We start from the raw sequence: 56,173 nt of genomic DNA, 5'->3' as shown, positions 1-56,173 counted from the left end.
CGGGACCGCCGTCGGGGGCGGGCGGGGCGGCCACCGGGGCCGGCGCGGCGCCGTGCGCGGGCTGCGGCACCGGGGCGGCGCCGCGGGGGTCGGCGGCGCGGTGCGCACCGGGGCCGGCGCCGATCCGCCCGGGCCAGCCGTCGGCGGGCCGGCCGGCCTCGGCGTGCTGCGGCGGGGCCGGTGGCAGGGGCGGGGCCGCGGGCTCCTGGAGGCCGGCGCCGCGGGGCACGGCGGCGGCCCGCGGGGTGCTCGGCGCGACCGCGCCCCGGCCGCCGCCGCGGCGCCGCTCGATGAGCGCCACGGCGCCGGGCGGCAACCAGGCCGACGCGGTGCCGCTGTCGTCCCCGCCGGAGCTGAACAGATGCGGCGCCAACTGGGACTGGAGATCGGCCGGGGACGGCCGGTGGGCCGCCTCCATCTGCATACAGGACTCCATCAACGGCCGCAGCTCGTCCGGCAACCCGACCAGGTCGGGGCCTTCCCTCAGCAGCATGAAGACCGTCTCGACCGGGTTGGCACCGTGGAACGGGGCGTGCCCGGTGGCGGCGAAGACCAGGGTGGAGCCGAGCGAGAAGACGTCGCTGGCGCCGGTGACGCTGCGGGAGTCGCGGGCCTGCTCCGGCGACATGTAGGCCGGGGTGCCGACGGCGACATTGGTCATCGTCAGCCGGGTGTTGGACACCCCGGAGGCGATGCCGAAGTCGATGACCCGGGGGCCGTCCTCGACCACCAGGACGTTCGACGGCTTCAGGTCGCGGTGGACCAGGCCGGCACCGTGGATGGACTGGAGCGCCTCCGCGATGCCGGCGGCCAGCCACCGCACTGCCTGGGCCGGCAGCGGGCCGCACTCATTGACTATCTCCTCCAGGGAGGGCGCGGGGACGTACGCCGTCGCCAACCAGGGCACCGCAGCCCGGGGATCGGCGTCGACGACGGCCGCGGTGTAGAAGCCGCTGACCGCGCGGGCCGCCTCTACCTCGCGGGTGAACCGGACCCGGAACAGCTGGTCCTCGGCGAGCTCGGAACGGACCGTCTTGATGGCCACCCGCCGGCCGGACGCCGACCGCGCCAGATAGACCAGGCCCATGCCACCGGCCCCGAGACGGCCGAGGACCTCGAACGGGCCGATCCGCCGGGGATCGTGCTGCGTCAGCTGCTCCACCACTTGCCTGCCACCTCCCCGTGGGGCATAAATCGAGACTCTCCACACCGACGAGTCGCCGAGAGCCACTGCCCCGCGCAGCGTCTCCCCCGCCTACGGCAAGGACTGTCGAAACGGCCGTACGCACCCTGATTCTTCCTGGCCGGGCCGGCGGTTGCGAACCCGGGGCCTGTCGGCCGTGTCACGACTCACCCCCTGCGATACGCAACAAGGCCATTACCCGGCGTATTCCACCCCGCCCTGACGTGCTCCGATACGTCCGGCTCTGGCGATTACCGATCGGTTGTGCCGCGAGCGAAGGAACGCGGCCGCGGAATATCCACCGTTCATCGCCCCATCCGGACGGCCGGATTCCGTGCCGGGGGTCGCCCCACCACCCCCACCGATCCCCTTGCCCCCGGCGGATATCCGGGCCGACGGCCCGTCCGCCGTGGCCGAAACCATCCCTTTTCCCCGCTTGCCTGTCCGCCCGCATCGCTGCGCATGCCTTCCCCCGTGCCACCCCGGCGTCAATGGATCAATTCTGCGTCGCCCAGGGCGATTTCGGGTCCAGGACACCGCGTGTGGCGCACGGATTGCCGCGTCCCGACCGCCACGCACCCGTCGTCCCCATGACGCCCCGTCGACCGACCCGTCATCCACCGCGGTTGTCCACAGGGTGTTGATAACAACATTCACCGGATCGGACCAATGAACGCCCGCCCGGCACCACCGGCGATCGGGCCCGCAACCAGGGCGGCAGCGGGCTTTGTGCACCCCGAACTCCCCCGTCCCCATTTGCAGGCAGCCAAATCGCGCTCCGATCACCCCTCGGTAAGCTGACGGCATGACAGGACAAGTTCGAACCGTCGACGGCAGAGTTGCCGGCCGCCGCGGACAGGCGACGCGGCAAAAGCTCCTCGACTGCCTCAGCGAAATGCTCAGTTCGTCCCCCTATCGGGACGTCAAAGTCATCGATGTGGCCCGAAAAGCGGGCACTTCCCCCGCGACGTTCTACCAGTACTTCCCGGACGTTGAAGGCGCGGTCCTCGAAATCGCCGAAGAGATGGCGAAAGAGGGCGCGAGCCTGACCGATCTGGTCGCCGGACGCTCGTGGGTGGGCAAGTCCGGTTGGCAGGCGGCCGAGGAACTGGTCGACGGCTTCCTCTCCTTCTGGCGCAAGCACGACGCGATCCTGCGCGTCATCGACCTGGGCGCCGCCGAGGGCGACAAGCGATTCTACAAGATCCGCATGAAGATCCTCAACGCGGTCACCAACTCCCTTACGGAGTCGATCCAGGAGCTCCAGAGCAAGAACAAGGTCGACAAGGACGTGAGCGCCGCGGCGATGGCCGGTTCCATCGTTGCCATGCTCGCGGCGGTCGCCGGCCACCAGAAGGGCTTCCAGAGCTGGGGCGTCAAGCAGGCCGAGCTCAAGCCCAACCTGGCGCTGCTGGTGCACTTCGGCATCACCGGCAAGAAGCCCACCAAGTAGCCGGCCGGCCCGCCGGGCGCTCGGGCCCCAAGGGTCCGCGCCGGGACCGCCGCACCACCGGGCTCGCCGCACCGCCGGCACCACCGAGCCGGGCGCAGCGCAACGACGCCGCGCCGCTGCCGCCGGGGAAGCCTCGCCTTCCCCATGTCCCGGTATTTCCGGGGCAGTTCGCCTCCGTCCTGTGTCCGTCCTGCCATAGCTGTGAACGCCCGCGCGGCGGGTGCCGCGCCCCTTTACCGGGGCGGTAGGCGCCCGTTGGGCGGGCGTTTCGGTGCCGCCCCCAGTTCCCGTGCGGTCAGCGCCGGTCCAACCGGAACAGTCGGATCTCCCGTTCCACCCGCGCCTGATACGCCGCGTACGGCGGCCAGAACGCCAGCGCCGCCCGCCAGGCCCGCTCCCGCTCCGCCCCGGTCAGCAGCCGGGCCCGCACCGGGATGTCCCGGCCCCGCCAACTCACCTCCGCCTCCGGGTTCTTGCGCAGGTTCGCGGTCCAGGCCGGGTGCCCCGGCCGGCCGAAGTTGCTGCCGACCAGCAGCCAACCGCCGTCGTCCTGCGGCACGCAGGACAGCGGGGTGCGCCGCGGCAGTCCGCTGCGGGCGCCGGTGGTGGTGAGCACGACGCCGGGCAGCATCCGGGTGCTGAGCAGCGTCTTCCCGCCGGACAGCCGGTGGACGGCGCGGTCCAGCGCCGGGACGAGGTGCGGTGCGAGCCGCGCGAACGCCCGGGTCGAGGAGAGCTTCTGCACCAGGTGCACACCGCGGCCCATCAGGCACCGACCGCCGCTCGCGCGCCCGGTTCGGCGAGGGCGTCCGCGCCCGTCCCGTATTCCCCGGCTCCGAACAGGCCCGCCTGTTCCGCCGCCCGGGCCCGTAGCCGGTGCACCGGACCCCACAACAGCTCGTCGCAGGCCGCCCGTTTGAAGTAGAGGTGCGCGGCGTGCTCCCAGGTGAAGCCGATGCCGCCGTGTAGTTGCACGGCCTCGGCGGCCACCGCGCGCAGCGTCGACAGCCCCTGGGCCAGCGCCAGCGCCCCCGCCCCGGGCTCGGGCCGCCCGCCACCCGCCGCCCAGGCCGCGTAGTACGCCGCCGAACGGGCCGCCTGCACCTCGACGTAGAGATCGGCGAGCCGGTGCTGCACGGCCTGGAACGCACCGATCGGCCGGCCGAATTGGGTCCGCTCCTTGACGTAGTCGACCGTACGGGACAGCGCCGCGTCGGCCGCGCCGACCGCCTCCGCCGCCAGGCACGCGGCCGCCGTCGCCCCCGTCGCGGCCAGCGCCGCGGACACCGCGTCCGCGGCGCCGTCCTCGCCGGGCGGTTCCTCGCCCAACAACTCGGCCGGCACGTCCCGGAGTTCGACGCGGGCCTGCGGCCGGGTCTCGTCCATCGCGGTCTGCCGGGTCCGCAGCAGCCCCGGCGTCGCCGCGCCGTCCGCCCCCTTCGCCCGTACGACGAAGAGCAGGGTGCGACTGCGGGCGAAGCCGCCGGTGTGCGCGGCGACCACCAGCACGTCCGCGGTGTGCCCGTCGAGGACCTGCGCGGCCTCCCCGTAGAGCCGCCATCCGGAGCCCGCCCGTCGCGCCTGGATGCCGCCGGCCCGGCCGCCACCGGCCCAGTCGCCGTCGTTGGGCCCGGTGAGCGCCAGCGCGGTGGCCAACTGCCCGCCCGGTACGACGAGGGTGGCGGTCAACTCGCCGGCGGCCAGGGCCGGTAGCAGCTCCGTGCGGCACCGCTCCCCGCCCAGCGCCAGGAGCAGCGGGGCGGCCAGCACGGCGGTGCCGACCAGTGGCGCGGGAAGCACGGCGCGGCCGGTCTCCTCGCAGGCCAGGGCGAGTTCGGTGGGCCCGCAGCCGGCGCCGCCGTACGCGGTGGGCAGGGCGAGGCCGGGCAGTCCGAGCTGCCGGGCGAGGCGCCGCCACAGCTCCTCGTCGTAGCCCGCCGGGGTGCGGACCGCCGCCTTGACCTCGTCCGGGCCGCAGCGCTTGCGCAGCAGTGCGCGCAGGGTGCGGCGGATCTCGTCCTGCTCCTCGGTGAATGCGGCATCCATCGGCGGGCTCCTCCCGACCGTGCGACGAGCATGCATGCGATCTGACGGAGCGTCATATTAGGGCTGGGGGGCGGAGTTTCCTAGAGAGCGGGGGTGGACGGTGGCACCCCCTCTCCTCGCCTTCGAGTGACGGCCGTTCGATCGTCGCGCCGCACGCTCACCCTGCCCACTCTCGCCTATCTGATGTACCGTCAGATTCATGTCGCTGACGTCAGAGGCCCCGCTCCGCAACCGCAAAGTCGCCGTCGCCGGAGTCGCGTTGGCGGACTGCGGACGGGTGGACGAGGCCACCCCGTACGCCCTGCATGCGCAGGCCGCCCGGCGGGCCCTCGCCGACTCCGGGCTCGACCGGTCGCTGATCGACGGCTTCGCCTCGGCCGGGCTCGGCACCCTCGCGCCCGTCGAGGTCGCGGAGTACCTGGGGCTGCGTCCCACCTGGGTGGACTCCACCTCGGTGGGCGGCGCCACCTGGGAGGTGATGGCCGCGCACGCCGCCGACGCGATCGCGGCCGGGCACGCGAACGCCGTCCTGCTGGTCTACGGCTCCACCGCCCGCGCCGACATCAAGGCCCGGCGCCGCACCGCCAACCTGTCCTTCGGCGCCCGCGGCCCGCTCCAGTTCGAGGCCCCTTACGGGCACACCCTGATCGCCAAGTACGCCATGGCCGCCCGTCGCCATCAGCACCAGTACGGGACGACCCTGGAGCAGCTGGCCCAGGTAGCCGTCCAGGCACGGGCGAACGCGGCCACCAACCCGGACGCCATGTACCGCGAGCCGGTCACCGTGGACGAGGTGCTGTCCGGGCCGATGATCGCCGACCCGTTCACCAAGCTGCACTGCTGCATCCGCTCCGACGGCGGCTGCGCGGTGCTGCTCGTCGCCGAGGACTACATGGCCGACCTCGCCAAACCCCCGGTCTGGGTGCTCGGTTCGGGCACCGCCGTCTCGCACACCACCATGTCGGAGTGGGACGACTTCACCGTCTCCCCGGCCGCCGTCTCCGGTCGGCTCGCCTTCGCGCGCGCCGGCGTGCGGCCCGCGGAGATCGACCTCGCGGAGATCTACGACGCCTTCACCTATATGACCCTGGTGACGCTGGAGGACCTCGGCTTCTGCGCCAAGGGGGAGGGTGGGGCGTTCGTCGAGGACGGGCGGCTGCTGCGGGACGGTGCGTTGCCGGTCAACACCGACGGCGGTGGGCTGGCCGCCTGCCATCCCGGGATGCGGGGGCTGTTCCTGCTGGTCGAGGCGGTGCGGCAGCTCCGCGGCGAGGCCGGCCCTGGCCGGCAGGTCCACAAGGCGGGCGGTGCGCCGCCGCGGCTCGCGGTCGCGTCCGGGACCGGCGGGTGGTTCTGCTCGTCGGGGACGGTGGTGCTGGGGCGAGGGTAGGCCGGTGGTGCTTGTGCGGGGCGGGGGCGGGGGCGGGCGACTGCGGTTCGGGCGTCGGTAGCCCCTAGGGGCTACCCGGCCTGCCATCTACCCGGCCTGCGGTTCGGGGCGTGGGGGCCGCGCGTAGGCTGCCCGGCATGGCCGCACACATGGATCACCGCGCCGGTGGGGGCGCTCTGGAACCCGACGACTCCCAAGGCGCCGGCTTCTCCCCCGGCCCCCGCGCCGACGACGAGGCCCGGGCCTTTCGGGCGTTGTTGTGCGGACTGCGGGTCTGGGAGGGCGAGTTGCCGTCGTTCGCGGCGGAGCGGGCGCCCGCCGAGCCGCTGCCGCTGTTCCGGCAGTGGCTGCGGGAGGCCGCCGAGGCCGGCGTCCCGGAGCCGCACACCATGTCCCTGGCCACGGCGGACGCGGCCGGCGACCCGTCCGTGCGCATCGTGATGCTGCACGACGCCGACGAACGCGGCTGGCACTTCGGCACCCACCGCGACAGCCGCAAGGGCCGCGAGCTGGCCGCCCGTCCGCGGGCCGCGCTCGCCTTCTACTGGGCGGCGGTCGGCCGTCAGGTGCGGATCCGGGGCACGGTGGCCGCGGCCGGGCCACAGGAGAGCGCGGCCGATCTGCACCACCGCTCCACGGGCGCGCTGGCCGCCGCCCTGGTGGGCCGACAGAGCCAGGTGCTCGGCTCCGCCGAGGAGTTGGCGCGCGCAGCGGACGCCGCCTGGGAGCGCGCCCGCCGCGAACCGGACGCGCCGGTCCCGAGCTGGACGCTGTACGTACTGGACGCCGACGAGGTCGAGTTCTTCCAGGGCGATCAGCACCGGCGCCAGCATGTGCGGCTCAACTACCGGCGCTCCGGCGGGGTTTGGGAGCGGGAGCTGCTCTGGCCGTAGGCGTAGGGCAGCGCCGGAGCGGTCTCACAACGGCTGGTACATGATGTGCAGCCCCACGTAGCCCTCGGTGGGGTGATGGAAGCCCTCGGGGATGGTGGTCATGATCCGGAAGCCGAGGGACTGCCAGAGGGCGACCGCACCGGTGTTGCTCTCCACGACCGCGTTGAACTGCATGCCCCGGTAACCCTCGGTGCGGGCCCAGGCCAGTGCGTGCTCACCCAGGGCCCGTGCGGTGCCGCGCCGGCGGTACCGTGGGTCGACCATGAAACTGGCGCCGGCGATGTGCGCACCGTTGCCCGTCTGGTTGGGGTTCATCTTGGCCGAGCCGAGCACCGTCCCGGAGTCGTCGACGGCGACGACCGTGCGACCGGGCGGCCGGAGCATCCAGAGCTCGCGGGCCGTCGGCTCGTCGATGTCCTGGGGGTAGGTGTAGGTCTCGCCGACCTGTACGACGGACCGGAAGAAGGGCCAGATCGCGGGCCAGTCGGCCGCGTTCGCGTCTCGGATCAGCACCGGGACACCTTCTCCGAGACGCGGGGCGGACCACCACTCAATTAATGTGGGCCGCCACTCGATTACCGGGTCGCCCGGCCCCTCCTCTCGCTCTCCTCGCTCCCCTCACGGCGCGGGCCGGAAGACCGGTATCGCGTAACCGCCGTCCCCCGCTCCGTCCGGTCGCGGCTCGGTGCGGAAGTGCACCGTGAGCGGCATCCCGATCCGCAGGTCCGGCTCCGCGCAGTCCGTCACCTCGGTCATCATCCGGGGCCCCTCGGCGAGTTCGACCACGGCCGCGACGTAGGGGACGCGGCCGCCGAAGGGCGGGAGGTCGTTGCGGTGCACGACGGACCAGGTGTAGAGGGTGGCGCGGCCGGTGGCCGGCTCCCAGGTGACGTCGTCGCTCCAGCAGCGCGGGCAGAACTCGCGCGGGTAGTGGTGCACCGCCCTGCACCCCTCGACCCGGCACCGGCGCAGCAGCAGCCGCCCTTCGGCCGCCGCGTCCCAGTACGTCCGGGTGAAGGCGTCCGCCTCCGGCAGATCGAACCGTGCCGTCATTCGCCCACCTCTGTCGAGATCCCGTTACGCACGCCCGTCTGATTCTGACGGTACGTCAATTCAACGCATGGGCGGACGCGTCCACAAGGGGGGAGCGCCGGGCGGCGGGCCCCCGCCCCGGAACCAGCGCCTCCGCCCGTGCGCATCACGTTTCCCGCGCACACCCATTCCTGACAGAGCGTCAGTTCAGTAATCTGACTGAGCGTCAGCTAGCGATTGGCCGCTGCCGAGCGCGGTGCGGCGCGCAGTCCACGAGAGCCGTCACACAGGAGCGGGCGTCTGCGATGCTTGGATCGACTCACGGCACCCTCACCACGCACTCCCGGCCGGCCCGCGTCGTGGCCTGCGGGGAGCATCCACCCCACACCGTCCACGGCATCAGCGACACCGACGGAGCCGACGGTCCGCGGCTCCTCAACGGCGGTGCGGGGGCGGGCGGTTCGGTCGGCGCCGACCTGGACGTCAGCGGGCGCCCGCTGCACGCGCCGGTGCCGGACCTGGACCGCTTCTTCCGGCCCGAGTCGGTGGCGGTGATCGGCGCCTCCGACCGCGAAGGCCGGCCCAACACCGGCATCACCCGCCAGTTGATCGCCTGGGCGGAGCGGGTCGGCGCCCGGCTGCACCCCGTCAACCCCGGACGGGAGCGGGTCTTCGGGCTGGTCTGCTACCCGGGCGTCGCCGAGCTGCCGGAGACCGTCGACCTCGCCGTGCTGCTGGTCGGTGACCCGCTTCCGGTCATCGACGAACTGGACCGGGCCAAGGTGAAGTTCGCCGTCGCGTTCGCCTCCGGTTTCGCCGAGACCGGCCGGGACGGGGCAGCCGCCCAGGCCCGGCTGGCCGAGGCGGTCGCCCGCTCCGACCTGCGGCTGCTCGGGCCGAACACCAACCTCAACGCCTTCGAGCGGTTCCGCGACGACCTCGAAGGGCCGGCCATCGCCCTGATCACGCAGTCGGGCCACCAGGGCAGGCCGGTCTTCACCCTCCAGGAGCTGGGCGTCCGCCTCTCGCACTGGGCACCGACCGGCAACGAGGCCGATCTGGAGACCGCCGACTTCCTCTCCTACTTCGCCTCCCGTCCGGAGGTCGGCGCGATCGCCGCGTATGTGGAAGGACTCAAGGACGGCCGCAGCTTCCTGCTCGCCGCCGACCGCGCGGCCCGTAACAAGGTGCCGGTGGTCGTCGTCAAGGTCGGCCGCACCGAGGCCGGCGCCAAGACCGCCGCCTCGCACACCGGCAAACTCACCGGCGCGGACGAGGTGGTGGACGCCGCGCTGCGGCAGTTCGGCGTGATCCGGGTGGACGGCCTGGACGAGCTCCAGGACACCGCGGCGCTGTTGGCCCGGGCCCGCAAACCCACCGCCGAGGGCGTCGCCATCTATTCGATCTCCGGTGGCACCGGCGCGCACTTCGCCGACCTGGCGACCGCGGCGGGCCTGCCGCTGCCCACCCTCTCCGACGCCAAGCAGGCCGAACTCCACCAGTGGATACCCGACTACCTCCACGTCGCCAACCCGATCGACAACGGCGGGCATCCGGTGGGCGACTGGCGCGGCCGCAAGATCATCGACGCGCTGCTCGCCGACCCCGCCGTCGGCGTGCTGATCTGCCCGATCACCGGCCCCTTCCCGCCGATGAGCGACAAGCTGGCGCAGGACCTCGTGGACGCGGCCGAGCGGACCGACAAGCTGGTCTGCGTCGTCTGGGGCTCGCCGGTGGGCACCGAGGACGCCTATCGCCGCACCCTCCTCGGCTCCTCCCGGGTCGCGACCTTCCGCACCTTCGCCAACTGCATCACCGCCGTCCGCGCCTACCTGGACCACCACCGCTTCACCGCCGACTACCGCTCCCCCTTCGACGACGCCCCCCGCGCGGCCTCCCCGGCCGTCCGCAAGGCCCGGATGCTGCTCCAGCCGGGCCAGCAGCTCAGCGAGCACGGGGCCAAGCAACTGCTGCGCGCCTACGGCATCCGCGTGCCGCGCGAGCAGTTGGTGACCAGCGCCGCCGCGGCCGTCCGGGCGGCGAGCCAGGTCGGTTATCCGGTGGTGATGAAGGGCTCCGGGCCACAGCTCGCCCACAAGACCGAACTCGGCCTCGTCAAGATCGCCTTGACCTCCGCCAGCCAGGTCCGCGACGCCTACCGCGAGCTGACCGACATCGCCCGCTACGAGGACCAGCCGCTGGACGGCGTCCTGGTCTGCCAGATGGTCGAGCGGGGCGTCGAGATGGTCGTCGGCGTCACCCCCGACCCGCTCTTCGGGCCGACCGTCTCCGTCGGCCTGGGCGGGGTGCTCGTGGAGGTCCTGCGGGACATCGCGGTGGGCGTGCCGCCCTTCGGGGAGGCCCGCGCCCGCGCCATGCTCCGCGAACTGCGCGGCCACGCCCTCCTGGAAGGCGTCCGGGGGATGCCGCCCGCCGACACCGACGCGCTGGTCGAGACCGTGCTGCGGGTGCAGCGGATGGCTCTGGAACTCGACGGCGAACTGGCCGAGTTGGACATCAATCCGCTGGTCGTGCTTCCCCGCGGCCAGGGCGCCGTCGCACTGGACGCGCTCGCGATCTGCCACTGACCGCCGCGCCGGCACCCCCGACCGCCCCTTCTCCTGGAGTCGCTCCCCCATGTCGCCCGCACCGTCCCCCCGTTCCGCAACCGCCACCGACCCGGCCCCGGCGGCACCCGCCGCCGAACCCACTGCCGAACCCGTCGATTCCTTGATACTCCACACCACTGACAACGGCGTCGTCACGCTCACCCTCGACCGCCCCGACGCCCTCAACGCGCTCACCCCCGCCATGCGCGAACGCCTCATCGACCACCTCGCCGCCGCCTCCGCCGCCCCCGACGTCCGGGCCGTGCTGCTCACCGGCACCGGCAAGGGCTTCTGCTCCGGTGCGGACCTGCGCGGCGCGCCGTCCGCCGGCGACCGGGTCGCCGGCGATGTCGCGCGGCTGCTCCGCGGCGGCGCCCAACGGCTCGTCGGCGCCGTGTTGGACTGCGAGAAGCCGGTGCTCGCCGCCGTCAACGGCACCGCCGCGGGGCTCGGCGCGCATCTGGCGTTCGCCTGCGATCTGGTGCTGGCCGCCGAATCGGCCCGGTTCATCGAGGTGTTCGTGCGCCGCGGCCTGGTCCCGGACGGGGGCGGCGGCTATCTGCTGCCGCGGCTGATCGGCCCGCAGCGCGCCAAGGAGCTGATGTTCTTCGGCGACGCGGTGCCGGCCGCCGAGGCCGCGCGGCTGGGGCTGGTCAACCGGGTCGTACCGGACGGTGAGTTGGCGGGCACCGCCCGGCAGTGGGCCGAGCGGCTCGCCGCCGGCCCCACCCGGGCCCTCGCCCTCACCAAGCAGCTGGTGAACGCCTCGCTCGACGGCGACCGCGCGACGGCGCTGGCCGCCGAGGCCGCCGCACAGGAGATCAACATGACGACGGCCGATGCACAGGAGGGCGTCGCCTCGTTCGTGGCCCGCCGCCGGCCCATGTTCCGGGGGAGGTGAGCGGACGGGTGCGGGGTCGCCCCGCCCCCGTTCACCTGGGCCCGCTCAACCACCGCCGCCCGTAGGGCAGTTCGGCACCTCGCGGGTATTACGGGTGCGCACCCCCGGCAGCCACCCCTGCGCCCCTTGGGCGGTGCGGACCCGGTACCACCGGCTGGAGGTGATGCCCTGCTCGTCCCGCACCAACTGGCCGTCCGTGATCACGCACCGGGCGGCCAGCACCTGCCCGTGCCAGACCCGTCCCGCGGTGTTCCCCGGTGCGGCGTACGGACGGTGCGGGTCCTCGGCCAGCCGCAGCGCGCACTCCAGGGTGTGCGGCGCGCGGCACGCGGCCTCGCTGTTGTAGACCGTGAGCGGCACCGTCGTCGGCGGCCCGGCCGGCCGGACGTCCACCGCCCCCGGCCGCCACACCAGCCACCACACCCCCAGCACGACCGCCGCCACCGCCACCACGGCCGCCGCCGCGACGAAGTACGGCCGCCGGCGCGGCAATCCGGGCGCGGGGGCACCGCCCCGGGGTGCCGGGACCCTCCCCCGCCGGCCCGCCGCCGGCTCCCTGACCCGCTCCCACAGGCCGGCGGGCGCCTCGATCTCCTCGTCGGCCGCCCGCAGCCTGGCCCGCAGCAACGCCTCGGCCTCGCCCTGCCCACCCGGCCCGTACCGCGATCCCGCGCCCACCGTGCCGCTCACCTCCCGGCCCACCCGTGTTCCGATTCAACGAGGTACGCGCGCAACCTGTCCAGGGCGCGGGCCCGGTGGCGGGCGGCGGTGCCCCGGTGCACCTTCATGATCTTCGCGGCTTGATCGAGGGTGTACCCGTCCAGATCGACGAGGATCACGATGCCCGCCTGCCGGTGGGAGAGCCGCCCCAGCAACCGCACCGCCTCCAACTCCGCGTGTCGGCGCGCCACTCCGCCGTCCCACTGGTCGAGCCCCGCGCCGAGCCCCGGCCCGTCCGGTCGCGCCACCTCCGCCACCTCCTCCACCAGCACCTGCCGCCGCTCCCTGCGGTGGGCGTCCCGGGCGACGCTGAGGACGGCGGTGAAGGCGTAGGCGTACGGCTCCGGGTGGGCGAGGAGGCGCTGGGGGCGGGCGGCCAGCTTGAGGTACGCCTCGTGCACCACGTCCTCGGCGGACTGCCTGGTGCCGGCCAGCATCACGGCCCGCCGGTAGAGCCGCGGCAGCAGCCCGCAGAAGACCTCGTCGAACGCCTCCAACGCCCCGGCCCGCCCGGCGGAGCGGGCATCGCGAGCCCCTGCCGCCTGCCCGCAGGGCGGCGGTGACGCATCGGCCATACCGGAACACTCCCCCGTACTTGGCTACGGCTCGGCCGAGGTGGAAGGTACCCGAGCGCTCGGCGGCCAATCAGGAACGCGCCCCCAACTTCCCCCCAATTTCCTTACTAGAGCGCGCCCTTGCACGCCAAACCACCCGTGCGAGTGGCGTCCCACCCCTTCCAACCTGACACTCCATCAGATTCAATGGAAGACATGATGGGACACGCGGGAATGGCGGCCACGGCCGTCCGCTATCTGCGCTCCGTAGGCGCCCCCACCACCGCGCCGGTGGCCACCAACGCCCCCGCCGCGCCCCGCCCCGCGCTGCGCGCCGTCCGCGACGACGAGCGCGCCCCCCTGGACCCGGCCGAATTCCGGTCCGTGCTGGGCCACTTCGCGAGCGGCCTCACGATCATCACGGCCCCCGGCGAGCCGGGCCCGGCCGGCTTCGCCTGCCAGTCCTTCGCCTCGCTCTCCCTGGACCCGCCCCTGGTGGCGTTCATGGTGGGCCGCACCTCGACGACCTGGCCGCGGCTGGCGCGGGCCGGCGCGTTCTGCGTCAACGTCCTCGGCGCCGAACAGGACGCACTGTGCCGCGCGTTCGCGGTCAGCGGCGCCGACAAGTTCGCCGGCGTCCGGCACACCCCGGCCCCCGCGACCGGCTCCCCCCGCCTCGCCGACGTCCCCGCCTGGATCGACTGCACGATCCACGCCGTCCACACCGGCGGCGACCACCTCATCGTCGTCGGCCGCGTCGAGGCCCTCGGCACCGACCCGAACGCCGCCGACCGGGGCCCGCTCCTCTTCCACCGGGGCGCCTTCGGCCGGCTCGCCCCGTAGGGCCGCGGGCCGGCGCCCCCAACGCGCCGCCCACCGCGCCGAGTTCCGGCCCGCTCCAAGGCCGGGACTCCACGGCGGGCGTCCGCCACCACGGCACGCTTCAGGTACGCGCCCCCGCCCGCCCCCGCAGCACCAGCGCCATCAGCGCCGCCAGCGCGCACAGGGCGCCCGAGGCGTACCAGACCGGGTCGTAGGTGCCGAACGCGTCGCGGGCCAGACCGCCCAGGTAGGCGATGAGGGCCGCGCCCACCTGGTGGGCGGCGAGGACCCAGCCGAAGACGATGGCGCTGTCCTCCCCGTAGTAGAGGCGGCACAGGGCGAGGGTCGGCGGCACGGTCGCGACCCAGTCGAGGCCGTAGAAGACGATGAAGAAGACCATCGGGGGATGGACGGTGCTGGAGAGCAGGACGGGGAGGAAGAGGAGGGAGAGGCCGCGGAGGCCGTAGTAGACGGCGAGCAGGCGACGGGTGTCGAAGCGGTCGGTGAGCCAGCCGGAACCGACGGTGCCGGCGATGTCGAAGATGCCGATCACGGCCAGCAGCGAGGCGGCCGCGGTCATCGGCATGCCGTGATCGTGGGCGGCCGGCACGAAGTGGGTCTTGACCAGGCCGTTCGTGGTGGCGCCGCAGATCGCGAAGGTGCCGGACAGCAGCCAGAACGGCCCCGTCTTGGCCGCCGAGACCAGGATGCGCAGGGCCCGGCGGGCGGCGCCGTGCCGCGGCGGCGGCTTGGGCACGAACTCCTCGGCCCCGTACGGGCGCACGCCGACGTCCGCGGGATGGTCGCGCAGCAGCAGCCAGACCAACGGGACGACGGCGAGGGCGGCCAGCGCGACGGTCACCGCGGCCGGGCGCCAGGAGTGCCGCTCGACGATCATCGACAGCAGTGGCAGGAAGATCAGTTGACCGGAGGCGCCGGCGGCGGTCAGCACGCCGGTGACCAGGCCGCGGCGGGCGACGAACCAGCGGTTGGTGACGGTCGCGGCCAGCGCCAGCGCCATGGAGCCGCTGCCCAGGCCGACCAACACGCCCCAGAGCAGGATCAGTTGCCAGCTCGCGGTCATGTAAACGGTGAGGCCGGCGCCGACCGCGATCACGGTCAGCGCGGCGGCCGCCACCCGACGGATGCCGAAGCGGTCCATCAGGGCGGCCGCGAACGGCGCGGTCAGCCCGTAGAGGGCGAGATTGACCGAGACCGCAAAGCCGATGGTGCCGCGCGACCAGTGGAACTCGTCATGCAGCGGATCGATCAACAGGCCGGGCAGCGAGGCGAAGCCGGCCGCGCCGATCAGGGTGAGGAAGGTGACGGCGGCGACCGACCAGGCCCGGTGCGGCCGCCGACGACGGGCGGGGGAAGGGCCGGGCGGCGGCCCCGCGCTCGCGGGGGCCTCGGCGCGTACGGGCAGATCGGGCGAGGTGTGAGTCACCCCAGCAGCTTCGGCGAGGCGGGGGCGGCCGGACGAGTGGCCGGAGGGACAGGGCTCAACAGGATCGGGCCAACACCCCTCCGGCTACTCCCCGAACACCAGCACCGCCCGCGCCACCCGCCCGTGGTGCGCGTCGTCCGCCGCCTTGGCGAAGTCCTCGACCCCGTACGTCGCGGTCACCAACTCGTCCAGCAGCAGCCGGCGTTCCTCGTACAGCCGGGCGTAGAGGGCGATGTCCCGTTGGGGGCGGGAGGAGCCGTAGCGGCAACCGAGGATGGACTTGTCCAGGTACAAGGAGGAGACCAGGAACGACGCCTCGGCGGCGGCCGGCGGGACGCCCAGCAGCACCGCCTGCCCGTGCCGGTCCAGCACGTCGATCGCCTGCCGGATCAGCCGGGTGCTGCCCACGCACTCGAAGGCGTGGTCGGCCCCGGTCGGCAGGATCTCCTTCACCGCCCGCACGCCGTCCGGCACCGCCGAGGCGTCGACGAAGTGCGTCGCGCCGAACTGTCGCGCCGCCGCCTCCTTCGCGGGGTTGGCGTCCACCGCGACGATCACCGAAGCACCCGCCAGCCGCGCGCCCTGGAGGACGTTGAGACCGATCCCGCCGGCCCCGATCACCACCACCGACTCCCCGCGGTCCACCCGCGCCCGGTTCAGCACCGCCCCCACGCCGGTCAGCACCCCGCACCCGATCAGCGCCGCCGAGGTCAGCGGCACCGACTTCGGGATCTTCACGGCCTGCACCGCCTTGACGACCGTGCGCTGGGCGAACGCCGAGTTGGAGGCGAAGTTGAACAGCTCCGCTCCGCCCCGCCGAAAGGGCTTCCCCGGCATCCCGATCGCCTTGCGGCACATCGTCGGCCGTCCCCGGTCGCACTCCGCGCAGGTCCCGCAGTTCGCCAGCGTCGACAGCGCCACATGGTCCCCGGGCACCACATGCACCACTCCCGGCCCGACGGCCTCCACGACCCCCGCGCCCTCATGTCCCAGCACCACCGGCACCGGAAACGGAATCGTGCCATCGATCACCGACAGGTCGCTGTGACACAACCCGGCCGCCCGGATGCCCACCAGCACCTCGCCCGGCCCCGGATCGCGCACCTGAAGATCGCCCACGACCCGGACCTGCTCGCCGTCGAATATGACGCCCTTCATTCCCGCTCCGCTCCGGGCATTTCCCGCTCCGCTCTGGGCAGGCCGAGCACCCGCTCGGCGATGATGTTGCGCTGGATCTCGTCCGAGCCGCCGTAGATCGTGTCGGCCCGGGTGAACAGGAACAGCCGTTGCAGCGCATCGAGTTGATACGGCTCCTCGGCGGACCAGTCGCCGGGCCCCACCGCCGCGACGGCCCCCCGCACCGCCATCGCCAGCTCCCCCAGCCGCCGGTGCCACCCGCCCCACAACAGCTTCGCCACGCTCGGCGCCCCCGCATCACCCCCCGCCAACGTCCGCAACGCGTTCCACCGCATCACCTTCAACGCGGCCCACTGCGCCACCAGTTGCTCCCGCAGCACCGGATCGCGCACCGCCCCGCCCCGCACCGCCTCCCCCACCACCTCCGCCAACTCCCCCGCGAACCCGATCTGCTGCACGAGCGTCGACACCCCCCGCTCCCGCGCCAACAGCCCCATCGCCACCCGCCACCCCCGGCCCGCACCGCCCACCACGTGATCGGCACGCGCCACCGCCCCGTCGAAGAACACCTCGTTGAACTCCGCGGTCCCGGTCATCTGCCGGATCGGCCGCACCTCGATCCGCCCCGGCTGGTCCATCGGCACCAACAGGAACGACAGCCCCCGATGCCGCCGCTGCGCGCGGTCCGTCCGCGCCAGTACGAAGCACCAGTCGGCCTCCGCCGCCAACGAGGTCCACACCTTCTGCCCGCTGATCCGGTACCGGCCACCGTCCGGGACCGCCACGGTCCGCAGCCCCGCCAGGTCCGACCCGGCCCCCGGCTCGCTGTACCCCTGGCACCACAGTTCCTCGCCCCGCGCCACGGCCGGCAGGAACCGCCTCCGCTGCGCCTCGTCCCCGTACGCGATCAACGTCGGCGCCAGCAGGTTCTCCCCGATGTGCCCCACCCGCCCCGGCGCCCCCGCCCGCGCGTACTCCTCGGCCCACACCACCTGCTGCGCCAACGACCCGGCCCGGTTCCCGAACCGCCCGTGCGTCCGGTCCCACCCCAACCCGATCCAGCCCCCACCCCCCAACTCCCGCTCCCACTCCCGTCGAACCCCCACCCCCACATGCTCACTGCCGGGCCCACCCGCCGCCCCCAACGCGGCAAACGGCCCCACCACATGCCCCACCAACCACTCCCGCGCTTCCCGCCTAAACGCCTCATCCTCGACCTCAAACACCGAACCCCTCCCTCCCCCAGCAACCACAACCCACCAACTCCCCACCCACCAACGGGAGGTGACGGGCCGGAGGGGTGGGGTGTCCGGACGTAAAGCGAAGCAGTCCGGACACCCCACCCCGGAGGCCCGTCACCGCCCCCCGAAAGCCCCGGGCAGCGGCTCCGCCCGCCGCAGGCGCCACGGCGGGACAGCCGAAGACGACGCCAAGAGACTTACGCATTCGGCCGCTCCGCGGCCTCGGCCGCCCGAGCCATCTCCGCCAACTGCGCCAGCATGGGCATCGGATCGACCCCCACCGATCCCGCCACGACTTCGACGACCCGCTCCGGCGTCCACCCGCCCTCGTCGGCATAAACGGAGCGCAGCTCCCTAGGCTGGGCCCACACCGCGATCTTCGGCCCGGCCACCGTGTAGACCTGCCCGGTGACCCCGTCCTGCCGTGCCCGGTCGCTCAACAGGTAGACCACGAACGCCGCGACGTCCTCCGGCTCCCCGATCTCCTTGAGCTCCATCGGCACGTTGGCCGACATCCGGGTCCGGGCGACGGGCGCCACCGCGTTGGCGGTGACCCCGTACTTGTGCAGGCCCAGCGCCGCGCTGCGCACCAGCGAGATGATTCCGCCCTTGGCGGAGGCGTAGTTGGCCTGGGCGACGCTGCCCTGGTGGTTGCCGCTGGTGAAGCCGATCAGCGTGCCGGACTTCTGCTTGCGCATCACGGCCGCGGCGGCACGGAAGACCGTGAAGGTGCCCTTGAGGTGGGTGGCGACCACCGGGTCCCACTCCTCCTCGGACATGTTGAAGAGCATCCGCTCGCGCAGGATGCCGGCCACGCACACCACGCCGTCGATCCGCCCGTACTCGGCGAGCGCGGTGTCCACGATCCGCTGCCCGCCGGCCATCGTGGAGACGTCGTCGGCGACCGCAACGGCGCTGCCCCCGGCCGCCGTTATCTCCTTGACCACCGCCGCCGCGACCTCGCTGCTGGGCTCGCCGCCCCCGATGGCGACGCCGTAGTCGTTGACCACCACCTTCGCGCCCTCGGCGGCCGCCGCGAGGGCGACCGCCCGCCCGATGCCGCGGCCGGCCCCCGTGACGGCGACCACCTTGCCGGCCAAGAAGTTCCCCATGCCGCGCCCCTTCCCACGGTTTCTGACGGACCGTTAGATTTTTGAGCACGCGCCGGCCGAGCACAAGACCCCGAACACGAGCCGTACGAGACGCCCCACACGAGCCGTACGACCCCAACGCCAGCAGTACAAACACCCGGGCGCCGCCCACCACGCCTCCCCAAGGAGCCCCATGCCCCTCCCCCAGGAGTTCCACGACATCGCCCGGCGCGTGAACAACTGGGGCCGCTGGGGCCCGGACGACGAGCTCGGCACCCTGAACCTGATCACCCCGGACGTGGTGCGCGCCGCCGCCGCGACCGTCCGCAGCGGCCACCGGGTCCCCCTGGCGCTGCCGCTTTCGCACGACGGCGTGCAGACCGGCCTGATCCCGGGGCGGATCAACCCGCTGCACACCATGGTCGCCATCAACCACGAGCTCTTCGGCCCGGGCACCGTCGCCACCTCCGACGACACCGTCACCATGGGCCTCCAGGCCGCCACCCACTGGGACGGCCTGGCCCATGTCTCGCACTCCGGCCGGCTCTACAACGGCCGTCCCGCAGACACCGTCACCGCGCACCGCGGCGCCACCGCGGTCGGCATCGAGAAGGCCACCCCGATCGTCTCCCGCGGGGTGTTGCTGGACGTGGCCCGGGCCCGCGGCACCGACCGGCTGCCGCCCGGGCACGCGGTGACCCCGGAAGACCTCTCCGCCGCCGAGGAGTTGGCCGGGACGCGGGTCCACTCCGGCGATGTCCTCCTGGTCCGCACCGGGCACCTGACGCACTACCTGGCCGGTGACCGGGAGGCGTACGCGTTCCCGTCGCCCGGGCTCTCGCTGCGCGCCCCGGAGTGGTTCCACGCCCGCGAGGTGGCCGCGGTCGCCAACGACACCCTGACCTTCGAGGTCTTCCCGCCGGAGATCGAGGGGCTGTGGCTGCCGGTGCACGCCCTGCACCTGGTCGAGATGGGCATGCTCCAGGGCCAGAACTGGAACCTGGAGGAGCTGTCGCGGGCTTGCGCGCAGGAGGGGCGCTACGCCTTCCTCCTGTCCGCGCCGGCGGAGCCGTTCGTCGGCGCCACCGGCGCCCCGGTCGCACCGGTGGCGGTGCTGTGAGAGCCCAACCCGGCGCCCGGGCCGGCCAGGTGGCGGCGCGCGGTGCGCGCCCCGAGCACGGCACCGTGGACCGCCACCCGACTCCGGCAGCGATCCGCACTCGTCAAGGCCGCGGGCCCCTGGCACTTCGCGAGGGACGGCCGGTCCGACGCGACGGCACCCGGGCCCGGCCCCCCGGACCCGTACCCGTACCCGGCGCACCGCACGCACGGCGCGCCGACCCGCTGTGGCCTTGACGTCCCCTCACGGCGACATCGCTCCCCCAAGACTGATCACCGGCCCACGCCGCGTCAACACCTGGTCTGGACTAATTCCGCGCCTGGCGAACCGATTCAGCGGCTTACGCCCGGTTTGTCGCGGCGCAGTGCGGGTCGTACGCCCCCAGGTCCGCGCCGGCCGCCATCAGCAGCGCCTGCCCGCGGTCCACTTCGCACCAGATCCGCTTGCCGGCACCCTCGCGCTGCCAACCCCAGCGGTCCGCAAGGCCGTCGACCAACTCCAGACCGCGCCCGTTGGTGTCCTCGCCGTCCGCGTGCCGGGGCCGCGGCGGACGCGCGCTGGTGTCCACCACCTCGACCCGTACGGTGCCCACCACGGCACCACTGCCGGAGAAGCACAGCCGCACCCGGGCCGACGCACCGGTGTGCACCACGGCGTTGGTGACCAGCTCGGAGATCAGCAGGATCAGCGTCTCGGCGAGCGGCTCGTCCGCCCCTATGCCCGATCCCGCGAGCCGCGACCTGGCCCACCGCCGGGCCCGCCCCACTTCCGAGGGGTCGGGCCGCACTTCCAACTGCACCTGAAGCACCTGCACCGCTCACACCATCCGAACCGGCGGAAACATCGCCTCGCGCCTCCACGGAGTCACGGTGCGTGACTCCGGCGAAGCACAGCATGGTTGACGTTCAGTCACCGCAACAACCGCTTCGGGCATATTCCAGCGCAAGGGAGTATGCGTGCGGCATACTGTGCGACGCACAGCGCGGGGAGTCGAACATGGGGGGTCGTCGGGGCCTGGCCCACGGCGAGCGGTGCGCACTCGGGAGCCCGGAGCCGTCCGTCGGACAGCACCGCAACTACTGCGCCACAGAACCACTCGCACCCCACGGAGCGTACCCGAGCGCGCCCCTGACTCCCCCCTGCGACGAGTCACGCCTAGGACACAACCCGATATCGACCCTGCGTGACCACTTATGCGTGCGGGGTCTGACATTTCGCACCGCGGGTGCCAGAGTCTGACATCGCCGTCCATGCGACGCTCCGTGAGCAACGGCGAACGCCGACACGCTCCGTCACTCCCTCACCAAGGCGTCCGCCAGCCGCTCCTCCGCCTCCCGCGCACCACCCCAGCTCTCGGCCCGCAACCAGGCCCGTTTCAGGTGCAGATGGACATCGGCCTCCCAGGTGAAGCCGATCCCGCCGTGCACCTGGAGGCAGTCTTGGGCGTTGCGCACCGCGGCCTGGTCCGCCAACAGCTTGGCGCCCACGGCGTCGAGGGCGTCCCCGGTGACCGCCGCCGCATAGACCGCGGCCCGGGCCACCTCGGCGCGGACCAGCATCTCCGCGCACAGGTGCTGCACCGCCTGGAACGAGCCGATGGCCGCGCCGAACTGGGTGCGCCGGCGGGCGTGCTCGACGGCCAGCTCCACCGTGCGGGCCGCGCTGCCCAGTTGCTGGGCGGCGGTCAGCAGCGCCGCCTCCCGGCGCAGCCGGGCCGCGTCCAGACCGGCGAGCGGGGCGGTGCGCGGCGGGTCGAGGACGCGGGCCAGCGGGGTCAGCGGGTCGACGGAGGTGACCGGGGCGCGGCCGACCTCGGCGGGTGCGCAGCGGTAGGCCCGCCCGGCACGGCCCGGCTCCCCCGCCTCCAGGAGCACCAACGCCTCGCAGTCGTCCGGGTGTTCCCAGTACACCGGGTCGCCCGCGGCGTCGCACAGCCCGACGATCCGCTCGCCGGTGGCCGCCCCGTCCACCACCCCCGCCAGCAGCAGCCCGGCCACCAACGGCCCCGGCAGCAGCGCCCGGCCGGCCTCCTCGAAGACCAAGACCGCCTCCGGCAGCCCCAGTCCGACCCCGCCGTCGGCCTCCGACAGTCGCAGCGCGAAGAACCCGGCGTCGGCCAGCTCCCGCCACAGCCCGCGGTCCAGCGCCGGGGCGTCGACGGCCGCGCGCAGCCGGTCCCGGTCGAAGCGGCCGGCCAGCAGCTCCCGGGTGCCGTCCCGCAACGCCCGCTGGTCCGCGTCGAGTTGGAAGCGCACCCGCGCCTCACCGCCCCTTCGGCAGGCCGAGGATCCGCTCGGCGACGATGTTCCGTTGGATCTGCGAGGTGCCCGCGGCGATGGTGTACGCCAGGGCGGAGAGCCGGTCGGTGACCCAGGGGTGGTCGGCGTCCAACGCCCGGCCGCCGAGCACCTCGGCGGCCGCGTCGTAGAGCTCCTGGCGGGCGTGCGAGTAGCGCAGCTTGAAGACCGAGCCGCCGGTGCCGGGGACGCCGCCGGTGCGCTGCCCCTCGCTGACGTTCCACTGGGTCAGCCGCCACAGCGCGGCGAACTCGGCGTTCAGCCGGCCCAGTCGGCGGCGGAGCACCGCGTCGCCCCAGCGACCGCCCGCGCGAGCGGCGCGGGCCAGTTCGGCGAGCACCCGGCGGCAGGCCACCACCTCGCCGACGAAGGCGGTGCCGCGCTCGAAGGAGAGCGTCACCATCGTCACCCGCCAGCCGTCGTGCTCGGCGCCGATGCGGTTGGCAACCGGGATCCGGACCTCGTCGAGGAAGACCTCGGCGAACTCCGTGGAGCCGGCCGGCGTCCGCAGCGGCCGCACCGTCACCCCGGGGGCGTCCATCGGCATCGCCAACCAGCTGATGCCGCGGTGCCGGGGGGCGTCCGGGTCGGTGCGGACGAGCAGTTCGCACCAGTCGGCGACCTCGGCGTGCGAGGTCCAGAGCTTGGCGCCGGTCACCACGTAGTCGTCGCCGTCCCGGACCGCCCGGGTGCGCAGCGCGGCCAGGTCGGAGCCGGCCTCCGGCTCGCTGAAGCCCTGGCACCAGATCTCCTCGCCGCGCAGGATCGGCGGCAGCCAGCGGGCCCGCTGGGCGGCGGTGCCCTCGGCGGCGATGGTGGGGCCGGCGTGCAGCAGTCCGACGAAGTTGGCGCCGACGTACGGGGCGCCGGCCCGCTCGGTCTCCTCCAGGAAGATCAGGTGCTGGGTCGGGGTGGCGCCCCGCCCTCCGGCGTCGACCGGCCAGTGCAACCCGGCGTACCCGGCCTCGTACAACATCCGTTGCCAGGCCGCGTCGTACGCCCGCCGGCCGGGCCAGTCGGTGGCCGCCGGCTTGGGCGGCAGCTCGGGCAGCACCTCGGCGAGCCAGGCCCGCAGCCGGGAACGGAAGGCTTCCTCCTCCTCGGTGTCACTGAGGTCCACTGTGTCCCCTCGCCCGCATCGATCGGCCGCACCCCGAATATCTGACTGAGTGTCAGATTGATGAGTCGACCCCAGGCTAGCCCCGCCCCCCTGGCCCGACAAGACGTCGGGTCGTACGCTCGGGGGGCCATCTGACGAAGCGTCAAATAACCGCTGTGCCTGTCGTGGAGGGCGCGATGACCGGCAGCACCCTGTGGAACCTGGTCGCCTGGCGCGCCGCCCGTACGCCCGACGCCCTCGCCCTCGTCCAGGGCGCTCCGGCCGCCCGGGACGAGCGCCGGATCACCTTCGGCGCGCTGCGCGGGCGCGCCGAACGGGTCGCCGCCGGGCTGGCCGCGCGCGGCGTCGGGCCCGGCAGCCGGGTCGTCTGGCAACTGCCCACCCGCATCGAAACGGTGCTGATCAGCCTGGCCCTGGCCCGGCTCGGCGCGGTGCAGAGCCCGGTCCTGCCGCTCTACCGCGACCACGAACTGGGCCAGGTGCTGCGCCGCACCCGCGCCGCCTTCGTCCTCGTCCCCGGCACCCGGCGCAGCGTCGACCACACCGCGATGGCGCACCGCCTGGCCCGCCAACTCCCCGTGCCACCCCGCGTCATCGAGGCGTACGACGTCCTGCCGGACGGCGACCCGGCCGCCCTACCCCCGCCGCCCACCGACCCCGACGCACCCCGCTGGATCTACTGGACCTCCGGGACCACCGCCGCCCCGCGCGGCGTGCTGCACACCGACCGCAGCCTGCGCACCGCCGGCGAGTGCCTGGCCGTCGCACTCCGCCTGGGCCCCGCCGACGTCGGCTCGATGGCCTTCCCGTACGCCCATGTCGCCGGCCCCGACTACACCGTGATGCTGCTCCGGCACGGCATCCCGGCCGTCCTGCTGGAGCACTTCGCGCTGCCCGCCGCCCTGGCCCCCTACCGCCGCCACCGGGTCACCGTCGCCGGCGGCTCCACCGCCTTCTACTCCCTCTTCCTCGCCGAGCAGCGCAAACTCCCCGCCGGCCGGCGGCTGTTGCCGGACCTGCGACTGCTAGCCGGGGGCGGCGCCCCCCTGCCGCCCGCGCTGTACCACGAGGTGGTGGCCGAACTGGGCTGCCAGCTCACCCACGGCTACGCCCTCACCGAGGCCCCGATGGTCACCATGGGCGACCCGCGCGACGACGCCGAACTGCTGGCCACCACCGACGGGCGCCCACCCGCCGGCATGGAGATCAAGATCGCGCCCGGGAACGGGGAGATACTGCTGCGCGGCCCGGCCGTCTGCCGCGGCTACCTGGACGAGCCCGGGCCGTTCGACGCCGACGGCTTCCTGCGCACCGGCGACACCGGCCGCCTCACCCCCACCGGCCACCTGGTGATCACCGGCCGCCTGAAGGACATCATCATCCGCAAGGGCGAGAACATCTCCGCCCGGGAGGTCGAGGACCTCCTCTACCGGCATCCGGACATCGCCGACGCCGCGGTCGTCGGGCTGCCGGACCCGGAACGCGGGGAGCTGGTCTGCGCCGTGGTCGAACAGCCCCCGGGGGCGGGCGCGTTGACGCTCAGCGCCGTCGTCTCCCATCTGCTCGCCCAGGGGCTCGCCCGGCACAAACTGCCGGAACGGCTGGAGGTGCTCCCGGAACTGCCGCGCGGCGCGACCCTGCGCAAGGTGCTCAAGCAGGAGCTGCGGGAGCGGTTCGGCGGGACCGGCCGCCGGTCCGGGGGAAGACGGACCGCGGACGCCACCGCAGCACCCCCATCAGGCCGTGCAACCGGCTACTTGGGCTGATAGGAGCTGCTCGCCTCCGCGTACAGCCGGTCCACCTCGGCCCGGCCGGACTGGGGGCCCATGACCAGGACGACGTGGTAGCGGCCGTCGCGGATCATCGCGAGGTTGCGGGCGTAGACCGGGCGGCCGTCGCCGTCCTTCCAGGTGAAGGTGGCCTCGGCCATCGCCGTCTGCCCCACGTCGATGCGCCGCTGCCCGGATATCTCCGACCAGCTGGCGGCGCGGTAGGCCGCCAACTCGGGCTCGGTGTCCTGCTGGTAGGCCGACGGGTCGGTGCCGAACTGCGCGGTGGCGTCGCGGCCGGGGACCACCAGCAGCTGGTAGCCCCCGCCGGCGTAGTGCACCCGGCCGTGGTCCGTGCCGGGGCTGCGCTGCCAGCCCTTGCGCACCGCGATCCGGAACCCGGCGGGGTCCGTGCGGAGTTCGAACCCCGGGGCGACCGTCCCGGGGGCGGTGGTCTGTGGCTCGCCGGAGCCCGGCGTGCGGCCGGCGCCCTTGCCGTCGGTGCCGTCGCCCTGGCCGGGCGAGGGGGCGGGGCTGCTGCCGGGGGTGGTGCCAGAGCTGCCGGAGAGGTCCGCGCCGGACGGCCCACCCGCCGCGTCCGCCCCGGACTTGGGCAGGAACACCATGGCGTAGGCGATCCCGGCCACCACCATCAGCAGGATCGCGGCGAGCAGCACCCGCCCCAGGCTGCGCGGCGCCCGCGGCCCCCGCCCCCCGCGCGCCCGCTGCGGCACCGGCCCGACCCCGACCTGCCCCAGCAGCTCAGCGGACTCCGGTGCCCAGGCGGTCGAACGCCCGCCGGAGCGGGGGGTCTTGGCCGACCGGGGCGGCGCGGACCGCGGCCGGGGCGCGGTCGCCGCCCGGCCCACGGGGGCGCCCCCCGGCCGTTCGAGACCGCCCCGGAACCGCTTCGGCCGCCGCTGGCGGACCAGTTCGCCCCGGCGCCTAAGGATCGGCAGCCGGCGCGGGTCCGCGGGCCCCTCCAGCGCCGGCAGGGTCACCAGCCGGCGGCCCAGATCGGGCTCCGGCGCCGTCCGCACCAGCGCCCGCAGCCGGCCGCGCAACTCCTCGGCCGCCGGCCGCCCGGCCGGATCCCGGCACAGCAGCTCCTCGATGAGCGGGCGCAGCGCCCCGGCCTCCCCGGCCTCGGCGGGCGGCCGCGCGCCCACCAGCCGGACCAGCTCGGCGGCGCTCTCCTCCGGGAACGGCGGCCGGCCCTGCACCGCGCGGAACAACAGGGCACCCACCGCCCACAGATCGGCGGCCGGCCCCGCCGGCTCCTCGTCGCCCACCGGCCCGGCCCGCTCCGGCGCCCAGCGCTCGGTGACCGGGCCGACCATCGCCAGCCGCGCCTGCCGGGCCCGCTCGGCGGCGAGCCCGGTCAACCCCGCGCCCACGCCCTCTGCCGCGCCCTCGACGACCGTCTCCCCGCCGCCGCCCGCCTTGACCAGCGAAACCACCGCCGCCGCCGGCTCCTTGGGCATCGGGTCGTACCCGCACAGCGCCTCCTGGGCCGCGCCGACCGCCAGCCCCGTCAGCACGGCCCGGCCGTCGTCGCAGACCAGGACCGTGTCGGCGGTGACGTTGTGGTGGCTCCAGCCGTGTGCGTGCAGGGCGCGCAGCGCGGTCAGCAGGTCGGCGGCGATCTCCGCGGCGCGGTGCGGGCTCAGCGTCCGCCCGTCGAGCAGCGCGGACAGCGGGCGGGCGGGCAGGAGTTCGCCGACGATCCACAGGCTGCCGTCCTGCGCGAAGACATCGAAGACCTGGTCCAGCAGCGGGTGGTCGGGGAGTTGGGCGGCGGCCGTGGCGGCCCCAAGAGCGCGGCGGACGGCCGGGTCCCGGGGGGTGCGGTCGGCGCCCGCCGGGGCGCCCGGGCCGAGCGCCCCGCGGCCACCGCCGCCGAAACCGTCCTTGGCCCGCCCGTCCGCGAAGGCGCCGTCCGTGAACCGCCCGTCCGCGAACTCCCCGTCCGCGGCCGGCACCTCGGCCTCCACCACCTCCGGCAGCGGCACCTGACGGACGGCCACGGCCTGCCCGCTGTAGGTGTCGAACGCCCGGATCGCGCCGCTGTGTCCGGCGGACGCCTCCCCGTAGGACGCCTCGTCACCGGGCGGCGCGGACAGGCGATAACGCTCGGCGAGCATGCGCCCCTGAAACCCGGACGGCGAGGGGTGCGCCCCCCTCGGATGCTGCTCCACGACGCGCCTCCCCTCAGCGTGCCGTCCCGGCCGCTGTGGGATGCGGACCGGCAGTGGACTTCTCACGATACGGCGCGGCACTGACAGTTGAGCCCGCCGGGCCGCGCCGCGCGCAGGTGTCCGCCCCGCGGCGGTGAGGTGGGCCGCGGGCACCTACGCCGTCGGCGGGTCAGCCCTACGAAAGGTCAGCCTTACGAAGAGTCAACCGGGCAGTGGCTCAGTCCCGCACCGCGAAGGTCCGGAACGCGGTGTCGCGCAGCTGCCGGCACTCCGCGTCGTCCCAGGCGTCCGCCTTGCAGGTGATCATGATGGCGTAGCCGTGGTGGTCGTCGGCGCGGAAGCCGCGGTTGAGGACCCGCACGTCCTCGCCGTTCTGGTGGCGGGTGAACGACCAGTCCGCGACGGTCGGATAGCCGCGCCAGTCCACCGACTTGATGCCGAGCAGGTGGTACGAGTCGCTGGAGCTGGCCACGCTGGGCTCCAGGGCGCGCCAGGACGCCGCGGCGTCCTTGCCCGGCGAGTCGTTGAAGTCGACCTGGACCCGCGGGAAGCCGCCGGAAGTGCTGTAGATGGCACCGGAGTTCGAGCCGGCGGTGGCGGTCTGCCGGAAGCCCTTGGGCATCGCCATCGTGAAGTGGAAGCCGCCGTTGGCGACCTGCGCATAGCCGTCCGGGAGCGCCGCCCCGTCCTTCTTCCCGGCGCCGGGCTTGCCGTCCCGGCCGCCCGGCGTCCGACCGCCGGGCGCGCCCGTGCCGTCGGTGCCCGCGTCGTTGCTGGCCGCGGCCGACTCGGTCGCGGGCGTGCTGGCGGCCGCCGAGGCGCCGCTCTTCTTGGCGGAGTCGCCGCCGTCGCCGTTGCTGAACGCCAGGGCCAGCAGCGTCCCGAGGACGATGACGACCACGACCACTCCGACGATCAGCGTGCGGCGCGGGACGACATCGGTCACCGACGCGCGCGGCGGGGCGGGACGGCCGTCCCCGTCGCCGGGTCTGGACTCCGACCGCACCGCGGCCGCGGCGTTCCGCACCGACGTCAGCGCGGCGCGCACCCGCTCCTTGGCGGCGTCGGCGTCGAACCCGGAGCGGGCCGGCGAGCCGTTCTCCTGCGCCCTCCCAGCGGTCTGCCGCGTCGCGGCCGGCTCCTTGCCGGACGTCCGGGCCGCCGCCGCGCCGCCCGAGCCACCGCCCGAACCGCCGTCCTTCCGCGCCCCGTTCGGCGCCTGGCGCGCCTCCTGCGCCACTTCCGCCGCCGCGCCGCCCGCCGCGGCAGCCCCGGCCGCCGGCCGCGCCTTCGGCTTCTTCGGCGCCCGGGACGTGGCCGCGCCCTTGACGGGCCTGGTGGTCTTGGCGGGCTTGGCGGCCGACCGCTCCGCGGGATCGGCCGGCACCGTGGGCAGCGCCATCGCCCGGGTCGCGTCCGCCGGCGGCTCCGGCTTGGGCTCGGGCGCGTGGATGACCTCCAGCAGCAGCGCCCGCGCCGCCGCCTCGTCCAGCCGGCCCGCCGGGTCCTTCACCAACAGGCCGTAGATCACGTCCTCCAGCGGCCCGGCGCTCTTGGGCGGCTCGACCGGCTCGGTCATCACCGCGGTGAGGGTGGCGATCGCCGACCCCTTGTCGTACGGCGGGGAGCCCTCGACGCAGGCGTACAGCAGGCCGCCCAGCGACCACAGGTCGGCCGGCGGGCCGGGCTTCTGCCCGCGGGCCCGCTCCGGCGAGATGTACGAGGGCGCGCCGACCAGCATGCCGGTCGACGTCACCGACGGGTCGCCCTCGACCTGGGCGATGCCGAAGTCGGTGAGCACGACCCGGCCGTCGTCGGAGATCAGCACGTTGGACGGCTTCACGTCGCGGTGCAGGATGCCTTGCCCGTGGGCGGCGCGCAGCACGTCGAGCACGGCCAGGCCCACCTCGGCGGCACGGCGCGGCGTGAGCGCACCGTCGTCGCGGATGACCTCGGCCAGCGAGCGACCCTCGACCAGCTCCATCACGATCCACGGCCGGTCGTCCTCGTCGACCACGTCGTAGACCGTCACCGCGCCGTTGTTGCGGATCCGGGCGATCGCCTTGGCCTCGCGCAGGGTGCGGGTGATCAGGCGGCGCTTCTCGTCCTCCTCGACCCCGCCGGGGAAGCGCAGTTCCTTGACCGCGACCGTGCGGCCCAGCACCTCGTCGCCGGCCCGCCAGACGGTGCCCATGCCGCCCCGGCCGAGAACATCGGCGAGCCGGTACCGGCCGGCGAGCAGCCTGCCCTCCTTGCCGTCCATCTCGACCTCGTCGCCCACTGAATCCCCTCTGCAATCCAGCCGAGTTGGCACTCTCGATTCTCCATCGATCGCCAAACTGGCCCAACTCGGACAACCCACCCTGGCAGAGCCTTCATTCTCCCTCATCCGCGGCCGTGCGGAAGGCCCGGGTGGATTCGGGAGGCCCACGCACACCCGTCATGATGGCCCCGACGACGGGAGTTCTTTTTGCCCCTCAGCCCCGCCCCGCGCACCCTCGCACGCGCCGCCCTGTCCGCCCTGGCCGCCCTGGGCCTGACGGCGTGTTCGAGCATTCCCTTCGCCTCCGTTCCGTCCCCGGGGGCCTCCGGATCGCCGGCCGCGGCGACGGCCGCGCTGCACCGCCTGGTCGCCGACGGCGCCCCCGGCGCGGCCTCGTTGGTCACCCGCGGCGGCCGCCTGTCCGCGTCACGGTTCGCCGCGGCCGGCGTCGCCGATCTGCGCAGCGGCCGGAAGATGCGCCGCCCGGACCACTTCCGGGCGGGCAGCCTCACCAAGACCCTGGTCGCCACGGTGGTCCTGCAACTCGTCGGCGAGGGCCGGCTGTCGCTGGACGACCGCGCCGCCGACCACCTGCCGCCCGGCGTCCCGCGCTCCGGACCGCACGACGCGAGCGACCTGCGCCGGGTGACGGTCCGCCAACTGCTCGACCACACGAGCGGCCTGTTCAACTACACCGACGACCCCCGCCTCGCCACCCAGCTCTCCGGCGCCGGCTTCCCCGCCCACCGCTACGACCGCTACACCGCGACCGAGCTGCTGCGGATCGCGCTCGCCCACCCCCCGACCGCCACCCCCGGCACCGCCTACGCCTACTCCAACACCAACTACCTGGTCCTCGGCCTGGTCATCCGGGCCGTCACCGGGCACCCGTACGCCGAGGAGGTGCGCCGCCGCATCCTGGTCCCGTTCGGCCTGCGCGACACCTCGTTCCCCGGCAACAGCCCCGCGCTGCCGGCCCCCCACGGGCGCGGCTACTCCCGGATCGACGGCCACCGGGTGGACAGCACCGCCTTCGACCCCAGCCGGGCCGGCGCCGCCGGCGAGATGATCACCACCCTCGGCGACCTCAACCGGTTCTTCGCCGCGCTGCTCGGCGGCAGGCTCCTGGCGCCCCGCCAGATGTCCGAACTCCGCAGCGAGAAGGCCACCGACGGCACCTACGGCATGGGCCTCTACGCCACCCACCTGCCCTGCGGCGTGACGGTCTGGGGCCACAACGGCGACATCAGCGGCTCCTACGCACAGACCGCCGGCACCGCCGACGGCCGCCACCTGGTCAGCTACCGGGTCAACACCGACGCCCCGGCCGGCCACACCGACGGCACCGCCGTCCTGACCGCCGAGTTCTGCCCGCCCCGCACCGCCCGGACCCGCCACTCCTGAAAACCGCCCGCTACGACAGCGGCACGATGTCCGGCGCGCCCAACCGGGCCGCATCCGCCGTCAGATCGTCCGGCTGACGCTGCGACTCGCGCTCCGCCTCCACCCGCTTCTGGTAGTGCGCGATCTCCTTCTCGATCTGCGCGCTGTCCCACCCCAGGGCCGGCGCCATCAACTCGGCCACCTCCCGGGCGCTGCGGGTGCCGCGGTCGAAGGTCTCGATGGAGATCCGGGTGCGCCGGGTCAGCACGTCGTCGAGGTGCCGGGCGCCCTCGTGCGTGCAGGCGTAGACGACCTCGGCGCGCAGATAGTCGTCGGCGGCGGCCAACGGCCGGCCCAACGTCGGGTCGGCCACCACCAGTTGCAACAGCTCCTCGGTCAGCGAGCCGTAACGGTTCAGCAGATGCTCTATACGGGCCACGTGCACCCCGGTGCGGGCCGCGATCCGGGCCCGCGCGTTCCACAGCGCCCGGTAGCCCTCCGCGCCGGCCAGCGGCACGTCCTCGGTGACGCACTCCGCGACCCGGGCGTCCAGCCCGTGCACCGCCTCGTCCACCGCGTCCTTGGCCATCACCCGGTACGTGGTGTACTTGCCGCCCGCGATGACCACCAGGCCGGGCACCGGGTGCGCGACGGTGTGCTCCCGCGACAGCTTGCTGGTGGCGTCCGACTCACCGGCCAACAGCGGCCGCAGCCCGGCGTAGACGCCCTGCACGTCGTCCCGGGTCAACGGGGTGGCCAGCACCGTGTTCACGTGCTCCAGCAGGTAGTCGATGTCGGCACTGGAGGCCGCCGGGTGCGCCTTGTCCAGGTCCCAGTCGGTGTCCGTGGTGCCGATGATCCAGTGCCGCCCCCAGGGGATGACGAACAGCACGCTCTTCTCCGTGCGCAGGATCAGCCCGGTCGTCGAGTGGATCCGGTCCTTGGGGACGACCAGGTGGATGCCCTTGGAGGCGCGGACGTGGAACTGGCCGCGCTCCCCGATGAGCGCCTGGGTGTCATCGGTCCACACGCCGGTCGCGTTGACGACCTGTCGGGCCCGGATCTCGTGCTCCGCCCCGCTCTCGACGTCCTGCACCCGCGCGCCGACCACCCGCTCGCCCTCGCGCAAAAACCCCACCACCCGCGCCCGGTTGGCGACTTGGGCCCCGTAGGCGGCCGCGGTCCGCACCAGGGTGGCGACGTAGCGCGCGTCGTCCATCTGCGCGTCGTAGTACTGCAACGCACCCACCAGCGCGTCCTTCTTCAGGCAGGGCGCCACCCGCAGCGCCCGGCGGTGCGAGAGGTGCCGGTGGACGGGCAGCCCCCGGCCGTGCCCGGAGGAGACCGACATCCCGTCGTACAGCGCCACCCCGGAGCCCGCGTAGAAGCGCTCCCACCCGCGGTGCTGTAGCGGGTACAGGAACGGCACCGGCTTGACCAGATGCGGCGCCAGCCGCTGGAGCAGCAGCCCGCGCTCCTTCAACGCCTCCCGCACCAGCGCGAAGTCCAGCATCTCCAAGTACCGCAGGCCGCCGTGGATGAGCTTGCTCGACCGGCTGGAGGTGCCGGACGCCCAGTCCCGGGCCTCGACGAGCCCGGTGTCCAGCCCACGGGTCACGGCGTCCAGCGCCGTACCGGCGCCGACGACCCCGCCGCCGACCACCAGGACGTCCAGTTCTCGCTCCGCCATCTGGGTGAGTGCCTTGGCGCGCTGCGCCGGTCCGAGTGTCGCTGTCTTCACCACTGCCTCCCGCTGTGATTCGGAGCCGGACCCCCGTCCGTCGATTCTGTCCGCGCCTCGTTCCGGCAACCACCGTCCGCTCGCGGTGGCAACACCCCGCCACCTTGATCCACCAATACCCATTCTGGGTCAAATGTCCGCTTAGTCTACTTATGACCTTTTGGTGGTCGGCCCGCCCTCCGCCGGCCCGGACACCCGAAGGCCACCGCGCAGGGACCTGAAACCACCGCTCGGGAAGGACGGCCGCAGCATGCCCGCAGACCTCGCCGTCATCGGACTCGGATACCTGGGTCTCCCCCTCGCCCAGGCCGCCACCGCCGCCGGCCTGGCCACCCTCGGCTACGACCCCGACCCCCGCGCGGCCGCCCTGGCCGGCACCGGCGGCCCGCTCTCCGCCGCCGAGATCCGCCGACTGCTCGCCGCCGGCTTCCGCACCACCAGCGACCCCGCCGCCCTCGGCCGGGTCCGCACCGCCGTCCTGTGCGCTCCCACCCCGCCCGGCGAGGACCGCACCCCCGACCTGACCCCCCTCGCCGAGGCCGCCCGCACCCTGGCCGCCCGACTGCGCCCACACACCACCGTCATCCTGGAATCGGCCGGACACCCGGGCACCACCGAGGAGTTCCTGCGCCCGCTGCTGGAGGCCGGCTCCGGCCTCACCGCCGGCCGCGACTTCCACCTCGCCTGCTCCCCCGCCCGCCACGACCCCGGCAACCGCACCCACCTCTACCGCAACACCCCCAAGGTCATCGGCGGCCTCACCCCCGCCTGCACCGAGGCCGCCGCCGCCTTCTACGGCCGCCTCACCGACAAGGTCGTCCGCGCCCGCGGCCCCCGCGAGGCCGAGACCGCCCACCTGCTGGAGACCAACTACCGGCACATCAACATCGCCCTGATGAACGAGATGGCGGTCTACTGCCACGAGATCGGCGTCGACCTGTGGGACGTCATCCGCTGTGCCGAGACCAAGCCCTTCGGCTTCCAGTCCTTCCGCCCCGGCCCCGGCGTCGGCGGCCACGCCGCTCCCCTCCACCCCAACCACCCCACCACCCACGGCAGTTCGCGCTCACCGCTGCGCATGGTGGAGCTCGCCCAGGAGATCAACGGCCGGATGCCCGCCTACGTCATCCAGCGCTGCACCACCCTCCTCAACGAACACGGCAAGTCCGCCCGCGGCGCCCGCATCCTGCTCCTCGGCGTCACCTACAAGCCCGACCTCGCCGACCTCACCGGCACCCCCGCCCACGAGGTCGCCGCCCGCCTCCGCCGCCTCGGCGCCCACCTCAGCTACCACGACCCCCACGTCCCCCACTGGGACGTCGCCGGCCGCCCCGTCCCCCGCGCCGACTCCCTCTACGAGGCCGCCTCCGCCGCCGACCTGACGGTGCTCCTCCAACCCCACCGCACCTACGACCTCCAGGGCCTGGCCGTCAAGGCCCAACTCCTCCTGGACACCCGAGGCGCCACCCCCACCGGCGCCGCCCACCGCCTGTAACTCCCCCACCCACGACAAAGCCCGGCTGCGCAACGCGCAGCCGGGCTTTCCCTTCTCTCCCACCGGGGTGGGCCCCAGCAGGAGGGCCGCCCCCGTCACTCACCACGAACCAGGGCCCCGCCCCAACTCCCCCTCGCCGAAGGCGAAAAGAGCAACCCCCACGGCGGGAGAGCCGAAAACGTGGGAGGGGCGGCTACCGCCGCTACCGTCGCGGCGCGACCGTCACCTCAACCCGCTGGAACTCCTTGAGCTCCGAGTACCCGGTCGTGGCCATCGCCCGCCGCAGCGCCCCGAAGAAGTTCATCGTCCCGTCCGGCGTCGTCGACGGCCCGCACAGGATCTCCTCCGTCGTGCCGACCGCACCGAGGTCGACCCGCTTGCCGCGCGGCACGTCCTCGTGGACCGCCTCCATGCCCCAGTGGTGGCCGCGGCCCGGCGCGTCCGTCGCCCGCGCCAGCGGCGAGCCCATCATCACCGCGTCCGCGCCACAGGCGATCGCCTTCGGCAGGTCGCCGGAGTAACCCACGCCACCGTCGGCGATCACGTGCACGTACCGGCCGCCGGACTCGTCCATGTAGTCCCGGCGGGCGGCCGCCACATCGGCCACCGCGGTCGCCATCGGCACCTGGATGCCCAGCACGTTCCGCGTGGTGTGCGCGGCCCCGCCGCCGAAGCCGACCAGCACGCCCGCCGCACCGGTCCGCATCAGGTGCAGCGCCGCGGTGTACGTCGCGCAGCCGCCGACGATGACCGGCACGTCCAGCTCGTAGATGAACTGCTTGAGGTTCAGCGGCTCGGCGGCGCTGGAGACGTGCTCGGCGGAGACCGTCGTCCCGCGGATCACGAAGATGTCCACGCCCGCGTCCACGACCGCCTTGGAGAACTGCGCGGTGCGCTGCGGGGAGAGCGCCGCGGCGGTGACCACACCGGCCTCGCGCACCTCCTTGATCCGCTGCCCGATCAGCTCCTCCTTGATCGGCGCGGCGTAGATCTCCTGGAGCCGCTTGGTGGCGGTGGCGCCGTCCAGCTCCGCGATCTCCGCCAGCAGCGGCTCGGGGTCCTCGTAACGGGTCCACAGCCCTTCGAGGTTGAGCACGCCGAGGCCGCCCAGCTCACCGATGCGGATCGCGGTCTGCGGCGAGACCACCGAGTCCATCGGGGCCGCCAGGAACGGCAGCTCGAAGCGGTAGGCATCGATCTGCCACGCGATCGAGACCTCCTTCGGGTCGCGGGTGCGCCGACTGGGTACCACGGCGATGTCGTCGAACGCGTATGCCCGGCGGCCGCGCTTGCCGCGCCCGATCTCGATCTCAGTCACTGGTTCTGCCTTCCTACGGATACGCCCCCAGTATCCCCGACGGGGAGGACTGGGGGCGCATCCGGCCGGTACTCGCTAACGGAGAGCCGTTCAGCTCCGCGCGTAGTTCGGGGCCTCGGTGACCATCTGCACGTCGTGCGGGTGGCTCTCCTTCAGACCCGCCGCGGTGATCCGCACGAACTGGCCCTTCTCCTTGAGCTCGGGGATGTCGGCGGAGCCCACGTAGCCCATGGAGGCCCGCAGACCGCCGACGAGCTGGTGCGCGACCGACGACAGCGGACCGCGGTAGGGCACCTGGCCCTCGATGCCCTCCGGCACCAGCTTGTCCTCGGACAGCACGTTGTCCTGGAAGTAGCGGTCCTTCGAGAACGACCGCGCCTGGCCGCGAGACTGCATCGCGCCCAACGAGCCCATGCCCCGGTACGACTTGAACTGCTTGCCGTTGACGAAGACCATCTCGCCCGGCGACTCCTCGCAGCCGGCCAGCAGCGAGCCCAGCATCACGGTGTCCGCGCCCGCCGCGATCGCCTTGGCGATGTCGCCGGAGAACTGCAGACCGCCGTCGCCGATCAGCGGCACGTCCGCCGCGTGGCACGCCTTCGCGGCCTCGTAGATCGCGGTGACCTGCGGGACGCCGATACCGGCGACCACCCGCGTGGTGCAGATCGAACCGGGGCCGACGCCGACCTTCACGCCGTCCACGCCCGCGTCGATCAGCGCCTGGGCGCCGTCGCGGGTGGCGACGTTGCCGCCGACCACATCGACGTTGATGTTGGACTTGACCTTGGAGATCATGTCGAGGATGCCGCGGCTGTGACCGTGCGCGCTGTCGATGACCAGGAAGTCCGCGCCCGCCTCGACCAGCGCCTGCGCCCGGTCGTACGCCGCGTCGCCGACGCCCACCGCGGCACCGACGATCAGCCGGCCCTCGGCGTCCTTGGCCGCGTTCGGGTACTTCTCCGCCTTCACGAAGTCCTTGACCGTGATCAGGCCCTTGAGCACGCCCGCGTCGTCGACCAGCGGCAGCTTCTCGATCTTGTGGCGGCGCAGCAGCTCGATGGCGTCCTCGCCGGAGATGCCGACCTTGCCGGTGACCAGCGGCATCGGCGTCATGACCTCGCGGACCTGACGGCTGCGGTCCATCTCGAAGGCCATGTCGCGGTTGGTCACGATGCCCAGCAGCTTGCCCGCGGCGTCGGTGACCGGCACCCCGCTGATCCGGAACTTCGCGCACAGCGCGTCCGCCTCCGTCAGCGGCGCGTCCGGCCGGACCGTGATCGGGTCGGTGACCATGCCGGACTCGGAGCGCTTGACCAGGTCGACCTGGTTGGCCTGGTCCTCGATCGACAGGTTGCGGTGCAGCACGCCCGCGCCACCCTGCCGCGCCATGGCGATCGCCATCCGCGCCTCGGTGACCTTGTCCATGGCGGCCGAGAGCAGCGGGATGTTCACCCGCACGTTCCGCGAGACCCGGGACGCGGTGTCCACGGCGTTCGGCAGCACCTCCGACGCACCGGGCAGCAGCAGCACATCGTCGTATGTCAGCCCGAGCATGGCGAATTTGGCGGGCATACCCTCGACGTTGTCACTCATGACACCTTCCCCAATGCTCTTGCCTCAGCGCGGACTCCCATGCTAACGGCCTTGCGGAGTGTCCAAACCCACGAGCCATGAGGGGCTCATCACCCGTACGTTCCTACGGCGACTTTCCGCCGCGCGACGGCAACGCCCACCAGGGAAAACGACCCCGCACCCACCGCGGCCTACTGCTCGGCCAGCGCCCGCAGCCTGCTCAGCGCCCGGTGCTGGGCGACCCGCACCGCCCCCGGCGACATCCCCAGCATCTGCCCGGTCTCCTCCGCCGTCAGCCCCACCGCCACCCGCAACAGCACCAGCTCCCGCTGGTGCTCGGGCAGATTGGCCAACAGCTTCTTGGCCCACTCGGCGTCGCTGCTCAGCAGCGCCCGCTCCTCGGGGCCCAGCGAATCGTCCGGCTGCTCGGGCATCTCGTCCGACGGCACCGCCGTACTGCCCGGGTGCCGCATCGCGGCCCGCTGCAGATCGGCGACCTTGTGACCGGCGATCGCGAAGACGAACGCCTCGAAGGGCTTGCCGGTGTCGCGGTAGCGGGGCAGTGCGCACAGCACCGCGACACAGACCTCCTGCGCCAGGTCCTCGACGAAGTGCCGGGCGTCGCCGGGCAGCCGGGAGAGCCGGGTGCGGCAGTAGCGCAGGGCGAGTGGATGCACGTGGGCCAGCAGGTCATGGGTGGCCTGCCGGTCTCCTTCGACGGCGCGTGCGACGAGAGCGCCGATCTCCTGCTTCCCGTCATCGCGCATCGGTCCATGGTGCCTTGACGCCGCACGATCCGCGGCATCAGGTCCACGCTTGTGCACTGAAGCGTTATGCGCGGCAGGTGCGCCGGCAGTCATCTCGTGCGCCCTCCCCTCGTGCCCGACCGACCCGTCCCCGAGGAACTCCATGCCTCAAGGATGCGGCACCGCGCGGGTAATCGGGCCGCCGTGGCACCGGGCGGAGTGCGGGAGGCCATGCCGCCCCGCCCGCCACAGGGCGGGCGGGGATCTTCATTCCCCCGCATCTCTGCACGTCACGACGGTTCAGCGGACCAGGCCCCAGCGGAAGCCGAGCGCCACCGCGTGCGCCCGGTCGGACGCGCCCAGTTTCTTGAACAGGCGCCGCGCGTGCGTCTTGACGGTGTCCTCGGACAGGAACAGCTCGCGGCCGATCTCGGCGTTGGAGCGGCCGTGACTCATGCCCTCCAACACCTGGATCTCCCGGGCCGTGAGGGTCGGCGCGGCCCCCATCTCGGCGGACCGCAGCCGGCGCGGGGCGAGCCGCCACGTCGGATCGGCCAACGCCTGGGTCACCGTCGCGCGCAGTTCCGCGCGCGAGGCGTCCTTGTGTAGATAACCGCGGGCACCGGCGGCGACCGCCAGTGCCACCCCGTCCAGATCCTCGGCCACGGTCAGCATGATGATCCGGGCGCCGGGGTCGGCGGACAGCAGCCGGCGCACGGTCTCGACCCCGCCGAGGCCGGGCATCCGCACGTCCATCAGGATCAGGTCCGAGCGATCGGCCCCCCAGCGGCGGAGAACCTCCTCGCCATTGGCCGCGGTGGTCACGCGCTCGACGCCGGGTACGGTCGCAACCGCCCGTCGGAGCGCCTCTCGGGCAAGCGGGGAGTCGTCGCAGACGAGGACGGATGTCATGACCGCCCTCCGCAGCTGATGCGCGTCACCTTGAGCCTCCAGGCTTGGTACGTATCGTCACCTGGGCGATTGACGAACTCCTCGGACACCTGCCCGAGGGCTACCTCTGCCAACCGCCTCCGCACACTCAACGACGGTCACTCGAAAGAGTTACGGCTTCGGCGACCGAGTTCAGCACGCTCCGTGAGGAGCCGGATACGCAGACGACTCACTGAGCTGCCGGCATCCGCGCGTGCACCCTATGCCCTATTTGGCTCTGTTTCTTCCATTTTCACGCTGACTGCGACTAGATTCGCAATGAGTCATATTTACATCTACTTAGACAGTAGATGTACCGTCGTGAGCACCGAGCCCGATACGCATCGCTTTCGAGGGGACAAGCAATGGCAGATTTCTCCCGCCTCCCGGGCCCGAACGCAGACCTCTGGGACTGGCAGCTGCTGGCCGCCTGCCGTGGCGTGGACAGCTCGCTCTTCTTCCACCCCGAGGGCGAGCGAGGGGCGGCCCGCAGCGCGCGGGAGGCGTCGGCGAAGGAGGTCTGCATGCGCTGCCCCGTGCGGGCCCAGTGCGCGGCGCATGCGCTGGCCGTCCGTGAGCCCTACGGCGTCTGGGGCGGCCTCACCGAGGACGAGCGCGAGGAGCTCATGGGGCGGGCCCGCCACCGGATGGTCCCGGCGAGCTCGTTGCCCGGCCACGCGAGCATGCCCGGCGCCTGACCGTCGCCCCGTAACAGTCAGCGAAGAAACGTTCCTGCGTAGCTCACGACCACGCACCGCGGGACCCCGCCCCTCCGGGGCCCGCGGCCGTCAGCGCCCCGGTGCCTGGGCCAGCTGGTCCAGCATCGCCCCGACCGCCGGCACATGCGCCAGATCCGGCAGCGTCAGCGCGACGATCTCGCGGTGCACGGCCGGCTCCATCCGTACCGCCGTCGCCCCCTTGGGGCGCACCGACTCCAGCGTCAGCTCGGGCAGCGCCGCGACCCCGAGACCCGCGCCGACCAGCCCGATCACCGCCGGATAGTCATCGGTGGCGAAGTCGATCCGCGGCGTGAAACCGGCCCGCTCGCAGACCTCGACCAGATGCGTGCGGCAGCGCGGGCAGCCGGCGATCCACGGCTCGTCGGCCAGGTCCGCGAAGCGGGCGGCACCGGCCCGCGCCAGCCGGTGGCCGTCCGGCACCAGCCCGACCAAGCGGTCCGACAGGACCGGCCGGACCACCAGGTCCTCCCACTCCGCGCAGGCGGACGGGTCCGCGCCGCGCACCTCCGGATACCGGAAGGCCAGCGCGATCTCGCAGTCCCCGTTGCGCAACAGCTCGATCGAGCGCGGCGGTTCGGCCTCGTCCAATGACACCCGGACCCCCGGGTGCGCGGCCCGCATCCTGGCCAACGCCGTCGGCACCAGCGTCGAACTGCCCGACGGGAACGACACCAGCCGCACCCGCCCCGCCCGCAGCCCCGCGATGGCCGCGACCTCCTCCTCGGCCGCGGTCAGCCCCGCCAGGATGCCGGCCGCGTGCCGCACCAGCGCCCGGCCGGCCTGCGTCAGCCGCATCTCCCGGCCGGTCCGCACCAGCAGCGGCGTCCCGGCGGACTGCTCCAGGGCCTTCATCTGCTGGCTGACCGCGGGCTGGGTGCAGCCCAGCTCCCGCGCGGCGGCGGAGAAGGAACCGGTCTGGGCGACGGCGCGCAGCACCCGCAGATGACGAGCTTCGATCACCCTTCAAGCATAAGTGCGCCTTGGACACTCCGCGAAAAACGGAATGCCGGCTTTACCTCGATGTCTTAGCGTGCGGCCATGAACGCGAAGCTGCTGACCGTGAACACCGGGCGGGCCACCCCGTCCGCGCACACCAACGCCGAGGGCGGAACGGGCATCGACAAGCGCCCCGTAGACGGGCCCGTCGCGGTGGCGGCCCCCGGCCCCAAGGGCGTCGGCGGCAGCGGCCTCGCGGGCGATGCGGTGGTCGACCGCCGCCACCACGGCGGCGACGACCAGGCCGTCTACGCCTACGCCCGCGAGGACCTCGACGACTGGCAGCGCGAGCTGGGCCGCGAACTGGCCAACGGGGCGTTCGGCGAGAACCTCACCACCACCGGCATCGACATCACCGGCGCCCGGATCGGCGAACGCTGGCGGGTCGGCCCCGAGGTGCTCCTGGAGATCACCTCACCGCGCATCCCCTGCCGGACGTTCCAGGGCTGGCTGGACGAGCGTGGCTGGATCAAGCGGTTCACCCAGGCCGCCGTGCCCGGCGCGTACCTGCGCGTCCTGGAGGCCGGCGAGATCCGCGCCGGCGACCCCGTACGCGTCGAGCACCGTCCCGACCACGACATCACCATCGCGCTGATGTTCCGCGCCCTCACCACGCAACGCGACCTCCTCCCCCGCCTCCTGGAAGCGGGCACGCCCCTCCACCAGGAGGCCCGGGCCTCGGCGACCAAGTACACGGCGCTGGCCGCGAACTGACGCGGCGACACCTGGGGGCGGCACGCCACCTGGCGGGCCGCCGCTGAGGAGCGCCCTCCCCCGGGCTGCAACTCCCCTACTTCGGGCCGTACTTCCGCCCCGTACGGGAGGTGAGGCCGCCGAGGACGCCGCGCGGGGCCAGCTTCACCGCACCCATCAGGGCCTTGTAGCGCGGGTCCGGGATGGACAGCGACTTGCCGCGCGCCAGGTCCTTCATCGCCGCGTCCACGAGCCGGTCCGCGTCGAGCCACAGCCAGCCCGGGATGTTGTCCGTCCCCATGCCGGCCCGTTGGTGGAACTCGGTCCGCACGAAGCCCGGGCACAGCGCCATCAGGCGCACTCCGCTGCCGGCCAGGTCGCGGGCCGCGCCCTGGGTGAACTGCACGACCCACGCCTTGCTCGCGCCGTACGTGCCGCGCGGGACGAACGCCGCGACCGAGGCCACGTTGACCACGGCGCCGCGGCGGCGCTCGCGCATCCCGCGCACGGCCGCGGTGGTCAGCCGCAGCACCGCCTCGCAGTGCACCTTCAGCATCGTCAACTCGTCGGCCATCGGGACTTCGAGGTACTCGCCCTTGTTGCCGAACCCCGCGTTGTTGACCAGCAGGTCCACCGGGTGCTTGGGGTTCGCCAAACGGGCCTCGACGGCGGCGATGCCGTCCTCGGTCGCGAGGTCGGCGCTCAGCACCTCCGCCTCGATGCCGTGCCGGTCGTGCAGTTCGGTGGCCTGTTCCCGCAGCCGCTTCTCGTCGCGGGCCACCAGCACCACGCTGTGCCCGTCGCTCGCGAGACGGCGGGCGAATGCGGCGCCGATGCCGGCTGTTGCTCCTGTGATCAGTGCAGTCGTCATACCGGAACGGTAGCGGGGCCGACGGGCTTCCCACGCTCGCGGCCGGCGTGGTGTGCCCCAGCCGCCGGACCCGGCCACGTGGTCGTTGCCGGCCGCGCCCGCGCCACGCCGTGTCCGCCCCCGCCGCATGCGAGACGGCGGGGTGGGCAGGGCAAGGGAGCAGGCGCGGCACAGGCGGCGCGAGGCAGGCGGCGGGCGTCGCGGGGTTGGTGGGGCGAGAGGCGAGAGAGGGGTCGCGAGATGCGTGTGGACGTGCTGTTGGCCATGGGGCCGGGGATCGCGGAGAGGCTGCTCGGGGAGGCGCAGCGGGCCCGACTTGAGGGGCTGGCCCGGACGGACGGCCGGCTCGTCGCGCACGAGTTGGCCGCTCCGGGGCCCGAGGTGGCCGCCGCCCTCGCCGAGGCCGAGGTGTTGCTGACCTGCTGGGGCGCCCCGCCGCTCACCGCGGAGGTGCTCGCCGCGGCGCCCCGGCTGCGGGCGGTCGTGCACGCGGCCGGTTCCGTCAAGCAGCTTGTGACGGCGGCCTGTTGGGAGCGGGGCATCGCGGTCAGTTCGGCGGCGGCGGTCAACGCGTTGCCGGTGGCCGAGTACGCCCTCGCCGCCATCCTGTTCGCGAACAAGCGCGTGCTGCACGCCGCCCACCGCTATCGCGCCCTGCACGGCCGGCCCCACGACTGGCTGCGCGAGCTGGACGGTGCCGGCAACCACGGCCGCACCGTCGGCATCGTCGGCGCCTCCCGCATAGGCCGCCGGGTCATCGAGTTGCTGCGCCCGTTCGCGCTGCGGGTGGTGTTGTTCGACCCGTATGTGGACGACGCGGAGGCGGGGCGGTTGGGCGTGCGGCGCGTCTCGTTGGCGGAGTTGTGCGCGGGGAGTGACGTGGTGAGCGTGCACGCCCCGGAGGTGCCCGCGACCCGGCACCTGATCGGCGCGCGCGAGTTGGCCCTGATGCCCGACGGGGCGACGCTGGTCAATACCTCGCGCGGCTCGCTGATCGACGAGGCGGCCCTGGTGGCGGAGGTCTCCAGCGGACGGCTCGCCGCGGTGCTGGACGTCACCGAGCCCGAACTGCCGCCCGCCGACTCGCCGTTGTACGCGTTGCCGAACGTGCTGCTCACCCCGCACATCGCCGGTTCGCTCGGCACCGAGCTGCACCGGATGGCCGACCACGCCCTGGACGAGCTGGAGCGGTACGGGAAGGGGCTGCCGTTCGCGACCCCGGTGCGGCGGGAGGAGCTGGACCGTTCCGCCTGACGGGTCGTTACGGGGCGCTACGAGTCGCGGGATCCGTAACGGGCCTCGCAGGGCGCACCGTTGCCCGCGCCGGCTCACCCGCCAATGGCCGAGGCCCGGCCCCCGGTGAGTGGGGGCCGGGCCTCGTGGTGCCGGCGCGGGCGCGGCCGGCGGGTGTGCGCGGGGTGTCAGTGCGCGTGGCCGTGACCGTGGCCGGCGGCCGGGGCCTCTTCCTCTTCCTTCTTCTCGACGACCAGGGTCTCGGTCGTGAGCAGCAGGGAGGCGATGGAGGCGGCGTTCTCCAGGGCGGAGCGGGTGACCTTGACCGGGTCGATGACGCCGGCCTTGACCAGGTCGCCGTACTCGCCGGTGGCGGCGTTGAAGCCGTTGCCCTTGTCGAGCTCGGCCACCTTGGCGGTGATCACGTAGCCCTCAAGGCCGGCGTTCTCGGCGATCCAGCGCAGCGGCTCGACGGCGGCGCGGCGGACCACGGCGACACCGGTGGCCTCGTCGCCCTCCTTGCCGAGGTTGCCGTCCAGGACCTTGACGGCGTGGACGAGGGCGGAGCCACCACCGGAGACGATGCCCTCCTCGACCGCGGCGCGGGTCGCGGAGATGGCGTCCTCCAGGCGGTGCTTCTTCTCCTTGAGCTCGACCTCGGTGGCCGCGCCGACGCGGATCACGCAGACGCCGCCGGCCAGCTTGGCGAGGCGCTCCTGGAGCTTCTCGCGGTCCCAGTCGGAGTCGGTGGCCTCGATCTCGGCCTTGATCTGGGCGACGCGACCCTGGACGTCGTCGCTGTTGCCGCCGCCGTCGACGATGGTGGTGTCGTCCTTGGTGACGGTCACGCGGCGGGCGGTGCCGAGCACCTCCAGGCCGACCTGGTCGAGCTTGAGGCCGACCTCTTCGGCCACGACGGTGGCACCGGTGAGGGTGGCCATGTCGCCGAGCATCGCCTTGCGGCGGTCACCGAAGCCGGGGGCCTTGACGGCCACCGCGTTGAAGGTGCCGCGGATCTTGTTGACGACGAGGGTGGAGAGGGCCTCGCCCTCGACGTCCTCGGCGATGATCAGCAGCGGCTTGGAGGCGCCGGCCTGGATGACCTTCTCCAGCAGCGGCAGCAGGTCCTGGATGGAGGAGATCTTGCCCTGGTGGATCAGGATGTAGGGGTCGTCGAGGACGGCCTCCATGCGCTCCTGGTCGCTGACCATGTAGGGCGAGAGGTAGCCCTTGTCGAAGGCCATGCCCTCGGTGAAGTCCAGCTCCAGACCGAAGGTGTTGGACTCCTCGACGGTGATCACGCCGTCCTTGCCGACCTTGTCCATCGCCTCGGCGATGAGCTCGCCGACCTGGGCGTCCTGGGCGGACAGCGCGGCCACGGCGGCGATGTCGGACTTGTCGTCGATCGGGCGGGCGGTCGCCAGCAGGTCGTCGGAGACGGCCTTGACGGCGGCGTCGATGCCCTTCTTCAGGGCGGCCGGAGAGGCACCCGCGGCGACGTTGCGCAGACCCTCGCGGACCAGCGCCTGGGCCAGGACGGTGGCGGTGGTGGTGCCGTCACCCGCGATGTCGTTGGTCTTGGTCGCCACCTCCTTGACGAGCTGGGCGCCGAGGTTCTCGTACGCGTCCTCGACCTCGACCTCGCGGGCGATGGTGACGCCGTCGTTGGTGATGGTCGGGGCGCCGAACTTCTTGTCGATCACGACGTTGCGGCCCTTGGGACCGATGGTGACCTTGACCGTGTCGGCCAGCTTGTTGACGCCGCGCTCAAGGGCGCGACGGGCGTCCTCGTCGAACTTCAGGATCTTCGCCATGGGTGCTTCAAGTCCTCTCGTTGCGATCGTCGGCCTCGCCGCCGTGACCGCTCTCGCGAAAACGAACTGCGCCCCTGCCCCGGTCGGTGAGAACGCGGGAACCAGGGGCGCAGATCAGGGCAATTCCGGGTGACTTACTTCTCGACGATCGCGAGCACGTCGCGCGCCGAGAGGACGAGGTACTCCTCGCCGCTGTACTTCACCTCGGTGCCGCCGTACTTGCTGTAGAGCACGACGTCGCCGACCTGGACGTCGAGCTCGACGCGCTTGCCGTCCTCGAAGCGACCCGGACCAATCGCCAGGACGACGCCCTCCTGGGGCTTCTCCTTCGCGGTGTCCGGAATGACCAGGCCCGAGGCCGTGGTCTGCTCGGCGTCGAGCGGCTGGACCACGATGCGGTCCTCAAGCGGCTTGATGGCAACCTTGGAGCTGGCGGTCGTCACGATCCGACCTCCCCCTTCGGAGATCTCACGGGGTTAACTGTCTGAGGTGGCGACCAGGTGGATCCGTCGTCGCGGGTGCCGGACCTGCCCGTCGCTGTGTTGGCACTCTCCGTCGGGGAGTGCCAACGCTGAGACTATGACGCCGTTAGCACTCGGTCAAGCGGAGTGCCAGCGCGGCGGAGACGCGTACCGTGTCTGCTGCCGGTCGGCCGGGCGTGGAGTCGGACACACCTACCCGCTCGGCCGCAACCAGGCCCGCGGCTGCCCCGTCTTGTCCCCGGGACCGCTGACACCGGGCCGTGACCCGGCCGCCCTGCGGCCCTGACCCATCGATGGCGGAGGAACCGTGCGTGGACTGACCAGCGCTCCCCGGGATTCCGGGGGACCGGAGAGCGACGCCGAACGCACCATGACGTTCGCCGCGCTGGCCCAGGCCCCGAACCGTCGGCGGACCGAGGCCTGGCTGCTGGGCTTTGTGGTGCTCATCACCGTCTTCGGCTACGCCTACACCGAGTTGTCCATGAAGGGGCAGATTCCCGGCGGGCTGGCCGGCTTCGCGGTGAGCATGTTCTTCATCGCGCTGGTGCCGCACCTGGTCGTCCGCCGGTTCGCGCCGCGCGCCGACCCCCTGATCCTGCCGTTGGCGACGATGCTGACCGGGATCGGGCTGGTGCTGCTGCACCGGCTGGACATCACCTACGCGGAAAAGCCCCGGCTGAAGATCGCGCAGGCGGCGACCGGGCAGCTGGTGTGGACGGTCATCGGGGTCGCGGTCTGCATCGTGATCCTGATGGTGCTGCGCGACCACCGGCTTCTGCAGCGCTACATCTATCTGACGATGGCCGTCGCGCTGGTGCTGTTGATGGCGCCGGCGTTCTTCGGCGCGGACCAGTTCGGCGCCAAGCGCTGGATCATGCTCGGGCCGCTGTCGATGCAGCCCGGCGAGTTCGTGAAGATCATGATCGTGGTGTTCTTCGCGGGGTATCTGACCGTCAATCGCGATGCGTTGGCGCTGTCCGGGCGCCGGGTGATGGGCATGCAGCTGCCGCCGGGCCGGCAGCTCGGGCCGATCTTCACGATCTGGGTGATCAGCCTGCTGGTGCTGGTCTTCGAGCGCGACCTGGGCACCTCGCTGATCTTCTTCGGCGTCTTCGTGATCATGCTCTACATGGCCACCGAGCGCACCAGTTGGGTGGTCTGCGGTCTGCTGATGGCCGTGGTCGGCGCCGCCGTCGTCGGCTCGACCGAACCGCACGTCAAGGGCCGCGTGATGGCCTGGCTGCACCCGATGGACATCTTCCTGCCGGAGAACAAGCGGCCGCCGGGGCTGATCTCCGACCAGGCCGCCCAGGCGCTGTTCAGCTTCGGCAGCGGCGGCATCGGCGGCACCGGGCTGGGCCAGGGCCACCCCGAGCTGATCGGCTTCGCCGGCAACAGCGACTTCATCCTCACCACCGTCGGCGAGGAGCTGGGCCTGGCCGGGGTGATGGCCGTGCTGCTGCTCTACGGCCTGCTGGCCCAGCGCGGCCTGCGGGTGGGCCTGACCGCCCGCGACCCGTTCGGCAAGCTGCTGGCCGTCGGCCTCGCCGGTGCGCTGCTGCTCCAGGTCTTCGTCGTCACCGGCGGCGTCACCGGGCTGATCCCGCTGACCGGTAAGGCCCTGCCGTTCCTCGCCAAGGGCGGTTCGTCACTGGTCGCGAACTGGGTGATGGTGGCGGTGCTGCTACGGGTCAGCGACAGCGCCCAACGGCGCCGGGAGCCGGTCCGCCCGGCCCCGGAGCGACCGGACGCGGACGCCACCCAACGGGTGCCGCGGATCACCGGGAACGAATCCGGCGCCTGACGACGCCACGGCCACACACGAGTGCCGGCCCGCGGACCATCCGCGGGCCGGCACTCGCGCGTGGCCCACAATGGTGCCGATGACCGACCTCGACACCTTCTCCGCGCTGCTCGCCCCCGAGGGCCAGCAACTCCTGGCCGCCCTGCGGGACTACGACCCGGCGGACGAGCTGACCACCGCCACCCGGCTCCGCCGCGACCACCCCGCCGAGCTGGTCTCGGCCGCGCTCGGGCAGGCCCGGCTGCGGCAGCGGGCGGCCGCGAAGTTCGGCGCGGACGCCGCGCGGATGTACTTCACGCCGGGCGGGGTCGAGCAGTCCACCCGCGCCCCGGTGGCCGCCCACCGCGCCGCCCGGCTCGCCGCGCTGGGCGTGCGGACCCTGGCGGACCTGTGCTGCGGGATCGGCGGCGACGCGCTGGCGCTGGCCCGGGCCGGGGTCCGGGTGTTGGCCGTGGACCGCGACCCGCTGGCCTGCGCGGCGGCCCGGGCCAACGCCGAGGCGCTGGGCCTGGCGGACCGGATCGAGGTGCGGTGCGCGGACGTCACCGAGGTCGACACCGCCGGGTACGACGCGGTGTTCGTGGACCCGGCGCGGCGCACCAAGGCCCGCGGGGGCCGGGTCTTCGACCCCGAGGCGTACTCGCCGCCGCTGTCCTGGGCGATCGGGGCGGCCCGCACGGCGCCGTTCGCGGCGTTGAAGATCGCGCCCGGGGTGCCGCACGAGGCGCTGCCTGAGGATGCCGAGACGGAGTGGATCTCCGACGCGGGGGACGTGAAGGAGGCCGTCCTGTGGTTCGGCACCGGCCGCGGCGGCGCCCGCCGCGCCACCCTGCTGCCCGCCGGGGACTCCCTGGTCGGCGCCGGCCTGCCCGACCCGCCCACCCGTCGCCCGACCACCACCCCAGCCGGAGACGCTTCGCGTCGCCCCCCTGTTGGGACCGTCGGCGACTGGCTCTACGAGCCGGACGGCGCGGTCATCCGCGCCCACCTGGTCGCGGACGTCGCCGAGCAGGTAGCCGGCCGGCTGATCGACCCGACGATCGCCTATGTGACCGCGGACCGGCTGGTGCCGACGCCGTACGCGACCGCCTACGCGGTCACCGACGTACTGCCGTTCAACGTCAAGAAGCTGAAGGCGCTGCTGCGGGAGCGCGGGGTGGGCGTCGCGGTGATCAAGAAGCGCGGGTCCGCGGTGGAGCCCGAGGAGCTGCGCCGGAAGCTCAAGTTGGCCGGGCCGCACTCCTGCACGGTCTTCCTCACCCGCGTCGCGGGGGCGCCCACCATGCTGCTGGGGCACCCGGCGGCCGAGGGCGCCGCACCGGCCTGACGGCCGCTCAGGCCAGGTCGGTCAGCTCCTCGGCGTAGACCTGGGAGAGCGGCTGCGGACCGACGTACTGCTGACAGCTGCACTGCCGGGCCTCGTAACGGAGGGGCTTCTTCTCGGCGTCCCAGGCGACGGCGGTCTGGACCGTCTCGTGGCAGCGGCCCTGCTTGTCGTGCTTGGCGAGGTGGTGCTCGCAGCCGCACACCGGGGCCGGCGACTGGTCCGCGGCCCCCAGGGCCAGCCGGTCCTCCCGCCGGGCCTCGATGAGGTCCAACTTGCGCTGGTGGCGCGTCTTCAGCGCCCTGCGGACCGTGCTGGTCGCCGCGGACCCGGCGTAGATCGCCGGTCCGGCCAGCATGAAGAGATACCACCAGTTCACTGCGCGCCCCCGCTTCCCCGTCTGTGACCTGGGCGCTTCCCCCACGCCCAGGCCACCAGAATACGGGCCGCGCCAAGGCCCCAACGGCCGGCGGACGCCTACGAGTACAGGTTGTCCTTGCTCAACTCGTGGAAGTGGTCGTGGTCATGGTCATGGCTGTGACCGTGCTCGTGACGATGGCCGTGACCGTGCTCGTGGCCGCCCGGGGCCGGGACGTGGGTCTCGGTGACCGGCAGCGAGGAGTCCGCGGAGAGCTCCCAGGCGGAGGCCGGGCGGTTGCGGGCCACCATCTCGGCGCCCAGGGCCGCGACCATCGCCCCGTTGTCGGTGCACAACTTGGGCCGCGGCACCCGCAGTTGGATGCCGGCGTCCTCGCAGCGCCGCTCGGCCATCGCCCGCAGCCGGGAGTTGGCCGCCACCCCACCACCGATCATCAGGTGGTCCACGCCGTTGTCCTTGCAGGCCCGCACCGCCTTACGGGTCAGCACGTCGACGACCGCCTCCTGGAACGACGCCGAGACGTCCGCCACCGGGACCTCCTCCCCGGCCGCCCGCTTGGCCTCGATCCAACGGGCCACCGCGGTCTTCAGGCCGGAGAAGGAGAAGTCGTAGGCGGGGTCGCGGGGGCCGGTCAGCCCGCGCGGGAAGCGGATCGCCTCCGGGTCGCCCTCGCGCGCGTAGCGGTCGATGACCGGGCCGCCCGGGAAGCCGAGGTGGAGCACCCGCGCCACCTTGTCGAACGCCTCGCCTGCCGCGTCGTCGATGGTCGAGCCGAGCGGGCGGACGTCGGAGGTGATGTCCGGGGCCAGCAGCAGCGAGGAGTGGCCGCCGCTGACCAGCAGCGCCATCGTCGGCTCCGGCAGCGGGCCGTGTTCGAGCTGGTCGACGCAGATGTGCGAGGCGAGGTGGTTGACGCCGTAGAGCGGCTTGCCCAGCGCGTAGGCGTACGCCTTGGCGGCCGAGACGCCCACCAGCAGCGCGCCGGCCAGGCCGGGGCCCGCGGTGACCGCGATGCCGTCCAGGTCGGAGGCGGCCACCCCGGCCTCCTTCAGGGCGCGCTGGATGGTGGGAACCATCGCCTCCAGGTGCGCGCGGGAGGCCACCTCGGGCACCACGCCGCCGAAGCGGGCGTGCTCGTCGACGCTGGAGGCGACCGCGTCGGCGAGCAGGGTGTGACCGCGGACGATGCCGACGCCGGTCTCGTCACAGGAGGTCTCGATGCCGAGGACGAGCGGTCCGCCGCGAGAGTCAGCCATGTTCACGTTCCTTGTACGGAGGGTGCTTCGGAGGAGGTCTGGGAGGGGCGGCGCATCACCAGTGCGTCGACGTTGCCGGGCTGGTAGTAGCCGCGGCGGAAACCGATCGGCTCGAAGCCGAAGCGCTCGTAGAGGCGCTGGGCGCGGGCGTTGTCGACCCGCACCTCCAGCAGCACCTCATGGCACTCGAAGGCGGTGGCGGCGCCCAGCAGCGCGGTCAGCAGCCGGCCGCCGAGGCCGGTGCCCCACTGGTCGCGGGCGGTGGCGATGGTCTGGACGTCGCCGGTGCCGTCGATCGCGGCCAGCCCGCCGTAGCCGACGATCCGACTCTCGGCCTGCCCCTCGCCCGACCACCGCCCCTCAACGGCACCGCTGCGCGGCGGCGCCTCCAGTTCGGCGACGAGATAGCGGCGGGTGGCCAACGGGCCGCGGGCGTGGGCGAGTTCGGACCAGAACATCCCCGGCGACCAGGCGTCCTCGGGGAACAGGTCGCGCTCCAGCGCCAGCACGCCGGGCAGGTCCCACCACCGCATCTCCCGCAGTACGGCGGGGGATGCGGTCACGGTCGCGTCCGCGGGACCGCTCACTTCGGGGTGACCACCTTGTAGTTGGCGGGCACCTGGGCGTCGGGGCGGCGCAGGTACAGCGGCCGCGGCGGCAACAGTTCCTCGCCGGCGGCCAGCTTGGCGGCGGCCAGTTCGGCGAGCGCGGCGGCGGACTGGTGCGCGGGGCCGTCCCGGTGGACGCCGGTGAAGACGGTGTCGTAGAGCAGCGCGCCGGCGCCGACGGCCGGGACGCCGGCGACCTGCTCGGCGATGTCGGCGGGGCGGTCGACGGCGGGGTCGGTCAGCCGGGTCCGCGCATCCCCGTAGCGGGCCCAGTAGACCTCCTTGCGGCGGGCGTCGGTGGCCACGATGAACGGTCCGGTCAGGCCCGAGGCGTGGGCGATGCCGTCCAGCGAGCACAGGCCGTGGACGGGAATGTCCAGCGCCGCCCCGAAGGTGGTGGCGGTCGCCAGCCCCACCCGCAGCCCGGTGTACGGGCCGGGGCCCACGCCGACCACGATGTCGGTGACCTCGGCCAGCTTGTGCCCGGCCTCGGCCAGCACCCGGTCGACGGCGGGCAACAGCAGTTCGCCGTGCCGGCGGGCGTCCACCTCGCCGGCGGCGGCGAGGGTGCGGGAGCCATCGTGGAGCGCGACGGTGACGGCGGGGGTGGCGGTGTCAAGAGCTAGCAGCAGCACGCCTTAAAGACTACGGCGCGGCCGGCGGTGCCCCATCCGGTGCTACCGTCGATCCCCAGCCAGCCCAGTCAGCCCAAGCCCACAGCCTGCCCGTTCACGGGCGGCAGCGTACGGAAAGGTGGCACCGCGGTGCCCGCTAAGAGCAGCACGATCGTCACCGGTCTCACCGCGGCCGCCCTGGTCGTGATCGGCCTGCTCGGCTACCAGGCGTCCGCCGCCGCGTCCGGCCCGCTCGCTCCGGTACGGGGCGACGCGAAGGCCACCGCCCACAAGCCGGCCGCCGACGACCAGCACGACAAGAAGGACAAGCCCCCGGCCCCGGCCCCCGTTCCGGAACAGTCCGGCACCGGCAAGCGCGTGGTCTACGCGCTGGGCGCCAAGCGGGTCTGGCTGGTCGGCGCGGACGGCACCGCGCAGCGGACGTTCGCGGTCGCGCCGAGCGCGGTGAGCCCGACGCCGGGGACGTACCCGGTCACCTCACGGTCGGTGAGCGTGACCGGCTCGGACGGGGTGGCGATCGAGCACGTGGTGCGGTTCGCCGCCGTGAACGGCGTGGTCATCGGCTTCAGCGCGGCGGTCGACGGCTCGACGCCCGCGGCCACCGGCCCGAGCGCCAAGAAGACCGGCGGCATCCGGGAGTCGCGCGAGGACGGCGCGGCACTGTGGGACTTCGCGCTGCGCGGCGTGAAGGTCGTCGTCGTTCCCTAGGGTCTGTCCGACGGGGCAGGTGCCCCAGCCGCTCACCAGGGGCCGCGTCTGCCGGCGCGGCCCGGCCGCCCTACGGGCCCCGACCGCTTCGCCCCTACGGGCTACGCGGCGTCGCGCCCCGAAGTGGACGGGCCGGACGCCTGCCCACCGCTTTCCCCCGCATCGCCCCGTTCGCCCGCTTTTTCCTTCTCCGCGCGCGACTCCTCCGCAACGTCCGGCGGCGTGGAGACGGCACTGGCCGCGGCGCAGGCCGCGAGCAGTTCGTTCATCGTCGGCGCCGCGCGGCGCGCATCCTGCTCGGCGCGCCCGGCCGCCGGGGTGGGGGCGGACTGGTGGGGGGACATGGATGCCTCCCGGGCTCCTGGGGCAAGCGACTGGGGTCAGGCTCTACTTAGGTACACCTAACCAGGGCTCTCACACCCATGTGACCATGCCCGGCACCCGCCGCGCAACATCTTGCCGACGGCTTGTCGGAAACTACCGGGCCGGCTGGCCCGATCAAGCACCCCGAGGGCCCGCCCGTCAGCAGATCTCCAGCTCGGGAAGGCCGGCGTCCGCCCAGCGCGCGCCGACCCCGGTGACCGTCACCTCGCGGACGTCGTCCACATCCTCCTCCGGGTGCCCGGCCAGCCCACCAGGGGCATCAGCCCGCCCGTCGCCCGACCGCCACCCCGGCAGGAGGCGCTCCGCGCCGCCCCCTCCAACGGCCCGCCCGATGACGACGTGCAACCGGTCCTCCGACAGCTCCTCGACCTTGCCGTCGCCCCACTCGACGACCACCACCGACTCCGGCAGCGAGACGTCGAGGTCCAGGTCCTCCATCTCGTCCAGGCCGCCGCCGAGCCGGTACGCGTCGACGTGCACCAGCGCCGGGCCACCGGTCAGCGACGGGTGCACCCGGGCGATGACGAAGGTGGGCGAGGTCACGGCGCCCCGCACGCCCAGGGCCTCGCCCAGGCCGCGGGTGAGCGTCGTCTTCCCCGCGCCCAGCTCGCCGGTGAGCAGCACCAGATCGCCGGGGCGCAACAACGGCGCCAACCGGCGGCCCAACTCCTGCATCTGCTCGGGGGACTTGACGGTTACACGGGCAGTCGCGGCAGTGGTGCTCATGCCGCAAATGGTACGGCCCGGACGGGGCGGGGGTCCCACGTCCGGGCCGACGGCGCGGTTCTAGGCCCGCGCCGAGCGCGACCTGCGGGCCGCCGCACCCGCCCGCTCCACCAGGGCCACCAGGTGGTCGTTGACCAGCTCGGGCCGCTCCAGCATCACCAGGTGCCCGGCGTTTGGCACGCACACCAGCTCGGCGTCGGGCAGCACCTCGGCGATGGTGCGGCTGTGCTCGGCCGGGGTGATCAGGTCCTCCTCGCCGGCCAGCACCAGCGCGGGCACCGCGTCGTACGCCACCAGCGCCTCGGTCTTGTCGTGCACCGCGAACGCCGGGAAGAACTCGGCCACCACATCGATCGGCGTCGCCTCGATCAGCCGCTCCCCGAACCGCGCGATCGCCGGGTCCACGTCCGAACCACCGAACGAATAGCGCTTGATCAGCCCCGCGAACAGATCCGCGGTGGCCCGCCGCCCGCGCTCGACGATCTCGCTCTGCCGCCCCAGCGCCCGCAGCACCCCCGGCGCCAACCAGTGAAACGCCTTCGAACCCATCGACGGCAGCCCGAACCCGACCTCGCTCAGCCGGCCCGCCGACGTCCCGATCAGCGCCACGCCGACCACCCGCTCCGCCACGTACTCGGGGAACTGGTCCGCCAGCGCCATCACCGTCATCCCGCCCATGGAGTGCCCGACCAGCACGATCGGCCCCTCGGGCACCGCGGCGTCCAACACCGCCTTCAGGTCCCGGCCCAGCAGGTCGATGGTGACCGGCTCGGTGCCGTCGATCTGCCCGTGACCGCGCGCCGAGCGGCCGTGGCTGCGCTGGTCCCAGTGGACGGTGCGGACCGCGCCGCGCAGCGCGGCCCGCTGGAAGTGCCAGGAGTCCTGGCTCAGGCAGTAGCCGTGGCTGAAGACGACCGTGGGCGCCGGCGAACGCCGCCCCAGGGCCGCCGCGAGCCGCTTGTGCAGCCCGCTCCGGGCCTCCTGGACCGCCCGGACCTCCTTGCCCGCACGGGCGCCCGGCGCACCGTTCGCGGCCGCCCTGCCACCCCGGGACGACTTCGGGGCCGGGCCGTCCGCGACCTCGTCGACCTCGTAGTGCAGCGCGGTCCCGTCCTCGGCGACCGCCGTACCCGGGGTGCCGCGCAACGTCCCGTACGGGCCGACCGCGTCCAGCGCCAGCCGCGCCCGGCGGCGCATCCCCCGGCCGACCGTCAGCCGCTCCATGGCCACCCCGGCCGCCGCGCCCGCCGCGACCACGCCGATCGCCAGGCCCGCGAGGCCCGCCTGGCGGCCCGCCCTGGCCCAGTTCCCCGCCGCCTCCGCGGCCGTCTCGACGGCCTGCGCCGCGGCCTCGGTCCCGTCGGTCATGCCACGCCCCCCGTCAGCGCCGTGTCACCTTCCCGTCGGTCCCCGCCCTGCGCGGGGACCTCGCTGTCCACATAGACGCGCGGCACCCGCTTCCCGATCCGGGTGACGATCTCGTACCCGATCGTCCCGGCCGCCCGCGCCCAGTCCTCCGCGCTCGGCTCGCCGCGGTCCCCGGGCCCGAACAGCACCGCCGGCTCGCCGACCTCGGCCCCGTCGCCGCCCAGGTCGACCACGAACTGGTCCATCGCGATCCGCCCCGCGACCGTCCGCCACTTCCCGGCGACCAGCACCGGCCCCGTCCCCGAGGCGTGCCGCGGGATGCCGTCGGCGTACCCCAGGGGCACCAGCGCCAGGGTGGTCTCCCCCGGCGTCGTGTAGTGGTGCCCGTACGACACCCCGTGCCCGCCCGGCACCCGCTTCACCGACGCCAGCGACGCCTCCAGCGTCATCGCCGGCCGCAGCCCGAAGTCCTCCGGAACGCCGACCTCCGGGCTGGGCGAGACGCCGTAGATCCCGATCCCGCTGCGGACGAGGTCGAAGTGGGCCTCGGGGAGGGTGAGCAGCGCGGGGGTGTTGGCGATGTGCCGCACCTCCGGGCGCAGCCCGGCCGCCTCGGCGACCGCCAACGCCCGGCGGAACTCGGTCAGCTGGGCGGCGATCGACGGGTGCCCGGGCTCGTCGGCGCAGGCGAAGTGCGACCAGACGCCGGTGACGGTGAGCACCCCCTCGGCCTCGGCGGCTCTGGCGGCGGCGGTCAGCTCCGTCCAGTCCGCGGGCGGACAGCCGTTGCGGCCCAGGCCGGTGTCGATCTTCAGCTGCACGCGCGCGGGGCGCCGGCAGCGCCGCGCCGCGTCCGCGACCTCGCGCAGCGCCCACATCCCGCTCACCGAGACGTCCACGTCCTGCTCGATCGCCCGTCCCCAGGGCCCGCCCGGCGTCCACAGCCAGCACATCAACCGGCCGCGGTCGCCGGCCTCCCGCAGCGCGAACGCCTCCTCGGGCAGCGCCACACCCACCCAGCCCGCACCGGCCTCACGGGCCGCACGGGCGCAACGGATCGCGCCGTGCCCGTAGCCGTCGGACTTGACGACGGCCATCAGCTCTGCCCCGGGAGCGCGGTCCCGCAGTGCACGGACGTTCGACCGCACGGCGGCGAGGTCGATGGCGGCACGGGCGCGCTTAGCTGTCTCGTTCATCCCCCTCAGTGTCGCAGGCGACCCGGCCCCGGGGGCCGGGTGACGCCACAGTCGTCCCACGTTTGTGGGGCCTTCCCACGTTGGGGCGCGGCGCTCGCCTCGGGGTTACTCGCCGTAGCGGCGGGAGGTGGTGGGCGGCGGGGCCCCTCGTTGTCGGCTGCGGCCTGGGGGCTTGCGCCTGGCGGGTCCCGCCTGGTGGGCGCGGGCACTTTGCGCGTTCCGCCCCGGTGGGGCCGGCGCCTGGCGGGTTCTGCCCGGTGGGGGCTGGCGCTTTGCGCGTTCCGCCCGGTGGGGGCTGGCGCTTTGCGGCTTCTCGCCGTGGGTGGGGCCGGAGGGGCTGTCCCGGGGTACGTCCTCGGTGCGGGCGCCTCTGGTCAGTCAAGTGAGGAATACCCGGGGCTTTGCTCCAGATCCTGCGGGCGCACCCCGGGACATCCCCTCCGGCCTACGCCGTCGCCGACCACCCGCCGGTGGACCCACCCGCC

General features: G+C 73.6%; 49 protein-coding genes (1 of these 49 cut by a window edge). 16 read left to right on the top strand and 33 right to left on the bottom strand.

Going from position 1 to position 56,173, the window contains the following annotated elements; translation table 11 throughout:
* On the bottom strand, positions 1–1,165 hold the 5' portion of the coding sequence (locus tag ACFVFQ_RS09535) for a PQQ-binding-like beta-propeller repeat protein (protein ID WP_383411422.1). Its footprint begins 1,337 nt before the window's first position; 1,165 of the gene's 2,502 nt are visible here — the first part of the coding sequence; its start codon is at positions 1,163–1,165; its stop codon lies off the left edge, out of view.
* An 823-nt stretch (positions 1,166–1,988) separates the two neighbouring features.
* Here ACFVFQ_RS09535 and ACFVFQ_RS09530 point away from each other — a divergent pair.
* Positions 1,989–2,636, top strand: coding sequence for a TetR family transcriptional regulator (locus ACFVFQ_RS09530; protein WP_383411419.1), 648 nt, complete (start codon positions 1,989–1,991; stop codon positions 2,634–2,636).
* A gap of 295 nt (positions 2,637–2,931) precedes the next feature.
* Here the strand turns inward: ACFVFQ_RS09530 and ACFVFQ_RS09525 are convergent, their stop codons facing one another.
* Both ACFVFQ_RS09525 and ACFVFQ_RS09520 read right to left on the bottom strand, forming a co-directional pair.
* Positions 2,932–3,402: a nitroreductase family deazaflavin-dependent oxidoreductase gene (locus tag ACFVFQ_RS09525; protein ID WP_383411416.1), complete on the bottom strand. Its 471-nt coding sequence runs from the start codon at positions 3,400–3,402 to the stop codon at positions 2,932–2,934.
* Positions 3,402–4,682: an acyl-CoA dehydrogenase family protein gene (locus ACFVFQ_RS09520; RefSeq protein WP_383411413.1), complete on the bottom strand. Its 1,281-nt coding sequence runs from the start codon at positions 4,680–4,682 to the stop codon at positions 3,402–3,404. Before ACFVFQ_RS09520 ends, ACFVFQ_RS09525 begins: the two co-directional genes overlap by 1 nt.
* A 199-nt stretch (positions 4,683–4,881) precedes the next feature.
* Here ACFVFQ_RS09520 and ACFVFQ_RS09515 point away from each other — a divergent pair, with 199 nt between their 5' ends.
* Both ACFVFQ_RS09515 and ACFVFQ_RS09510 read left to right on the top strand, forming a co-directional pair.
* Positions 4,882–6,072, top strand: coding sequence for an acetyl-CoA acetyltransferase (locus ACFVFQ_RS09515; protein WP_383411410.1), 1,191 nt, complete (start codon positions 4,882–4,884; stop codon positions 6,070–6,072).
* A gap of 137 nt (positions 6,073–6,209) precedes the next feature.
* Positions 6,210–6,965, top strand: coding sequence for a pyridoxal 5'-phosphate synthase (locus ACFVFQ_RS09510; RefSeq protein ID WP_383411408.1), 756 nt, complete (start codon positions 6,210–6,212; stop codon positions 6,963–6,965).
* A gap of 24 nt (positions 6,966–6,989) precedes the next feature.
* On the opposite strand, the gene ACFVFQ_RS09505 is transcribed toward ACFVFQ_RS09510, so the two are convergent.
* On the bottom strand, positions 6,990–7,478 hold the full coding sequence (locus tag ACFVFQ_RS09505) for a GNAT family N-acetyltransferase (RefSeq protein WP_383411405.1): 489 nt from the start codon (positions 7,476–7,478) through the stop codon (positions 6,990–6,992).
* A gap of 105 nt (positions 7,479–7,583) precedes the next feature.
* Positions 7,584–8,018, bottom strand: coding sequence for a Zn-ribbon domain-containing OB-fold protein (locus ACFVFQ_RS09500; RefSeq protein WP_383411402.1), 435 nt, complete (start codon positions 8,016–8,018; stop codon positions 7,584–7,586).
* Between the two features lie 284 nt (positions 8,019–8,302).
* Between ACFVFQ_RS09500 and ACFVFQ_RS09495 the strand changes: the two genes are divergently transcribed.
* Together ACFVFQ_RS09495 and ACFVFQ_RS09490 are read left to right on the top strand one after the other, a co-directional pair.
* Positions 8,303–10,585 (top strand): acetate--CoA ligase family protein, encoded by a 2,283-nt coding sequence (locus ACFVFQ_RS09495; protein WP_383411399.1) that lies wholly within the window; start codon positions 8,303–8,305, stop codon positions 10,583–10,585.
* A 49-nt stretch (positions 10,586–10,634) separates the two neighbouring features.
* On the top strand, positions 10,635–11,507 hold the full coding sequence (locus ACFVFQ_RS09490) for an enoyl-CoA hydratase/isomerase family protein (protein ID WP_383411396.1): 873 nt from the start codon (positions 10,635–10,637) through the stop codon (positions 11,505–11,507).
* Between the two features lie 45 nt (positions 11,508–11,552).
* On the opposite strand, the gene ACFVFQ_RS09485 is transcribed toward ACFVFQ_RS09490, so the two are convergent.
* Both ACFVFQ_RS09485 and ACFVFQ_RS09480 read right to left on the bottom strand, forming a co-directional pair.
* Positions 11,553–12,197 carry a hypothetical protein gene (locus ACFVFQ_RS09485; RefSeq protein WP_383411393.1) on the bottom strand — a complete coding sequence of 215 codons (645 nt, stop codon included), beginning with the start codon at positions 12,195–12,197 and terminating at the stop codon, positions 11,553–11,555.
* Complete coding sequence (locus ACFVFQ_RS09480) at positions 12,194–12,802, bottom strand: RNA polymerase sigma factor (RefSeq protein WP_383411390.1); 609 nt, start codon at positions 12,800–12,802, stop codon at positions 12,194–12,196. The genes ACFVFQ_RS09485 and ACFVFQ_RS09480 overlap by 4 nt, the downstream gene beginning before the upstream one ends.
* 186 nt (positions 12,803–12,988) lie before the next feature.
* On the opposite strand from ACFVFQ_RS09480, the gene ACFVFQ_RS09475 reads away from it, so the two are divergent.
* Positions 12,989–13,624 carry a flavin reductase family protein gene (locus ACFVFQ_RS09475; RefSeq protein WP_383411387.1) on the top strand — a complete coding sequence of 212 codons (636 nt, stop codon included), beginning with the start codon at positions 12,989–12,991 and terminating at the stop codon, positions 13,622–13,624.
* 100 nt (positions 13,625–13,724) lie between these two features.
* Here the strand turns inward: ACFVFQ_RS09475 and ACFVFQ_RS09470 are convergent, their stop codons facing one another.
* From ACFVFQ_RS09470 to ACFVFQ_RS09455, 4 genes are all read right to left on the bottom strand, one after another.
* Positions 13,725–15,050: an MFS transporter gene (locus tag ACFVFQ_RS09470; protein WP_383411384.1), complete on the bottom strand. Its 1,326-nt coding sequence runs from the start codon at positions 15,048–15,050 to the stop codon at positions 13,725–13,727.
* A gap of 84 nt (positions 15,051–15,134) precedes the next feature.
* Positions 15,135–16,208 carry an alcohol dehydrogenase catalytic domain-containing protein gene (locus tag ACFVFQ_RS09465; protein ID WP_383411381.1) on the bottom strand — a complete coding sequence of 358 codons (1,074 nt, stop codon included), beginning with the start codon at positions 16,206–16,208 and terminating at the stop codon, positions 15,135–15,137.
* A complete protein-coding gene (locus ACFVFQ_RS09460) occupies positions 16,205–17,413 on the bottom strand; it encodes an acyl-CoA dehydrogenase family protein (protein WP_383411379.1) in 1,209 nt (402 codons plus the stop codon). The genes ACFVFQ_RS09465 and ACFVFQ_RS09460 overlap by 4 nt, the downstream gene beginning before the upstream one ends.
* 212 nt (positions 17,414–17,625) lie before the next feature.
* The gene (locus tag ACFVFQ_RS09455) at positions 17,626–18,540 is read right to left on the bottom strand and encodes an SDR family oxidoreductase (RefSeq protein ID WP_383411376.1); all 915 of its coding nucleotides are present in this window, start codon (positions 18,538–18,540) and stop codon (positions 17,626–17,628) included.
* Between the two features lie 172 nt (positions 18,541–18,712).
* On the opposite strand from ACFVFQ_RS09455, the gene ACFVFQ_RS09450 reads away from it, so the two are divergent.
* The gene (locus tag ACFVFQ_RS09450) at positions 18,713–19,639 is read left to right on the top strand and encodes a cyclase family protein (RefSeq protein ID WP_383411373.1); all 927 of its coding nucleotides are present in this window, start codon (positions 18,713–18,715) and stop codon (positions 19,637–19,639) included.
* Between the two features lie 340 nt (positions 19,640–19,979).
* On the opposite strand, the gene ACFVFQ_RS09445 is transcribed toward ACFVFQ_RS09450, so the two are convergent.
* From ACFVFQ_RS09445 to ACFVFQ_RS09435, 3 genes are all read right to left on the bottom strand, one after another.
* Entirely contained in the window at positions 19,980–20,453 is a 474-nt protein-coding gene (locus tag ACFVFQ_RS09445) for an ATP-binding protein (protein ID WP_383411370.1), read from the bottom strand.
* A gap of 478 nt (positions 20,454–20,931) precedes the next feature.
* Entirely contained in the window at positions 20,932–21,894 is a 963-nt protein-coding gene (locus ACFVFQ_RS09440; RefSeq protein ID WP_383411367.1) for an acyl-CoA dehydrogenase family protein, read from the bottom strand.
* A 7-nt stretch (positions 21,895–21,901) separates the two neighbouring features.
* On the bottom strand, positions 21,902–23,056 hold the full coding sequence (locus tag ACFVFQ_RS09435; RefSeq protein WP_383411364.1) for an acyl-CoA dehydrogenase family protein: 1,155 nt from the start codon (positions 23,054–23,056) through the stop codon (positions 21,902–21,904).
* A gap of 176 nt (positions 23,057–23,232) precedes the next feature.
* On the opposite strand from ACFVFQ_RS09435, the gene ACFVFQ_RS09430 reads away from it, so the two are divergent.
* Positions 23,233–24,822, top strand: coding sequence for a class I adenylate-forming enzyme family protein (locus ACFVFQ_RS09430; RefSeq protein WP_383411361.1), 1,590 nt, complete (start codon positions 23,233–23,235; stop codon positions 24,820–24,822).
* Here the strand turns inward: ACFVFQ_RS09430 and ACFVFQ_RS09425 are convergent.
* Positions 24,810–26,969 (bottom strand): hypothetical protein, encoded by a 2,160-nt coding sequence (locus tag ACFVFQ_RS09425; RefSeq protein WP_383411358.1) that lies wholly within the window; start codon positions 26,967–26,969, stop codon positions 24,810–24,812. The two genes, ACFVFQ_RS09430 and ACFVFQ_RS09425, sit on opposite strands and share 13 nt — an antisense overlap.
* A gap of 271 nt (positions 26,970–27,240) precedes the next feature.
* Positions 27,241–29,304, bottom strand: a complete 2,064-nt coding sequence (locus ACFVFQ_RS09420; protein ID WP_383411355.1) for a protein kinase — start codon at positions 29,302–29,304, stop codon at positions 27,241–27,243.
* A 189-nt stretch (positions 29,305–29,493) separates the two neighbouring features.
* Here ACFVFQ_RS09420 and ACFVFQ_RS09415 point away from each other — a divergent pair, with 189 nt between their 5' ends.
* Positions 29,494–30,690, top strand: coding sequence for a serine hydrolase domain-containing protein (locus ACFVFQ_RS09415; protein WP_383411353.1), 1,197 nt, complete (start codon positions 29,494–29,496; stop codon positions 30,688–30,690).
* A 10-nt stretch (positions 30,691–30,700) separates the two neighbouring features.
* Here ACFVFQ_RS09415 and ACFVFQ_RS09410 read toward each other — a convergent pair whose 3' ends face one another.
* Positions 30,701–32,410 carry a glycerol-3-phosphate dehydrogenase/oxidase gene (locus ACFVFQ_RS09410; protein WP_383411350.1) on the bottom strand — a complete coding sequence of 570 codons (1,710 nt, stop codon included), beginning with the start codon at positions 32,408–32,410 and terminating at the stop codon, positions 30,701–30,703.
* Between the two features lie 250 nt (positions 32,411–32,660).
* Here ACFVFQ_RS09410 and ACFVFQ_RS09405 point away from each other — a divergent pair, with 250 nt between their 5' ends.
* Positions 32,661–33,905, top strand: coding sequence for a nucleotide sugar dehydrogenase (locus ACFVFQ_RS09405; protein WP_383411347.1), 1,245 nt, complete (start codon positions 32,661–32,663; stop codon positions 33,903–33,905).
* A gap of 202 nt (positions 33,906–34,107) precedes the next feature.
* Here ACFVFQ_RS09405 and ACFVFQ_RS09400 read toward each other — a convergent pair whose 3' ends face one another.
* The 4 genes from ACFVFQ_RS09400 to ACFVFQ_RS09385 form a co-directional block, all read right to left on the bottom strand.
* The gene (locus ACFVFQ_RS09400; RefSeq protein WP_039635462.1) at positions 34,108–35,223 is read right to left on the bottom strand and encodes a GuaB3 family IMP dehydrogenase-related protein; all 1,116 of its coding nucleotides are present in this window, start codon (positions 35,221–35,223) and stop codon (positions 34,108–34,110) included.
* A gap of 90 nt (positions 35,224–35,313) precedes the next feature.
* Positions 35,314–36,816 carry an IMP dehydrogenase gene (gene guaB / locus ACFVFQ_RS09395; protein ID WP_383411344.1) on the bottom strand — a complete coding sequence of 501 codons (1,503 nt, stop codon included), beginning with the start codon at positions 36,814–36,816 and terminating at the stop codon, positions 35,314–35,316.
* A gap of 170 nt (positions 36,817–36,986) precedes the next feature.
* Positions 36,987–37,562: a sigma-70 family RNA polymerase sigma factor gene (locus ACFVFQ_RS09390; RefSeq protein WP_274915114.1), complete on the bottom strand. Its 576-nt coding sequence runs from the start codon at positions 37,560–37,562 to the stop codon at positions 36,987–36,989.
* Between the two features lie 279 nt (positions 37,563–37,841).
* Positions 37,842–38,453, bottom strand: coding sequence for a response regulator transcription factor (locus tag ACFVFQ_RS09385; protein ID WP_003948568.1), 612 nt, complete (start codon positions 38,451–38,453; stop codon positions 37,842–37,844).
* Between the two features lie 383 nt (positions 38,454–38,836).
* On the opposite strand from ACFVFQ_RS09385, the gene ACFVFQ_RS09380 reads away from it, so the two are divergent.
* Positions 38,837–39,169 (top strand): WhiB family transcriptional regulator, encoded by a 333-nt coding sequence (locus tag ACFVFQ_RS09380; protein WP_016571318.1) that lies wholly within the window; start codon positions 38,837–38,839, stop codon positions 39,167–39,169.
* A 90-nt stretch (positions 39,170–39,259) separates the two neighbouring features.
* Here ACFVFQ_RS09380 and ACFVFQ_RS09375 read toward each other — a convergent pair whose 3' ends face one another.
* Entirely contained in the window at positions 39,260–40,171 is a 912-nt protein-coding gene (locus tag ACFVFQ_RS09375; RefSeq protein WP_383411339.1) for a LysR family transcriptional regulator, read from the bottom strand.
* 78 nt (positions 40,172–40,249) lie between these two features.
* Here ACFVFQ_RS09375 and ACFVFQ_RS09370 point away from each other — a divergent pair, with 78 nt between their 5' ends.
* Entirely contained in the window at positions 40,250–40,921 is a 672-nt protein-coding gene (locus tag ACFVFQ_RS09370; protein ID WP_383411336.1) for an MOSC domain-containing protein, read from the top strand.
* A 76-nt stretch (positions 40,922–40,997) separates the two neighbouring features.
* On the opposite strand, the gene ACFVFQ_RS09365 is transcribed toward ACFVFQ_RS09370, so the two are convergent.
* Positions 40,998–41,771, bottom strand: a complete 774-nt coding sequence (locus ACFVFQ_RS09365; protein WP_383411332.1) for an SDR family NAD(P)-dependent oxidoreductase — start codon at positions 41,769–41,771, stop codon at positions 40,998–41,000.
* 240 nt (positions 41,772–42,011) lie between these two features.
* Between ACFVFQ_RS09365 and ACFVFQ_RS09360 the strand changes: the two genes are divergently transcribed.
* Positions 42,012–43,025, top strand: a complete 1,014-nt coding sequence (locus ACFVFQ_RS09360; RefSeq protein WP_383411330.1) for a hydroxyacid dehydrogenase — start codon at positions 42,012–42,014, stop codon at positions 43,023–43,025.
* A gap of 167 nt (positions 43,026–43,192) precedes the next feature.
* Here ACFVFQ_RS09360 and groL read toward each other — a convergent pair whose 3' ends face one another.
* Together groL and groES are read right to left on the bottom strand one after the other, a co-directional pair.
* Positions 43,193–44,818: a chaperonin GroEL gene (gene groL, locus ACFVFQ_RS09355; protein WP_383411328.1), complete on the bottom strand. Its 1,626-nt coding sequence runs from the start codon at positions 44,816–44,818 to the stop codon at positions 43,193–43,195.
* A gap of 134 nt (positions 44,819–44,952) precedes the next feature.
* Positions 44,953–45,261 carry a co-chaperone GroES gene (gene groES / locus ACFVFQ_RS09350; RefSeq protein WP_018538716.1) on the bottom strand — a complete coding sequence of 103 codons (309 nt, stop codon included), beginning with the start codon at positions 45,259–45,261 and terminating at the stop codon, positions 44,953–44,955.
* Between the two features lie 409 nt (positions 45,262–45,670).
* Between groES and ACFVFQ_RS09345 the strand changes: the two genes are divergently transcribed.
* Both ACFVFQ_RS09345 and ACFVFQ_RS09340 read left to right on the top strand, forming a co-directional pair.
* Positions 45,671–47,104 carry an FtsW/RodA/SpoVE family cell cycle protein gene (locus ACFVFQ_RS09345; protein ID WP_383411547.1) on the top strand — a complete coding sequence of 478 codons (1,434 nt, stop codon included), beginning with the start codon at positions 45,671–45,673 and terminating at the stop codon, positions 47,102–47,104.
* Between the two features lie 79 nt (positions 47,105–47,183).
* On the top strand, positions 47,184–48,431 hold the full coding sequence (locus ACFVFQ_RS09340) for a methyltransferase domain-containing protein (protein ID WP_383411326.1): 1,248 nt from the start codon (positions 47,184–47,186) through the stop codon (positions 48,429–48,431).
* Positions 48,432–48,438: 7 nt separating this feature from the next.
* Here ACFVFQ_RS09340 and ACFVFQ_RS09335 read toward each other — a convergent pair whose 3' ends face one another.
* From ACFVFQ_RS09335 to tsaB, 4 genes are all read right to left on the bottom strand, one after another.
* Entirely contained in the window at positions 48,439–48,786 is a 348-nt protein-coding gene (locus tag ACFVFQ_RS09335; RefSeq protein ID WP_383411541.1) for a hypothetical protein, read from the bottom strand.
* A 119-nt stretch (positions 48,787–48,905) separates the two neighbouring features.
* Complete coding sequence (gene tsaD, locus ACFVFQ_RS09330) at positions 48,906–50,063, bottom strand: tRNA (adenosine(37)-N6)-threonylcarbamoyltransferase complex transferase subunit TsaD (RefSeq protein ID WP_383411323.1); 1,158 nt, start codon at positions 50,061–50,063, stop codon at positions 48,906–48,908.
* A 2-nt stretch (positions 50,064–50,065) separates the two neighbouring features.
* Positions 50,066–50,596 (bottom strand): GNAT family N-acetyltransferase, encoded by a 531-nt coding sequence (locus ACFVFQ_RS09325; RefSeq protein WP_383411537.1) that lies wholly within the window; start codon positions 50,594–50,596, stop codon positions 50,066–50,068.
* 50 nt (positions 50,597–50,646) lie between these two features.
* Positions 50,647–51,306 carry a tRNA (adenosine(37)-N6)-threonylcarbamoyltransferase complex dimerization subunit type 1 TsaB gene (gene tsaB / locus ACFVFQ_RS09320; RefSeq protein ID WP_383411320.1) on the bottom strand — a complete coding sequence of 220 codons (660 nt, stop codon included), beginning with the start codon at positions 51,304–51,306 and terminating at the stop codon, positions 50,647–50,649.
* Between the two features lie 129 nt (positions 51,307–51,435).
* Here tsaB and ACFVFQ_RS09315 point away from each other — a divergent pair, with 129 nt between their 5' ends.
* The gene (locus tag ACFVFQ_RS09315) at positions 51,436–52,014 is read left to right on the top strand and encodes a hypothetical protein (RefSeq protein WP_383411317.1); all 579 of its coding nucleotides are present in this window, start codon (positions 51,436–51,438) and stop codon (positions 52,012–52,014) included.
* 101 nt (positions 52,015–52,115) lie between these two features.
* Here the strand turns inward: ACFVFQ_RS09315 and ACFVFQ_RS09310 are convergent, their stop codons facing one another.
* The 4 genes from ACFVFQ_RS09310 to alr all read right to left on the bottom strand — a co-directional run bounded on the left by ACFVFQ_RS09310 (position 52,116) and on the right by alr (position 55,688).
* Positions 52,116–52,358: a hypothetical protein gene (locus tag ACFVFQ_RS09310; RefSeq protein ID WP_383411314.1), complete on the bottom strand. Its 243-nt coding sequence runs from the start codon at positions 52,356–52,358 to the stop codon at positions 52,116–52,118.
* Positions 52,359–52,536: 178 nt separating this feature from the next.
* On the bottom strand, positions 52,537–53,124 hold the full coding sequence (gene tsaE, locus ACFVFQ_RS09305) for a tRNA (adenosine(37)-N6)-threonylcarbamoyltransferase complex ATPase subunit type 1 TsaE (protein ID WP_383411312.1): 588 nt from the start codon (positions 53,122–53,124) through the stop codon (positions 52,537–52,539).
* A 60-nt stretch (positions 53,125–53,184) separates the two neighbouring features.
* Positions 53,185–54,492 (bottom strand): alpha/beta fold hydrolase, encoded by a 1,308-nt coding sequence (locus ACFVFQ_RS09300; RefSeq protein WP_383411309.1) that lies wholly within the window; start codon positions 54,490–54,492, stop codon positions 53,185–53,187.
* Positions 54,489–55,688 carry an alanine racemase gene (gene alr / locus ACFVFQ_RS09295; protein ID WP_383411306.1) on the bottom strand — a complete coding sequence of 400 codons (1,200 nt, stop codon included), beginning with the start codon at positions 55,686–55,688 and terminating at the stop codon, positions 54,489–54,491. Before alr ends, ACFVFQ_RS09300 begins: the two co-directional genes overlap by 4 nt.
* Between the last annotated feature and the right edge of the window lie 485 nt (positions 55,689–56,173).

This window comes from Streptomyces sp. NPDC057743 (assembly GCF_042798755.1).
Lineage (GTDB): Bacteria > Actinomycetota > Actinomycetes > Streptomycetales > Streptomycetaceae > Streptomyces.
The sequence above is the reverse complement of the archived record's forward strand: the minus strand, read 5'-3'. Positions and strand labels throughout refer to the sequence as shown.

Excerpts from the sequence above, each read along its gene's own strand:
- ACFVFQ_RS09530 (WP_383411419.1), top strand. The coding sequence starts at position 1,989 with ATGACAGGACAAGTTCGAACCGTCGACGGCAGAGTTGCCGGCCGCCGC.
- ACFVFQ_RS09525 (WP_383411416.1), bottom strand. The coding sequence starts at position 3,402 with ATGGGCCGCGGTGTGCACCTGGTGCAGAAGCTCTCCTCGACCCGGGCG.
- ACFVFQ_RS09520 (WP_383411413.1), bottom strand. The coding sequence starts at position 4,682 with ATGGATGCCGCATTCACCGAGGAGCAGGACGAGATCCGCCGCACCCTG.
- ACFVFQ_RS09515 (WP_383411410.1), top strand. The coding sequence starts at position 4,882 with ATGTCGCTGACGTCAGAGGCCCCGCTCCGCAACCGCAAAGTCGCCGTC.
- ACFVFQ_RS09510 (WP_383411408.1), top strand. The coding sequence starts at position 6,210 with ATGGCCGCACACATGGATCACCGCGCCGGTGGGGGCGCTCTGGAACCC.
- ACFVFQ_RS09500 (WP_383411402.1), bottom strand. The coding sequence starts at position 8,018 with ATGACGGCACGGTTCGATCTGCCGGAGGCGGACGCCTTCACCCGGACG.
- ACFVFQ_RS09495 (WP_383411399.1), top strand. The coding sequence starts at position 8,303 with ATGCTTGGATCGACTCACGGCACCCTCACCACGCACTCCCGGCCGGCC.
- ACFVFQ_RS09490 (WP_383411396.1), top strand. The coding sequence starts at position 10,635 with ATGTCGCCCGCACCGTCCCCCCGTTCCGCAACCGCCACCGACCCGGCC.
- ACFVFQ_RS09480 (WP_383411390.1), bottom strand. The coding sequence starts at position 12,802 with ATGGCCGATGCGTCACCGCCGCCCTGCGGGCAGGCGGCAGGGGCTCGC.
- ACFVFQ_RS09475 (WP_383411387.1), top strand. The coding sequence starts at position 12,989 with ATGGAAGACATGATGGGACACGCGGGAATGGCGGCCACGGCCGTCCGC.
- ACFVFQ_RS09465 (WP_383411381.1), bottom strand. The coding sequence starts at position 16,208 with ATGAAGGGCGTCATATTCGACGGCGAGCAGGTCCGGGTCGTGGGCGAT.
- ACFVFQ_RS09455 (WP_383411376.1), bottom strand. The coding sequence starts at position 18,540 with ATGGGGAACTTCTTGGCCGGCAAGGTGGTCGCCGTCACGGGGGCCGGC.
- ACFVFQ_RS09450 (WP_383411373.1), top strand. The coding sequence starts at position 18,713 with ATGCCCCTCCCCCAGGAGTTCCACGACATCGCCCGGCGCGTGAACAAC.
- ACFVFQ_RS09430 (WP_383411361.1), top strand. The coding sequence starts at position 23,233 with ATGACCGGCAGCACCCTGTGGAACCTGGTCGCCTGGCGCGCCGCCCGT.
- ACFVFQ_RS09425 (WP_383411358.1), bottom strand. The coding sequence starts at position 26,969 with ATGCTCGCCGAGCGTTATCGCCTGTCCGCGCCGCCCGGTGACGAGGCG.
- ACFVFQ_RS09405 (WP_383411347.1), top strand. The coding sequence starts at position 32,661 with ATGCCCGCAGACCTCGCCGTCATCGGACTCGGATACCTGGGTCTCCCC.
- guaB (WP_383411344.1), bottom strand. The coding sequence starts at position 36,816 with ATGAGTGACAACGTCGAGGGTATGCCCGCCAAATTCGCCATGCTCGGG.
- ACFVFQ_RS09390 (WP_274915114.1), bottom strand. The coding sequence starts at position 37,562 with ATGCGCGATGACGGGAAGCAGGAGATCGGCGCTCTCGTCGCACGCGCC.
- ACFVFQ_RS09385 (WP_003948568.1), bottom strand. The coding sequence starts at position 38,453 with ATGACATCCGTCCTCGTCTGCGACGACTCCCCGCTTGCCCGAGAGGCG.
- ACFVFQ_RS09380 (WP_016571318.1), top strand. The coding sequence starts at position 38,837 with ATGGCAGATTTCTCCCGCCTCCCGGGCCCGAACGCAGACCTCTGGGAC.
- ACFVFQ_RS09370 (WP_383411336.1), top strand. The coding sequence starts at position 40,250 with ATGAACGCGAAGCTGCTGACCGTGAACACCGGGCGGGCCACCCCGTCC.
- ACFVFQ_RS09365 (WP_383411332.1), bottom strand. The coding sequence starts at position 41,771 with ATGACGACTGCACTGATCACAGGAGCAACAGCCGGCATCGGCGCCGCA.
- ACFVFQ_RS09360 (WP_383411330.1), top strand. The coding sequence starts at position 42,012 with ATGCGTGTGGACGTGCTGTTGGCCATGGGGCCGGGGATCGCGGAGAGG.
- groL (WP_383411328.1), bottom strand. The coding sequence starts at position 44,818 with ATGGCGAAGATCCTGAAGTTCGACGAGGACGCCCGTCGCGCCCTTGAG.
- ACFVFQ_RS09345 (WP_383411547.1), top strand. The coding sequence starts at position 45,671 with ATGACGTTCGCCGCGCTGGCCCAGGCCCCGAACCGTCGGCGGACCGAG.
- ACFVFQ_RS09340 (WP_383411326.1), top strand. The coding sequence starts at position 47,184 with ATGACCGACCTCGACACCTTCTCCGCGCTGCTCGCCCCCGAGGGCCAG.
- ACFVFQ_RS09335 (WP_383411541.1), bottom strand. The coding sequence starts at position 48,786 with ATGCTGGCCGGACCGGCGATCTACGCCGGGTCCGCGGCGACCAGCACG.
- tsaD (WP_383411323.1), bottom strand. The coding sequence starts at position 50,063 with ATGGCTGACTCTCGCGGCGGACCGCTCGTCCTCGGCATCGAGACCTCC.
- ACFVFQ_RS09325 (WP_383411537.1), bottom strand. The coding sequence starts at position 50,596 with ATGCGGTGGTGGGACCTGCCCGGCGTGCTGGCGCTGGAGCGCGACCTG.
- ACFVFQ_RS09310 (WP_383411314.1), bottom strand. The coding sequence starts at position 52,358 with ATGTCCCCCCACCAGTCCGCCCCCACCCCGGCGGCCGGGCGCGCCGAG.
- tsaE (WP_383411312.1), bottom strand. The coding sequence starts at position 53,124 with ATGAGCACCACTGCCGCGACTGCCCGTGTAACCGTCAAGTCCCCCGAG.
- ACFVFQ_RS09300 (WP_383411309.1), bottom strand. The coding sequence starts at position 54,492 with ATGACCGACGGGACCGAGGCCGCGGCGCAGGCCGTCGAGACGGCCGCG.
- alr (WP_383411306.1), bottom strand. The coding sequence starts at position 55,688 with ATGAACGAGACAGCTAAGCGCGCCCGTGCCGCCATCGACCTCGCCGCC.